This window comes from Streptomyces sp. ActVer (assembly GCF_027270795.1).
Taxonomy (GTDB): domain Bacteria; phylum Actinomycetota; class Actinomycetes; order Streptomycetales; family Streptomycetaceae; genus Streptomyces; species Streptomyces umbrinus_A.
The window spans coordinates 1-57,671 of sequence record NZ_JAPWHT010000002.1 but is presented as its reverse complement, the minus strand read 5'-3'; the positions used below and the strand labels follow the sequence as shown (position 1 = coordinate 57,671).

Annotated in this window: 38 protein-coding genes and 1 pseudogene (1 of these 39 running past the window's edge); 14 read left to right on the top strand and 25 right to left on the bottom strand. The window is 68.3% G+C overall.

Annotation, left to right across the window (positions count from 1 at the left end; genetic code table 11):
• The 6 genes from fxlM to O3Q52_RS00695 all read right to left on the bottom strand — a co-directional run.
• Positions 1–1,007, bottom strand: partial view of a methyltransferase, FxLD system gene (fxlM, locus tag O3Q52_RS00720; RefSeq protein ID WP_269646800.1) — the 5' portion only. Its footprint begins 217 nt before the window's first position; the window shows 1,007 of its 1,224 coding nt (coding positions 1–1,007); it begins with the start codon at positions 1,005–1,007; its stop codon lies beyond the left edge, outside the window.
• A gap of 242 nt (positions 1,008–1,249) precedes the next feature.
• A complete protein-coding gene (locus O3Q52_RS00715; protein ID WP_269646799.1) occupies positions 1,250–2,269 on the bottom strand; it encodes a lanthionine synthetase C family protein in 1,020 nt (339 codons plus the stop codon).
• The gene (locus O3Q52_RS00710) at positions 2,266–5,319 is read right to left on the bottom strand and encodes a lantibiotic dehydratase (protein WP_269646798.1); all 3,054 of its coding nucleotides are present in this window, start codon (positions 5,317–5,319) and stop codon (positions 2,266–2,268) included. The genes O3Q52_RS00715 and O3Q52_RS00710 overlap by 4 nt, the downstream gene beginning before the upstream one ends.
• Positions 5,320–5,399: 80 nt before the next feature.
• Positions 5,400–5,591, bottom strand: coding sequence for an FxLD family lanthipeptide (locus tag O3Q52_RS00705; RefSeq protein WP_269646797.1), 192 nt, complete (start codon positions 5,589–5,591; stop codon positions 5,400–5,402).
• Between the two features lie 190 nt (positions 5,592–5,781).
• Positions 5,782–5,961 carry a hypothetical protein gene (locus tag O3Q52_RS00700; RefSeq protein WP_269646825.1) on the bottom strand — a complete coding sequence of 60 codons (180 nt, stop codon included), beginning with the start codon at positions 5,959–5,961 and terminating at the stop codon, positions 5,782–5,784.
• Positions 5,958–6,362 carry a hypothetical protein gene (locus O3Q52_RS00695; RefSeq protein ID WP_269646796.1) on the bottom strand — a complete coding sequence of 135 codons (405 nt, stop codon included), beginning with the start codon at positions 6,360–6,362 and terminating at the stop codon, positions 5,958–5,960. Before O3Q52_RS00695 ends, O3Q52_RS00700 begins: the two co-directional genes overlap by 4 nt.
• 144 nt (positions 6,363–6,506) lie before the next feature.
• Here O3Q52_RS00695 and O3Q52_RS54085 point away from each other — a divergent pair, with 144 nt between their 5' ends.
• On the top strand, positions 6,507–7,133 hold the full coding sequence (locus O3Q52_RS54085; protein WP_332112829.1) for an ATP-binding protein: 627 nt from the start codon (positions 6,507–6,509) through the stop codon (positions 7,131–7,133).
• Here the strand turns inward: O3Q52_RS54085 and O3Q52_RS00690 are convergent.
• Positions 7,014–7,718, bottom strand: a complete 705-nt coding sequence (locus tag O3Q52_RS00690; protein ID WP_269646795.1) for a 2'-5' RNA ligase family protein — start codon at positions 7,716–7,718, stop codon at positions 7,014–7,016. The genes O3Q52_RS54085 and O3Q52_RS00690 overlap by 120 nt on opposite strands.
• 55 nt (positions 7,719–7,773) lie before the next feature.
• Positions 7,774–9,114, bottom strand: a complete 1,341-nt coding sequence (locus tag O3Q52_RS00685; protein ID WP_269646794.1) for a M48 family metallopeptidase — start codon at positions 9,112–9,114, stop codon at positions 7,774–7,776.
• Positions 9,115–9,337: 223 nt separating this feature from the next.
• Here O3Q52_RS00685 and O3Q52_RS00680 point away from each other — a divergent pair, with 223 nt between their 5' ends.
• On the top strand, positions 9,338–10,219 hold the full coding sequence (locus O3Q52_RS00680; RefSeq protein WP_269646793.1) for a Scr1 family TA system antitoxin-like transcriptional regulator: 882 nt from the start codon (positions 9,338–9,340) through the stop codon (positions 10,217–10,219).
• On the top strand, positions 10,216–10,563 hold the full coding sequence (locus O3Q52_RS00675; protein ID WP_332112828.1) for a DUF397 domain-containing protein: 348 nt from the start codon (positions 10,216–10,218) through the stop codon (positions 10,561–10,563). Before O3Q52_RS00680 ends, O3Q52_RS00675 begins: the two co-directional genes overlap by 4 nt.
• A gap of 972 nt (positions 10,564–11,535) precedes the next feature.
• Here O3Q52_RS00675 and O3Q52_RS00670 read toward each other — a convergent pair.
• From O3Q52_RS00670 to drmD, 6 genes are all read right to left on the bottom strand, one after another.
• Positions 11,536–12,741 carry a hypothetical protein gene (locus O3Q52_RS00670; RefSeq protein WP_369124159.1) on the bottom strand — a complete coding sequence of 402 codons (1,206 nt, stop codon included), beginning with the start codon at positions 12,739–12,741 and terminating at the stop codon, positions 11,536–11,538.
• A 119-nt stretch (positions 12,742–12,860) separates the two neighbouring features.
• Positions 12,861–13,625, bottom strand: a complete 765-nt coding sequence (gene drmC / locus O3Q52_RS00665) for a DISARM system phospholipase D-like protein DrmC (RefSeq protein WP_269646791.1) — start codon at positions 13,623–13,625, stop codon at positions 12,861–12,863.
• A complete protein-coding gene (gene drmB / locus O3Q52_RS00660; RefSeq protein WP_269646790.1) occupies positions 13,600–15,636 on the bottom strand; it encodes a DUF1998 domain-containing protein in 2,037 nt (678 codons plus the stop codon). Before drmB ends, drmC begins: the two co-directional genes overlap by 26 nt.
• Positions 15,633–19,367 (bottom strand): DISARM system helicase DrmA, encoded by a 3,735-nt coding sequence (gene drmA / locus O3Q52_RS00655; RefSeq protein ID WP_269646789.1) that lies wholly within the window; start codon positions 19,365–19,367, stop codon positions 15,633–15,635. Before drmA ends, drmB begins: the two co-directional genes overlap by 4 nt.
• A complete protein-coding gene (locus O3Q52_RS00650) occupies positions 19,364–23,443 on the bottom strand; it encodes a DNA methyltransferase (RefSeq protein ID WP_269646788.1) in 4,080 nt (1,359 codons plus the stop codon). Before O3Q52_RS00650 ends, drmA begins: the two co-directional genes overlap by 4 nt.
• Positions 23,440–26,643, bottom strand: a complete 3,204-nt coding sequence (gene drmD / locus O3Q52_RS00645) for a DISARM system SNF2-like helicase DrmD (RefSeq protein ID WP_269646787.1) — start codon at positions 26,641–26,643, stop codon at positions 23,440–23,442. Before drmD ends, O3Q52_RS00650 begins: the two co-directional genes overlap by 4 nt.
• A 148-nt stretch (positions 26,644–26,791) precedes the next feature.
• Here drmD and O3Q52_RS00640 point away from each other — a divergent pair, with 148 nt between their 5' ends.
• Both O3Q52_RS00640 and O3Q52_RS00635 read left to right on the top strand, forming a co-directional pair.
• Positions 26,792–27,895: an XRE family transcriptional regulator gene (locus O3Q52_RS00640; protein WP_269646786.1), complete on the top strand. Its 1,104-nt coding sequence runs from the start codon at positions 26,792–26,794 to the stop codon at positions 27,893–27,895.
• Positions 27,892–28,431: a hypothetical protein gene (locus O3Q52_RS00635; protein WP_269646785.1), complete on the top strand. Its 540-nt coding sequence runs from the start codon at positions 27,892–27,894 to the stop codon at positions 28,429–28,431. The genes O3Q52_RS00640 and O3Q52_RS00635 overlap by 4 nt, the downstream gene beginning before the upstream one ends.
• Positions 28,432–28,761: 330 nt before the next feature.
• Here O3Q52_RS00635 and O3Q52_RS00630 read toward each other — a convergent pair whose 3' ends face one another.
• Positions 28,762–30,213: a hypothetical protein gene (locus tag O3Q52_RS00630; protein ID WP_269646784.1), complete on the bottom strand. Its 1,452-nt coding sequence runs from the start codon at positions 30,211–30,213 to the stop codon at positions 28,762–28,764.
• Positions 30,214–30,766: 553 nt separating this feature from the next.
• Here O3Q52_RS00630 and O3Q52_RS00625 point away from each other — a divergent pair.
• The 5 genes from O3Q52_RS00625 to O3Q52_RS00605 all read left to right on the top strand — a co-directional run bounded on the left by O3Q52_RS00625 (position 30,767) and on the right by O3Q52_RS00605 (position 41,386).
• Entirely contained in the window at positions 30,767–32,056 is a 1,290-nt protein-coding gene (locus O3Q52_RS00625) for an ATP/GTP-binding protein (RefSeq protein WP_269646783.1), read from the top strand.
• Complete coding sequence (locus O3Q52_RS00620) at positions 32,053–32,919, top strand: RloB family protein (RefSeq protein WP_269646782.1); 867 nt, start codon at positions 32,053–32,055, stop codon at positions 32,917–32,919. The genes O3Q52_RS00625 and O3Q52_RS00620 overlap by 4 nt, the downstream gene beginning before the upstream one ends.
• Positions 32,920–33,025: 106 nt before the next feature.
• Positions 33,026–36,109, top strand: coding sequence for an N-6 DNA methylase (locus tag O3Q52_RS00615; RefSeq protein WP_269646781.1), 3,084 nt, complete (start codon positions 33,026–33,028; stop codon positions 36,107–36,109).
• Positions 36,110–36,395: 286 nt separating this feature from the next.
• Positions 36,396–39,566 carry a hypothetical protein gene (locus tag O3Q52_RS00610; protein WP_269646780.1) on the top strand — a complete coding sequence of 1,057 codons (3,171 nt, stop codon included), beginning with the start codon at positions 36,396–36,398 and terminating at the stop codon, positions 39,564–39,566.
• Positions 39,567–40,369: 803 nt separating this feature from the next.
• Positions 40,370–41,386 (top strand): hypothetical protein, encoded by a 1,017-nt coding sequence (locus O3Q52_RS00605; RefSeq protein WP_269646779.1) that lies wholly within the window; start codon positions 40,370–40,372, stop codon positions 41,384–41,386.
• A 342-nt stretch (positions 41,387–41,728) separates the two neighbouring features.
• Here O3Q52_RS00605 and O3Q52_RS00600 read toward each other — a convergent pair whose 3' ends face one another.
• The 9 genes and pseudogenes from O3Q52_RS00600 to O3Q52_RS00560 all read right to left on the bottom strand — a co-directional run bounded on the left by O3Q52_RS00600 (position 41,729) and on the right by O3Q52_RS00560 (position 51,533).
• Positions 41,729–42,268 carry a Pycsar system effector family protein gene (locus O3Q52_RS00600; protein ID WP_269646778.1) on the bottom strand — a complete coding sequence of 180 codons (540 nt, stop codon included), beginning with the start codon at positions 42,266–42,268 and terminating at the stop codon, positions 41,729–41,731.
• A gap of 86 nt (positions 42,269–42,354) precedes the next feature.
• Positions 42,355–43,773 carry a DUF4407 domain-containing protein gene (locus tag O3Q52_RS00595; RefSeq protein WP_269646777.1) on the bottom strand — a complete coding sequence of 473 codons (1,419 nt, stop codon included), beginning with the start codon at positions 43,771–43,773 and terminating at the stop codon, positions 42,355–42,357.
• Positions 43,766–44,833: a hypothetical protein gene (locus O3Q52_RS00590; RefSeq protein WP_269646776.1), complete on the bottom strand. Its 1,068-nt coding sequence runs from the start codon at positions 44,831–44,833 to the stop codon at positions 43,766–43,768. Before O3Q52_RS00590 ends, O3Q52_RS00595 begins: the two co-directional genes overlap by 8 nt.
• The gene (locus O3Q52_RS00585) at positions 44,830–47,079 is read right to left on the bottom strand and encodes a hypothetical protein (protein WP_269646775.1); all 2,250 of its coding nucleotides are present in this window, start codon (positions 47,077–47,079) and stop codon (positions 44,830–44,832) included. The genes O3Q52_RS00590 and O3Q52_RS00585 overlap by 4 nt, the downstream gene beginning before the upstream one ends.
• Positions 47,072–47,842: a hypothetical protein gene (locus tag O3Q52_RS00580; protein WP_269646774.1), complete on the bottom strand. Its 771-nt coding sequence runs from the start codon at positions 47,840–47,842 to the stop codon at positions 47,072–47,074. Before O3Q52_RS00580 ends, O3Q52_RS00585 begins: the two co-directional genes overlap by 8 nt.
• 135 nt (positions 47,843–47,977) lie before the next feature.
• Entirely contained in the window at positions 47,978–48,691 is a 714-nt protein-coding gene (locus O3Q52_RS00575) for a Crp/Fnr family transcriptional regulator (RefSeq protein ID WP_269646773.1), read from the bottom strand.
• A gap of 318 nt (positions 48,692–49,009) precedes the next feature.
• On the bottom strand, positions 49,010–50,008 hold the full coding sequence (locus O3Q52_RS00570) for an SMP-30/gluconolactonase/LRE family protein (RefSeq protein WP_269646772.1): 999 nt from the start codon (positions 50,006–50,008) through the stop codon (positions 49,010–49,012).
• A gap of 140 nt (positions 50,009–50,148) precedes the next feature.
• Positions 50,149–50,669: pseudogene (locus tag O3Q52_RS00565) on the bottom strand (TIGR03943 family protein); the annotation flags it as partial.
• A 360-nt stretch (positions 50,670–51,029) separates the two neighbouring features.
• Positions 51,030–51,533, bottom strand: a complete 504-nt coding sequence (locus O3Q52_RS00560; protein WP_269646771.1) for a spore germination protein GerW family protein — start codon at positions 51,531–51,533, stop codon at positions 51,030–51,032.
• 176 nt (positions 51,534–51,709) lie between these two features.
• Between O3Q52_RS00560 and O3Q52_RS00555 the strand changes: the two genes are divergently transcribed.
• Both O3Q52_RS00555 and O3Q52_RS00550 read left to right on the top strand, forming a co-directional pair.
• Positions 51,710–53,842: a TrkA family potassium uptake protein gene (locus tag O3Q52_RS00555; protein WP_269646770.1), complete on the top strand. Its 2,133-nt coding sequence runs from the start codon at positions 51,710–51,712 to the stop codon at positions 53,840–53,842.
• Between the two features lie 92 nt (positions 53,843–53,934).
• Positions 53,935–54,285 carry a DUF6191 domain-containing protein gene (locus O3Q52_RS00550; protein WP_269646769.1) on the top strand — a complete coding sequence of 117 codons (351 nt, stop codon included), beginning with the start codon at positions 53,935–53,937 and terminating at the stop codon, positions 54,283–54,285.
• Positions 54,286–54,296: 11 nt separating this feature from the next.
• Here O3Q52_RS00550 and O3Q52_RS00545 read toward each other — a convergent pair whose 3' ends face one another.
• Positions 54,297–54,680 (bottom strand): nuclear transport factor 2 family protein, encoded by a 384-nt coding sequence (locus O3Q52_RS00545; protein ID WP_269646768.1) that lies wholly within the window; start codon positions 54,678–54,680, stop codon positions 54,297–54,299.
• 150 nt (positions 54,681–54,830) lie between these two features.
• Between O3Q52_RS00545 and O3Q52_RS00540 the strand changes: the two genes are divergently transcribed.
• Both O3Q52_RS00540 and O3Q52_RS00535 read left to right on the top strand, forming a co-directional pair.
• The gene (locus O3Q52_RS00540) at positions 54,831–56,672 is read left to right on the top strand and encodes a prolyl oligopeptidase family serine peptidase (protein ID WP_269646767.1); all 1,842 of its coding nucleotides are present in this window, start codon (positions 54,831–54,833) and stop codon (positions 56,670–56,672) included.
• A gap of 84 nt (positions 56,673–56,756) precedes the next feature.
• Entirely contained in the window at positions 56,757–57,593 is an 837-nt protein-coding gene (locus tag O3Q52_RS00535) for an SURF1 family protein (protein ID WP_269646766.1), read from the top strand.
• The last annotated feature ends 78 nt before the right edge of the window (positions 57,594–57,671 follow it).

Sequence of the window (57,671 nt, the reverse complement as noted above, 5' to 3'; positions counted from 1 at the left end):
TTTTCGGCAGCGCGCTCCAGGGTGAGGTACGCGATCGAGTCGCCCTCGACGAGGGCGGGGCTCAGGGCGGGTGAGGCGGGGCGGTGAAGGCCGGCCTCCATGGCTGCGGGCTTCGCGGTGATACGACAGGTCGCTCGCTCGGTGGCGCTCAGGCGCAGCCATACGCCGTCAAAGGACTCGACGGGGCCGACCATTGCGTCGGTCCAGACGACCGACTTCGGTCGGGTAAGGGCGTCGCGCAGGAGTTCCGGGACGATGGGCTGGTCCTCGTCCCAGTAGAGCCTGACGAGCCGGTCGTCGTCGATGTAGTCGTTCCGCTCTCCGTCCTGGCCGATCACCGGGAGGAAGCCGCACATCTTCACGGAGTCGGACGTCATCCGGTCCTTCTCGCGTCGGAAGGCCACGGACCGCGACAGCCCGCGCCATCGCAGCGGGACCACGAGGCGTCCGCCGACGGCGAGTTGGTCCCACCAGGTTCTGGGGAGGTCCCACATGCCGACGGCGGCGATCATGCGGTTGTAGGGGCTGAACTCCTCGGCGCCGAGGGCACCGTCCGCCGTGACCACGCGAACGTCACCGTATCCGTTCGCATCCAGCATCCGACGGGCGTAGGCGGTCACATCGGGGGCAATGTCGCACGTGGTGACCTGCCCCGACGGTCCGGCGAGGTGTTTGAGCAGGGCGGCGTTGTAGCCGGTGCCGGCCCCGACCTCGAAGACGTTGTCCCCTTCGCGGACTGCGAGTTGGACCAGCATGAAGTGCACAACATCGGGCTGGGATGCGCAGCTCAGCGGGAGTGCGTCCTCGTCGGGGTTCTCCTTGATCGTGACGCTCTTGTTGGCGTACGCCTCCTGGAGGGGCGCGTCGGGGAGGAAGGCGTGGCGGGGTACGGTCCGCATGGCGGTTTCGACGCGTGCGTCGCGAAGGCCAGAGGGGTCCTGTTGCAGGATGGCGTCGACCAGGCGGTTGCGCAGGTCCTCAGGGGAGGCGCCGGTGTCCGTGTTCATCGCGTCCTTTCGGAAGGTGCCCGGCCGTGCGTACGGCGCGGGCAGAGCGTACTCATTCGCTCTGGTGGGCGGGTGTCGATCGCGACGTCATCCCGCGAGGAGCAGGCAGTGGTCCCAGGGGACCGAGACCGCCGTGTTGACGGGGACGGTGAGGCGAACCATGTGGATGCCTGCCGTCCCATCCATGAGACCGGGGCCGGGCGGTAGTCCGTTGTGGTCCAGGTGCTCGTCGAGCCGGGCGTTCAGGTGCGGCAGATGCGACGCGAGTCGTCGTCGATGGCGTCGGCGGCGGCACGGGAGACGGCCTGTATGAGCCCCGCCCAGCCGTGGCAGAGGGATGCGTCGGTCAGCTGGGCGAGCTGCCGATCGTCGGTCAGGCATCCGGAGAGGGCCTGCTCAGCCTGGCGTTGCCGGGCGCGGTCGCTGAGGGCAAGGCCAGCGAGTTGTTGGGCGCGGGCGATGCCAGGGGTGCCGTAGCACCAAGAGGGACGTGTCGGTCCTGGGCTTTGGAGCTTGCCGCGCCGGTGTTCATCTCGGGTGATCAGGCCCGGCCACCAGGCGCGCGAGCCGGTACCGGTGCGCCAGCGATCCAGCCAGTCGCAGATCCGGGTGATGGCTTGAGTCTGTCCAGGCACCGTGTGACCGCGGCGCAGAGCCGTGGCCAGCAGCGCGAGTGGTCCGCCGATGCCGTGGGCGACGCCGAGGTTGCCGTGTCCGCCAGGCCATCGTGGCGAAGGTTGCAGATCGGGGCTGTCACTGGTCCACCAGCCTGGCAGTGGCTGCGCGTCGAGGGTGATCGGTTCAGTCAGCCGCACCAGGTAGGCGAGGGTGTCTCGTAGTTCCGTCTGGTTGCCGCGGTGCAGGTGGTACGCGCCCAGCCCAGTCAGTCCGCTGATGAGGTCGTACTCGCCCAGGGCAGGCAGGGCGCCGCGGTCGATGCGGGCGTGTGCCCGCCCGAGGCGGTGGTGAGTGACATCGGCGAGGTGCCTGTCCAGAGTCGCCAGGGAGCGCGCGGCAGTGTTCGTGTGCGAGAAGTTGAGGACGTAGGCGACAGCTGGGGCGCCCTCGTAGAGTCCGCACGCTTCGGGGACTGCCTGGATCGGCCCCTTGAGCATGGCGGCGGCCCACGGCCGGAACGCGTCCAGGTCCTCTTCACCGGTGTGCGCCCTGACGGCATGCAGCAGGGCGACTCCCGCCGCGCCTGAGTACAGCGATTGGCCCAAGCCCGGCCTGGTGGGTGTCAGCAGCTCGCCGTTGTTCATCGACTGCTCTCCCCCTGCCAGGCGGCCCACGCGACGGCGGACTGCCGTGCGAGGCGTCGGCAGATCCCTTCATCCTCCCGATCCAGGCCGCGCAGACGGTTGTGGTGCATGTGGAGGAGAGACTCCAGGACGGAGTCGAGGTCCATGCTCTCGGCGAGGCGTTCGCGGTACAGCGCCAAGGCAACGGCACGCCGGTGCCACGCCTGAGCGAGCGAGTCACCCCAGCCGCGGGCACGTGGCGTGCTGCGGCGAACGAGGTCGATGGCCTGGTCGCCGGCGCCTCGCTCGACGTGGGCGGGAGGAGCAGGGCGGTTCGTCAGCCACCGCATGCCCTCGTCGGGGCCGAGCAAGGCGCAAGCGATATCCACCATGCCGGCCGCGGCGAGCGCGCGACGGTCCATGCCGTCGGTTCCTAGGCTCTGCAGGGCGGCGAGCACGTAGGCCGAGTCAGCCGCGAACACCGTCTCGGCACTGCGCAGGGCGGTGCCGGGGCCGTAACGGCCGATCTCCGGGGTGTACGTGTCGAACACGAGCCTGCTGCTGAGCCCCTCGCGGCGCAGCCCGGCGGCCCATTGGGCGACCAGCTCGGTGCAGCCGGTGTACTGCCCGGGGCTACGGGTGCGGATGCGCAGGCGCAGGTGGTCGAGGTCGTGCGGGGCACGGTAGCGGACGAACCACCATTCCGGTCCGTCGGGGAGCTGGGCCACGAGCCCAGCGAGGTGAGTACCGATCAACTCCTCGAACTGGTCGGGGTGGGTGTAGATCTTGGTGTTCAGCCAGGGTGCCTGCCCCGACCCCGGTACGGGTCCGAGGGTGCTGTTGGCAAGCACGGGGAGAAAGCCGGAGAGCGGGTCGGGGGCCGGCGGGCGGGTGCTGGTCAGCGGCAAGGCGATCTCGTGGACGTGGCCGCCGATCCAGCCGTAGCTCTCCTCAGGCGGCGCCTCTGTGAGCACGGCCTGGCCTTCCCGGTCCAGGTGGGCACGCAGGACAGCGGCGTGGGCCGGCACATCGAGCTGCAGTCGCCGCGTCCGGTCGTCCTTCCTCAGCTCGACGGCACCGTGGCAGTGCCACTGCTTCCTCCACCGGCCGAGGGCGTTCGCCCACTCCCCCGTGTCCGCGCCACGGCCCGGCAGCGCGTCGGCGGTCAGGTTCCAGCGGCTGGGAGAGATGATCACCCGCCTGTAGCGGACGCGCGGCAGGAACGGCAACCGTGCGCCGTGCGGCCCCCAGTCGAAGCCCGTCCAGGCAGGGCCGAAGGCGCGGGTCAGGTGAGCGAGGAAGCGGGCCAGGGGCGGGGGTTGCTTGTCCAGGGCCATGGCGTGGAAGACCTGCGGGTCCACCACACGGCGGCGGGAGATGCTGACCAGGTACAGGCGGGTGTGCGTGGCCGTGACCGCGAGGTCGTCGACGTCGATGAGTGTTGGCGCCGTGTCGTCGAGGCCGCGGTGCTCGCCCAACGGGATCACGTGCGGGAGATACGCGGGGACGCGGCCGACGTTCTCGGTGTGCGGGTACAACGGCGGGAAGGACAGCTGCGCCGTCAGCGCGTTCTCAATGCCCGCGGGGACTTGGCGGTACAACTCTTCCAGTCCCGTGCCGGTGGCGACCGGAGTGAACCGGGAGGTGAGCGTTCCTGCGGAGCGTGCCGGTGTCACCGTGAGTATGAAGTTCCCGCGCTCCAGGGCGGACAGGCTGTCGGCGTGCAGGCGCGCGCACATCTCCACGTGGGGCGGTGCGTCCTGCCAGGTCGGCCCATCGTCGGCAATGCGGTCGATCAGCTCGTCGGTGAGGACGATCTCCCTGCTGCCGTCGGCCAGTCCCTGCCAGGCCAGTGCCAGCAGCCGCTCGTCACGCCCGGAGAGCGCCGGTGGCGGCGCGGTCATGCGGCTGCCGGGGTACTCGGCCGGGTAGCCGAGCCCGGCCGCCGGGTCGACGACCTCCTTCACCGGCACAAGCGTGCCGGTGCCGTACCGCTCCCAGAATGCGACCTGGTACTCCTTCCACACGCCCTGGCCCGTCGGCCGACGCGTCAACCGCAGCAGCACATCGGCCGCCCTCTCCATCTCTTGCGCGACGCTCTCGGGGATCCGCGCCTCCGCGTCCAGCAGCAGATCGACAGCCAGAGGGCTTCGGCCCGCGTCGGAGAGCCGACGCAACTGCGCTGCCAGCTGCTGGCGTTGAGGCTCCTGGCGGTTCGCAGGCAGTCGGTTGTGCTCGTGTACGGCACGGTGCGCCGCTTCGAGCTCGTGCAGAAGCTGTGCGGCTTCGGGAACCGTGTCCGCGTCGGCGCCGTGCAGCCGCGCGATCAGGTGGGCGAGCGGATCGGTGTCCGTCATCGGCGCGCGCAGGCTGGTGATCAGGAACTTCTCGCGTACCAATGCGCCGAGCAGGGTGCCGATGGTCTTCGGCTCAGTTCGGGGGAAGGAGGCGGCCAACTGCTCGGCGAGGGCCGCAAAGCGGACCGGCCCGCGCGCAGCGTCCTCGATCACACGGACCGCGCTGGTGCGTCGGACGGTGGCCCCCATCGGCCCGCCGTGCGGAACGTGCAGGCGTCCGCCGCGACGCACCGCCAGGTTGTTCAGGACCACGTCCAGACGCTCCAGCAGGTCGTGGCACCCCTCCAGACGGACGATGACGTCGTCCAGCCACTCGGTGTCCACCCGCACCACGGCCCGGTGCGTCTCCCCCCACCTCACGTACGGTGTGCAGCCCACGCTGACCGGGGCCACCCCCGCGAAGAGGCCGAACGGAGTCGGCCGCCCGGCGGCGCGCAGCACGTAGCGGACGGTGGCCATGGCGGCACGCCGGACCTGCTTGGGGCGTGCCGGCTGTCCGGCGCAGATCGCGTCGACGCGCGTGGCGAGATCACCGCTCGTCTGCCGGACGGCGTCGGCGAACCGCGCGTCGGTCCACACTTGCGTGAGCCACCTGACGCACGCGTCCGTGTCGGACGGATCGGGCCACCAGCCCGGTAGATCCGTCAACGGCATCGCGGCAGCCCGGAGCAGGGCCGCGCCCGTGTGCTGGTAGAGCTTTCCGTCGCTTCCCATTTCCAGTGCCTCCGCCATCAGTGCTGTGAACGGGCGGGGTCGGGAGCGACACCGCCCCCGACCCCGCGCGCAAGTCGCCGTCAGACGGCGCTCGCGCAGGACGAGGCGCAGGACGGCTTGCATCCGTCCCCGGTGTCGCACGCCTTGGGGAGCAGGTCGGCGTCGATCTCCGTGACGATGGTCAAGTCGAAGTCGAACGGATCGGCGAGCATCTCGGGGACGGACGCCTCGGCGGTGGCGGTCGTGATCGGGCTGAGTGTGGTTGCGGTCATCGCACTTCCTCTTCTATCGGAGCGATCCGAACGGTTCGTCGTGCTGCCCGACCGGCGTGCGGCATCGCCCAGCCGGGCCGGGATCCTGCGTTCGCACACTGCGGTGCGACCCCTCTCCGGACTGACCGGACTCCGTGGGGGAGATGGATTCGGAGCGTCCGGAGAAGGGAGCTGATGACACGAGCCGGAGCTACTGAATCCGGCCCGTGTAGAGCGTGGTCAACGTGGCACCAGTCACCAGGACGGGCAGGAACAGCACCTGGAAGGCGCCGAAGCCGAACCGGGCGACATATCTCGCCGGGTGCCGCAACACCCATCCGACCTGGCTCAGCAGCTGTCGGAGAGACCGTTGCCGCACGGTGGTCATCACGCCGCCCTCCGTAAGACGACGGAGTCGGCAGCGTCGACGACCGCCCACGGCGTTGTGATCAGCGCCCCAGTCCGGGCCTGCCACGCGGCGAGGTTCGTCCTGTCCTCCTCCAGATGACCCAGCATCACGAGCAAGGGGGCGACGATCCCAGCCGCCCTCCCCTGCTCGACTGCGGCCAGAGCGTTGTGCCAGCCCGCACACAGGGCTCGGCTCTCGAACGGCGCCGCCCGGTCGACGTGCGTCTCGACCGTCTCCCAGCCGGCATCGGTGACGTACCGCCGTGTGCTGGCCACGCTGTGGTCGGCGGCCTTACCGAGCGACGCGGGCAGGCAGGCGTAGAGCACCAGGCGTGTGCCCTGGGGCACCTCGTGTGGTGCGGTCTGCCTCACACTGCTACTCATTCCGCGTTACCTCCAGCCACCGTGCCGAGACGCCAAGGGCCGGCGCCTCGGAGAAGAGCCTCGCCGGGAGCAGTCGGCGGCGGTACGCCGTCAGCACGCCGTTTGTCCGCCGTCCGGCAGCCCGCGAAGAGGCGGGGCGGCGGCATGCCGCCGCGGCTCATGGGTCGCGAGGCTGATCGGTCCAGTGCCTACGGGAAACGAGAAGTGGCGATGGACGCGGTGGATGAAGAGCGCCTCTGCAGGCGGACACCAGTACGGCGTCGTTGGGTGAAACTGGCCGACTGCGCCGAGCCTTCGGGCCTCGCGCGCAGGCACGTACGCGAGACCCTTGAGGGGCGCGTTTCGCCAGAGCAGGTCGACGACGCCGTTCTGGTCGCCTCGGAGCTGGTGGGCAACGCGGTCAGACACACAGCCGGCGGACCGGACTGCATGTGCGTGGAGGTCTACCGGAACGTGGCGGTGCTGCGGTTCCATGACGCGGGGCGGGATGTCTCCAGAGTCCGGACACGGTCGGCGGACGAGGGGCTGGATGATCTGACGGACAGCGGTCTCGGACTGCTGCTCGTCGAGGAGTTGGCGGCCGGGTGGTCGGTCCGGCCTACCGCGATCGGCAAGGAAGTGGTCGTGCTCCTCCTTCTGGATGCCGGCGGGCTACCCGAGGAAGACGCTCTTTCGCACGTCCCAACGGTACGTCCGCCCCTCGCGGCGGAGCTCCACCAACTGGACGGCAGCCACGGAGAGTTCGACGGGCGGAAGAACGCGGAGTCCTGAAACCGCATCCACGACGGGGGCGGCGGGACGCCGGCGGTTGTTGTAGGCGAGGCTCAGGTGCGGGCGGAAGGCCGACGTCGGCTTCGTCGGAGCGAGACCGGCGCTGCTTCCAGCCTTGGCCAGCGCGTGGTGCAGCCTGAGCAGGGGTTCCCACGGGCCGAGGGACAGGCGGACGGCGCCGCGGGAGCCAGCCAACGGAATGGCGCGTACGGAGAAAGCGGAGGGCACGAGCGCCTCGGCGTCCCGCGCCAGGCTGTCCAGCTGGTCGGGGACGACAGCGTCCGGCCTGCCGACGCGGGCGAGGGTGATGTGCAGTCCGTCCGTCGGTACCAGGTCGAGGCCGAGGGGCGCCAGCTGCTCCTGGCAGTGCCGGGCGAGGGCAGCGAGCGGCTGTTCGTCCGGGAAGGTCAGCATCCAGTAGTACGCCCGGCTGCCGTCCGCCCAACCAGGGCGTGCCCAGTGGTCGGTCATCTCGTCGAGTGCGCGGAACGCCGCCCAGTCGTGGGCCGCCGTGACCGCCGGATCGTGCGTGTCGGCGGGAGGCTCGGCGGGGAACGCGGCAGGATCGGCGCTGAGCAGGGGCACCCGACGTACTCCTTCGGCTTCACACTGCCCCGGAGCACGACGACACCGACGGCGCCTACGACGCGGATGACGCCATGGCCAGGGCCGCTGGCTGAGAGCTCCAAGTCCGGAACTCGTCGCCATAATCGCGTACCGCCGGGTGATCACGCCATGGCCCGGCCTGTTCGTGCAGGTCGCGGGAGCGTTGGTAGACGGAGCTGATCGGCGTATCTCCGCACAGCCGCAGGGCCTGACGGCCCAGTGCCATCGAGTGATTGATGTCGGGCGTGCGCTGCTGCAGCAACGCGGTGGCGACGTCGAGGCGTACGAGCGAACGGCTCCAGGAAGACGTCGAGTGCTCCACCAGATCGTCGATGTGCTCGGCGTCGCGCAGTACCTGGGCCGTGTTGCGTAGCGCCACGTGTGAAGTGACGGCGTTGGCCAGCGTTCGGGCCCTTCCATACGGCTCGAAGGAGATGCAGGAGGTCAGCCCGACGGGTACCTCGTGGAGGTCGGAAAGGCGGAGGGCCTGTCCGATGGCCTGCTCGACGGCACGGCGGTCACCGGTCTTGGCGAGGGCCCGGGCCCGTCCGTTGGCCAGCAGGCGAATGGACTGGGCATGGCGTGGGGCACGCTCGACGGCCGTGGCAGCGCAAGTGTCCGCCTCGTCGTACCGGCCAGCGTAGTAGAGGCCGAAGGAGAGGGTCCCGCACGCCCACAGCTCTGTGTCGAGGTCGCCGATCTCGCGGCTGAGATCCCGGGCTTCGGTGCAGTACGCCTCCGAGAGCACGAAGTCGCCCATGTTCACCGCCATGTAGGCGAGCAGGCCGGAAGCCCGGGCGGCGACGCGGAAGAGTTCCCGGCGCGTGCGTGGGGGCTGGCGGCCGTCGAGGAGAGTGTGGGCGAGCTGCCGCACCTGGCGGGCTTGGGGGCGAAGGACGTATGGCCCGTCCTGTTCATACCGGCTGGTGATGCCTTCCAGGGAGAAACCGAGGAACGAGAGCGTCGCGTCGTCGGCGTTGCTGGCAGTGAGCTGCCGGGTCCGGGCGACGATATCCAGTGGGTTCTCGTCGTCCTCGCGTGACGAAGGGAGACTGGGCGCCGGCCGATGCCCGTGCGACTCCGCGGAGAGGTCGGGCTCTGAGTCGTCGGCGTACGCCGTGGAGAACAGCTCGGACACGGGTCTGCCCAGCATGTGTTCCAGCACCCGGCAGGCGTCAGGGCGGGGCAGGGTCAGTAACTCCCCGCCGTACCAGCGGTCGAACTGGCGTGGAGAGACCTGGAGGGACGCCAGGCGGTGGTCGCGGTCAAGCTCCGCCAGTCGGACGGCGGCCCGCTCGTACTGGGCGGCGAAAGCCTCGTGCGTAGTCAGGTGCCGTTGCTGGAGCAGCTGCCGGAGCAGCGTTGTCCGTGGCATGGCCCACCCTCCTGGTGCGGCGTGCGGGACCGATGCGGAGACGCGTGCCGTTAGTGGGGTCGCGGCGACGCGTCGCCTGCAGGTCGACTGCGGCGCATGCACGTACGAACTTGCGCCGTGACTCCTGACAGCATGCCGACGCAACTACCAACTAGGCAATATGTCTTTAGAAGTTGACCCGTATGGGTTGTAGAGGCGTCCTCGGTACGGAGAGACTTCCGGCATGGCCTTGAAGAGAAGCCTGGTCCCGCAGTCGGTGTACCGGCGACAGCTCGCGGCACGGCTGAAGGAGCTACGCGACGCGACCGGGCTCACCCTCACCGAGGTCGCCGATCAACTGGAGGTCAACCAGGGGTCACTGAGCCGGATCGAGAACGGCGAACGTGGCACAACACCCGTCCTCGTCCGAGCTCTGCTGGACCTGTACGGCGTCGACAACGAGGACCGGCGTGCCGACGTGCTCGACCTTGTACGAGCGGACAAGGAGCAGCAGAAGCCCTGGTGGCGGAAGTACTCCACGGTGCTCACCCCGACCCGCTACGACGGGTACCTGGCGCTGGAGGCCGGCGCGACGCACCTCGCCAGCTACCAGCCGATGCTGGTGCCGGGGCTGCTCCAGACCGAGGGCTACGCGCGTGCCGTGATCTCCCAGATGAGGAAGGACCTGGCAACACCGCAGGTCGAGTCCCTAGTCAGGGTCCGCATGGAGCGACAGAACAGCCGCCTGGGCGGAGAGACCCCCGCCAGATTCTGGGCGATCCTCGACGAAGCTGTGCTGCGAAGGACAGTCGGCTCCGTCGAAGTGATGCGCGACCAGATGCGGAAGCTGGTGGAGGCAAGCGAGCAGCCGAACGTCACCGTGCAGCTGCTGCCGTTCTCACTCGGAGCGCATCCCGGCCTGTACGGTCCGTTCGTCATCCTGACCTTCCCGCACCCCACGCCGGACCTGGTGTGGCTGGAGAATCCCAAGAACTCCGTGTATCTCGAGTCCCCGTCAGACGTGGACAACTACACAGACATCTTCGACCAGTTGAGGGGCACCGCCCTCGACCCATCGGAGACCCGCACCCGCATCGCGCGCATCAGCAAGGAGCTCGAAGAGTGAGCACGCCCAACATTGCCGCTCGGCACGACGTCACGACAGCCCCACGAGGCGTCGATCTCGCGCACGCACGGTGGCGGAAGAGCTCGTACAGCGGGGGTGCCAACGACTGCGTGGAAGTCGCGGAACTGGACGAACACGCCGCAGTGCGCGACTCCAAGGACATCGGCCGTCGTCCGTTGCTGTTCTCGAAGGTGGCGATGCGAGCGCTGGTCAGTGGGATCGTCTACGGGTCGATTGGTGAGCGCCAGGGCTGGGAGTGGGGAGGGTGCCGTGACGGTCGTCGTGGTGGGCGCTCCGCTCTCACGACGGGGGTAGCACCTTTGGAGGCCGGGTTCTCCGTGTGACTCGTGGCCGAGGAGAACACCCGGACACACGTCACTCGCCGCTGGCGCGATGATGGGTCATACCTTGTCGAGCCCTGGGCGAAAATCCGGGTGTAGGGCCTCGCGGCACTCGCCATCTTCCGGAGGCCCACCGAGAACGACGCGACTGGTGAGCGCGACGCAGGCGTAACCCTGGGGGGTGCGGCCGCGAGGTCGCGCAGCTCCTTGCTGAGTCGCTGTCGGCCACGTCATAGACCCTCGTCGCGGCTGTGGGGATGCCCACTTCGAGGGGTCTCAGGGCCACCTCCTACGCGCCGCCAGCCGCAGTTACTCCGGCGAGGGTTTGCCGACCACTCGCCTGCGGAGCAATTCGACCTCGGCTCGCAACGCGGCGTTCTCCTCTTCCAGCTCTGCCTTGGTACGGCGGCTCACTGGAACGCGCCGAGGGCGCGTGTTCCGGCGGCTGGCGGGCGATGCGCTGGGTGGTTCCCCGAAGGGACCGATGGGCTCGAACGCCACGATCAACGAAGGATCTTTCCCGCATTCCCTGCAGGGCGCCGCGCTATACGGCGTGGTGTCGCTCAGGAGGCACGCGACCTCCTGGATATGACCGCAGTAGAGGCGTACGCGCCAGCGCATGTAATCCGACGGAGACGGAGGTCGAAAGGGCCCCAAAAGTTCCCGAATCCTACTGGCAGTCTCAGCAGACAACGGTGGTGCACTGTCCACCACGCGACGAATGTGCTCAGCCCTCCGTTCTCTCTCCTCCTGGCGGCGATGATCAGTTCGTGTGAGCTGATACTCGGCCAGTGGCGTGCCGTGGCTTTCGTAATTGTTCGTCACATGCCGACGCTACGAGCCCGGCCAGGCCCCCGCGGTGGAGGAAGCCTGCGGCCACCCAATCCGGTGAGGGCTCGGGGCCTTACCCAGTCCTACCTAGCCGTCGTAGGCAACGCGTCCCACCCGTATGTCTCCTTCCCGCGGGCACGGTGCCTACGGTCGCCCTGCCTGCGGACCGACAGCTCTGTCCGGCCGATCAGGCGAAGCTTCCTGGCCATCCGTAAGCTGTTGAATCGCGGCCAGGATTCCCTCCACCGCCCCGGGTTCGGCTGCGATGGCGGACAGAGAGACCGACGGCCAGCCCTTGTAGCCCTTCCCCCGTTGCACCTCCAGCTTCTTCGCCAACTCGGGAACAGTCGGCAGTGACTCCGCGAACCCTGCCGCGCCGTCGAGGCCGAGGTGATGGGTAATCGATCCGAAGCTGAAGGCGAGCTCCTCCTTCGCGGGGTTGTCGTACAGGGACAGCGTCCAGATCGGCACTTGCCGACCGGCGACGGGATAGTAGACGGACATGCTCGGGTACTTGGCCGTACCACCCTCCAGCCGTCCCCTGGCCGCCGCGTGATCAAGCAGTGCGGTCGCGATCCGCTTCGGTTCCGGGGCGAGACGAGCCCGTATCACCGTGTCCATGCCGTCGCGCGTGGTCCTCTGCGTGACGCGACTGCTGGAAGGAGACTTCGCCGCCGTAGCGACTTCCCCATGGATACGCGGGACCAAGACGCGAAGGTCTCCGTCGCCTCGGTACTGCGTCAACTCGACCGCGTACACGTCCGTCTGCCGCATCTGCCGGTTCAGGAACTCGACGATCGCCCTCAGCTCCAGCGGGATCCGGTCCGCGACGAACAGCAGCCGCATCTGCCCGGCGGCCAGCCGTTCCTCGACCATCGACCAGAACTCTTCCGCGGAACGGTCACCAAGCAGCAGTTCCCCGTACGCCTCTTCCAGCGATCGGCCGTCCGCGACGCAGGTCTCCTCGAAGGAGCGTTGGAGCAACGCTCCAGGCCAGTACCGCGCTCCGTTCGCAGCGTAGTCCAGCATCTGACCCACCATCTCGCGGCGGATACGCGTATCGCTCGCCCGCTTGACCTCCACCAGCGTGGGCACCCCGTCGGCGTCGACGAAGAGATGATCCAGCCAGTACGCCGGACCGCTCTCGGCGCTCGTCGGAACGCCCATCTCCCGCGCGACCAACACCAGCCGTAACGGCTGCCCATCGGCCAGCGAGCCGAAATCCAGCACCCGCGGATGGCGCGCGAGGAGTTCCTGAAACTCCTCCTCGGTTTCAAACGCGGCCGGCTCCAGGGCCTGCAGATCGCTGCCCAGGACGAATACCGGCTGATCAGTCACTTGATTCTCCATCCCTGTGAGCTGGCGACCATGGTCAACGATCGCTTCCGCATTGGTTGAAAGCCACCGCCAGCAGCGCCCCGCCGTCCGCGCTGTGAAACTTGCCCTCTCCAGAGGCAGTGACGTTCTTGTCACGGCACTGTCAGGACGCGTTCGTAAAGCAGGTCTTCGGTTCGGCGCATCTCGCGCTCGACGGACTCTGTCAGGTTGGGGTTGTCGATGAGTACTCCGAACTCGACGTTGCCATGCTCTGCGCTCCAGGAGAAGTTGGCGCTGGTCACCAGGAGGAACCGGTGATCGACGGCCAGGAACTTCGCGTGGTTGCGCACCGGCCCTCCGTCGAACTCCTTCGTTCGCAGGACGATGCCTGGGCGAAGGTGCGCAGCCACCTCCGCCGTGGTCGGTGACCAGGACTTCGGGTGCTGGTCGGCCGCTTGGGTATCGAGATAGACCCGCACCTCGATCTCCGCGCGGCGGGCCGCTCGGCGTAGCGCTTCCCAGAGGGCAGACGAGCGTTGGAAGTTGAAGGTCGAGCAGGTGACGGACTGACGGGCGTTGTCGACGAGATGGGCGACAGAGCTGGTCAGCGGGCCGCCCTGGGCCAGGTGGCCGGGCATGGTCCACAGCGGGTCGAGGGCGGTGGTGATGGACCGCGCTCCTTCCACCGCCCGCAACACGGCCATGATCTGGGCCGGACCCGGTCGCCCAGATCCAGCACCGCTTTCCAGCAGTGCCCTGACCTCGGGTCTGCGACCGGCGGCAACCACCTTGAGCGCGGTCGTCAACGTGTCGTCGTCCGCAAGGCGATCGGCTATCTCTCGGGCTTCGGTACCGGTGAGGAGCCGCCCAAGCCTCCTCGCCGCCGCGGGGTCAACCGGCGTGGCCGAAGAAGCCAAGGTTGCTCCCAGGCAGGTCGACAAGGAACCGGCGGTCGAGGAACCGGTTGGCCCGTTCGCACGAGGTCTCGGAGGCCATGACGCAGCAGTGGCAGGCGGCACCGTGGAGGAAGTCCTCAGGATCCCGCGGGGTGCGCGTCGCACAGATGGGATCCGAGGAGCACCTGGCCGCGCGGTAAAGGGCTCTGGAGACGACCCCCTGCAGACGCACCGGCTCGCTCAGCTGGACGAGCCCGCCGAGCGTTCCGTCGCTGTCTGAGGCGGTGGTGCAGATCAGCAATCCGGCGGCGGACGCTCGTTCCTCGGTTCCAGGCCAGGCGTACAGGCGCTCGCTCAGGCTTGCCGCCGAGTAGCCACAGGTCATGGCCAGTTCGCGGATCAGCACGTGGGCGAAGGTATGGACGAGCCAGTAGCGTGGGGGCCGGAGCCGGGTGTCCGGGTCTACCTCTACGGCTGTCTCGGAGAAGCGACGGTGGAAGTTGCGCCGGTGCGCCTCTTGGTGTGCCCGCCAGATGTCGGTGGTGGAGACACGGTCCTCCCACGCCGCGACTGCTTGGTCGTCGAGTTGCAGGAAGATGCCCTCCCCACGGTCCTCGGTCGCGACGGTCCAGGAGGGCCGGGCGGTGCGGGTCAGCGGGGCGAGCCGGCGCGGCAAGTCTCCGACGCGGTCCATGGCGTCGATCCGGGTGAAACCGATCAGCGCGTTGACCTTGCGCAGCCTTTCGACCGCGAGCACGCGGGTGATCTGGGGCGGCAGGTCCGGGTCGCGCTCCCTCTTCGAAAGCGTGAGGCCGCTTGACGGATCCTCGACCCCAGGGCCTAGCACGTCCTTCTGCAGGTACAGCCATTCGGGGACGAGGAGGTCGACGGGGTCCCAGGTGCGGATGTGCTCTTCCTGCTCCGTCTCGGAGGCCGGCGGGGCTCCGGCCGCCGCGACCGCCTCCGCCAGCTCCGCGTCCGACAGGTCGGTGACGTCGACCTTGCCGTCCAGCACGTCCCGCATTGTCTCCAGGTCGTCGCGGTACTTCGGCAGTTTCTCGCCCAGAGCGATGCGGATCTGGTCGGCGAGGTCGCTCTTGCGCTCCTCGGTGGATTCCGGCATGACGATGATCGAGTGCGTGGCCGGGAACCACAGGTTGGAGGCGCCGACGAGCATCAGCCGGGTGTCGTTGCCGCACCCGCCAGGCTCGAACGCGTCCAGGTGCGGGTGGCGCCCGCGGCAGCGCGGCAGCTTGGACTTCCCCGCCTCGCCCTGCGCCTCATTCATCGGCCTCCGCAGACCGCAGGACTCGCAGCGGATCACGGCCGACGCGCCCTTGCCCGCCGTGCGGTCGACCATCTTCAGCGCCGGGAACTCCGCCTTGTCGCACCGCTGGCCCTGGTGGACCCACAGGTCGTAGGGGAACTCGTCGAGGTGGCCGTCGACGCAGGCCAGAAGGTAGCGGGCCGGTACCGCCGTGCGGCGGGTCGGCCTGCGCGTCCGGTCACCGGCCCGGCCGGTGCAGCGGGCGTGCTCGAAGCAGGCCAGGTCGGTGCGGTAGGGGTGGGTGTTGCGGTAGTCGAACTGCGACAGCGCGCCGAGCATGTCGCAGCCGGTGCATCGCAGCCACTGTGGGAAGACGCGCGCCGGCACACCCAGGTCGTTGCCCTCGTTCGACAGGCTCATCTTCTTCGCCTGCCACGGGAAGGGGCGCAGCTGAATATCGCGAGAGCGCAGCAGTAGGCCCACGGCCTGACGCAGCCGCGGCGCGCGGATCTGCGGGATGCCATCGCGCCGACGCCAGATCCGCTCCCAGTCGTCAAGGCCAGAGGGCATGATCGTGAACTGCGGCAGGTCCATGATGGCGCCCGGACCATAGGTGTAGAGCAGGGACGACGGGCGGCCGGAGCCGACCTTGGCCCGGTTGTGCTTACGGCCCTCGTCAGACTCCCGCTCGGCGTCGCCCAGCGGATCGACGGCGTTGGACGCGTCGTAGAGGAACCGCGCCTCGGCGAGCGGTTCGGCGGTCATGAGTCCTCCTTGGGCGGAGCGAAGTCCCAGACCGGAGTCCCGGGCGGCTCTGTGAAAATCAGGTTCTCCTTGATCGGGCTCACCAGGAGGTTGATCTCCGGCTGCACCTCGCGCATGGAGTTGGCTACGACGAACGGCGGCGCGTCCTTGCTGTCCGCCACCGATCGGGCGTTCTCTGCGCTGATCATGAGCGGGCCGAAGTGGGCCTCGTCCAGCGTCCGCTCATAGACGAGCCCCTTGCGCAGGCCCGCCAGGTGCTGGCGCCGCTTCTCCCACTGGTCACGTCGGTTGCGCAGACGCTGACGCGCCCGGTCCGCCGCGTCCTCGTCGGACGCACGCTTGACCCGATCCACCAGAGCATCGATCAGTGCGTCGGCGAAATCGCGCTCTGCTTCGATCCGGCCCGCGCCCTGCTCGGGCGACAGGCTCTCGCGCCGGGTGGCCTGGAGTACCCGCGAAGCGCTGACCAGCACTCCGTCCAGTCCTCGCTCCAGGGAGGTGACCGAGAACGGGGTAACCGACAACGCCTCGACCCGGGCGTAGAACGTCTCGTGGTAGTGCCGGAACTGCTCGAAGTGCGCCAGGTCGCGCGGCCGCGCCCAGTTACCCAGCGCGACCACCAGCCCTGGGCGGTCCGCGGCGCGTCCGACGCGCGAGGACGCCTGGATGTACTCCGCCGTGTTCTTCGGCTGCCCGACCACGAGCATCAGCCCGAGCCGGGTGACGTCCACGCCGACCTGAAGCATCGACGTGGCCAGGATCGCGTCGTACGGGTTCACCTCACGGCTGGGCGTCGGCTTGCCGGCCTCGCGCAGCGCGTACCTCTCCCGCTTACCGGATGCGGAGTCGAAGGCCGGGTCGAACTGCACAGCCATCTGGTCCAGCGTGGTGGTGATGTCGGCGCTGGCCACGCGGGAGGTCAGTTCTGCGGTGTTGAGCGACCCGTAGTCCGTACCGGTGCGGCGCGGCAACAGGGACCACGGCCGCCGCTTGGCGAGCGCGGTCTGGATGTCGTCGCCCATGTAGCGGGCCATGCCCGCCAGTTCACGGGTGGCGCTGAAGTAGCCGACCAGAGTCATGTAGGGGTCAGCGGCCATGCCGGAGCGGTCGATCAGCAACTGCGCGCCGGCCATGAGGACCTCGGCGACGCGGATCTCCGCCGTGGTCAGCCGGACCCCGGTCGTGCTGATGCCCACGTACCGCCGGCCGGGGAACTTCTCTGAGACGGGCTCCTCCTTGGAGAAGAACGTCCTACCGGCGTCGAGCACCTGGGGCGGGAAGATCGTCACATCGCGTCCGTAGAGGGCACGCACCTGGTCGGCCGCGTTGCGGGCGGTCGCGGTCGAGGCGACCAGCAACGGCCGGACGGGTCGGCCTTGCGCGTCGCGCCACGCCGCCATCACGTCGACCGCCACCTCGAACAGGCCCACCGTTGTGCCGAGCGCCCCGGTGATCAGGTGCAGCTCGTCCTGGATGATCAGGTCCGGCGGACGCAGCCGTCCCACCGGCCGAACCCCCGCGGCTGGCAGGCCGTCCTTGGCCGGGTGTTTGCCGTTGTCGGTCAGCTCGCAATACCGGGAGTCCGGGTGCACGTAACCGTGCCGGGCACAGCGCCGGGACATGTAGCCGAACAGGGTGGCCGCCTCGCCCTCCCGCGCCAGCCGGGCGAACTTGTCCACAGTGGCGATGACGAACGCCGGGGTGAGCCGGTAGATCTCCTCGTCCACCGTCAGGACCGGCAGCCCCTCGGCCACCTCGCCGCCCTCCGCGAACGGGCAGTCGGCCAGCTCGTCCCCGCAGTACACGTGCACACGACGGGTCGCCTTGACCGCCCGCACCTCCCGCGCGCCGATCTTGCTTCCACACCACGGGCACCGCTGGATCTGCAGCACGGTCAACCGGTAGCCCGGACGGTTGTTGGCCTTCTCCAGCTGCGCCGCCGCCTCGTCGAAGCGCTTCGGGCTCACATCCGTGCCCACCCATAGCCCGATCCGGAACGGCTCCTCGCCCCATGTCTCCGGCTCCGCACGGCGAGCCAACTCGGCCGCACACACCAGCGCGGTCGCCCGTTGGAACTGCTGTGCCGTGAGCAGCCGCAGCGTGTAACGCATCAGCACGGCCACACCCGCGCCACCGTCCAGCGGGCCGTCCGGGGTCTCCACGACGCCCTGCCGGCGCCGGATCGCGAACGTGTACGCGGCCAGACCCAGATACGCCTCGGTCTTGCCACCGCCGGTGGGGAAGAACAGCAGCTGCGCCTTGGCCAGATTGCCGGAGCGCTTCTCCGCCGCCGGGTCGGTCAGCAGCGGCAACTGCATCAGGATGAAGGCCAACTGGAAGGTGCGCCACGAATGCGCGCGGGCAGGGTCTTCGCCGAGCACTGCCGCGCGGGCCTGCTCGATGCTGGCCTGCGCGTGCTTGGCACGGTGCTCGGCCACCTGAGTGTGGACGCGCTGGTCCGCCATCACCCGGTTCATGAACCGGAAGCAGCGCAGCGCCTCGTCGTCGCCGAGCAGATGCTCCAGGCCCTCGCCGAGCTGACGTTCCACCTTGCGCGCATCGCTGACCGCGTCCAGCCCCTCCTGCCGCAGGTGCTCCGGCAAAACTTCAGCGCGCCGCTCCTCGCCGTCAAGCCAGGCCGCGTAGCCGTCCACGATCGGCTTGAGGCCGGCCCGCAGCTGCTCCGGAGTCGCCGTGGCGAGCTTGGTCATGTCCAGCAGCGCCTCGCCGATCTCCTCCGCTGTGGTCTGCGGCGTCTGACAGGTCGGCAGCCACGTCGTCCACACCTCGCTGGCCCGCCGCGCGTCCTCCGCCACGTGCCAGTCCACCGAGCACGTGCGCCCGACGGCGAACTCCAGGCGGTCGCGGTACTGCAGATTGAGCCGCCGCAGCTCGTCGTCCTGCTCACGGCGGGTGTCCTCCAGCGGGTCAGCGACTGGGAGGAACACGTCCGCGCCGCCGGCGTTCACGGTCAGCTTGGTCTGGTACAGCCATGCCTCGACCGGGATCTTGCGTGGCGTCTCCCGGTCGTTACACAGGGCCACCTCGACGATCAGGCAGCCCCGCGATTCGTCGTCGTGCCGGTCGACGCGCAGCACGACCTTGTCCTTCAGCGGGAATTCTGTTGTTTCCCCGGCCTTGAGGTCGGCGACCGTGATCTTCTTGGAGATCTCGATGGGCGTGCGCTTGTAGCGGCGGACACGCGACACGTCGGCAGTCTCGGACTCCACCTTGATCGGCTCGTACAGCCCCCACGAGGTAGTCACTGTGAACGACTCGAGATCGGTCGGAATCTGGCAGCGCAGCCCCATCGACGCGGGGATCATCAGGCCGCGCTGCTGCGGCTGGTCCTCCACACCGGCGTCCTCGTCCGCGCCCGCGCTGCTCTCATCGACAGCGGTGACGGGCACGCCGCGGCTCTCATCCGCATCCACGGCGTCACCGACATCAGTGGCAGCCTCGGCGGCGTCAGCGTCCTGTGGGTCATCGCGGCTGGCGGTCAGCTTGAACGGAGCGATCCGGCCGATCAGGTACGCCGCGTCCGGTGCCGCGTCCAGGACTTCTTCCGGGCCGCCTGTAGGGCCGAGGAGCTCGCGTTCGAGGATGTCGACCAGGTTCTCCCGAGCTGTCCACGACCGGCCGTCCGGCTCGTACGCGAGCCGGTACTGCGGCCGGTCGTCGGCCGCGGCAGCCGGTGACGCCCCGGCCGACTTCGCGCTGGGCGTGCTCACTCGTCCTCACCCTCGATCTCTTCGTCAGCGTCGGCCGGGGCTGGCGCCTGGCCCTGCGTGGCGGCACGGCGGTGGTTCTCTTCGAGCAACAGGTCCAGGATCTCCACCCGGGCGACCGGGCTGACCGTCCACCTCCGCATCTGCCGATAGATGTGGAACCCGTGCTCCAGTGGGACATCGCCCCAGCCATAGGCGTCCATGACTGCCTCGTCCAATGCAACGTGGATCTGCCGCATTCGCCTGATGTCAGGATCGGCCGAGCCGGTGATTTCCGGGTCGTTGACCAGATTATAAAGCTTAGTCAGCCCGAGCCTCCGCCGAAACATGATCTCATGCCGCTCAGAGTCAAGGACTCGCCCAATATCCGCCAACTGGCTAGTGGATTCGGGTCGCGGAAATGTCTCAAATACATCAGATGGAGTATAACGCGGATCATTCCGCATCCCCGACCCATACTTGATTGCCCACATTTGATGCGGATTTGACGACAGCACCGCCTGATCAGAAAATGAATCCGTGGCAAAGACGTTTAGGGTATTGCTATAAACTTGGCAATTCGACACTCGCATCGGCATGATGGTCTTGCTGATAAAGGCAATGGCCAGCACTTCATCGAGTTCGGCAATCGCTTCACGCATGACAGGACGAGCACGCAAATACTGCCACCAACCAATCCCCCGTGTCGACTTTTCTTTAGTTGCCCGCTCAGGCTTGACTCGCTCCAGAACCCGCCTGTACGGCAACGCGAAACTCCGCGCCTCACCCTCTGACATTCCATTAAAGTCGATAATCCAGCGGGAGGCTGACGCATCCGGCCGCGAGTAGAGATCCTCGCCGGTCAGATAAGGGAACAAGACCTTCGAGTTACCGCGATCTTCAGCCACCCAAGCGTTTGCTTCCTGCGGATCAAGAATAAATCCGGAGCCGAATGGAATACACCCTTGGAATACAATCAAAGAGTTCTCGGCCAGGCGCTTAGGGGCACCAGCTACGCGGCCAGTAGGCTCCAGCAGTGTGGATACTGCGGACACAGCCTTTCCGTCGGCAAAACGCGGTACGTCCGGTGCTACCGTTCTGCAAGTTCCCCAGACTGCGGCATACTCGAGATTTGCGCTTGCGGCTGGCCACGACCTACTCTGAACAGCTCGCGTGATAGTGAAACCTGCGGAGACCAAACGATCCAGTCCAACCTCGCGCGTGTCGCCCTGAGCGACCGTATTGGTGGCAATTAGCCCGAGGTTTCCGCTGGGAGACAAGAGAGAATGCGCTCGGAGCAGGAAGTATGCAACGAGATCGCTACGCCCTCCCATACCTCCGGCCAAAATATTGGCAATCCATTCTCTGATATTCGACCCGACAGATGACGAAACCTTCTTTACTCCAAGAAACGGCGGGTTCCCGACGATGGCGTCGAAGCCGCCGCGTTCTGCCACATCGGGCACCATCAGCATCCAGTGCAGCGGCTTCCATCGCTCGTAGTCTGTCTCGACGGTCGGGGTAAGCCCTGCAGCCAGAATGCCGTCTAGCATGGTGCGGTTTGGTGTGCAGCCCCTTGCCGGGTAGGCGAGGCCGACGGCGATGCGGAGGTTCTCGTACACCTCCGTCAGCGCCTTACCGGGCTTCCCGCCAAGCCGCAATCCGGCCGCGATCACGCCGTCGGCGACATCCGCGAGTTGGCGGGTGAGCTGCTGGTACTCGCGCCACTGCCGCCGCTTCGTTGCCGCCGAGCGCTGGGGGTCGTCGTCGTTGACCTCGCTCGCCAGGCTGCGACGCAATCTCGTCGCTCGGGTGAGTACGCCGTCGATGTCGAGGTGGCGGATCACCTCAGCCCCTTCACCAAGGTCGAAGAGTGGTGTCGCAGCTGCCTTGGCCGGGGTGATGTGGAGCGCTCGGAGCTGCTCGGCGTTGGTGAGGCCGAGCAGGGAGTTGCCGTGCAGCACCTTGTCATCGACGAACGAAAAGGGGAGCTTGGGGTCAAGGGAGACCAGCCACAGCGAGAGCTTGCACATCTCTACGGCCATGGCGTTGATGTCCGCGCCGTAGAGGCACTTCGCGACAACCGTCCTTATCGCGTGGACGTACAGCTCGTGCGCCGTCCCAGTCGCCACACCCTCGCGGCGCCACGCCTCGACGAGCCGTGCAGCCAGATATCTAGCGGCAGCAACGAGGAACGCGCCGGAGCCGCAGGCGATGTCGGCGATCTTGAGGTCGAGGATGTCGTCGGAAGACACAGGCTGCCATGTGTCGCGGTCGGCAGTCTGGTGCGGCCCCGGGTTGAAGACGAGCGGCTCCAGGGCGTGCTGGACAACCTCCTCTGCCAGGCTGCGCGGCGTGTAGTGCGCCCCCGCCGTGGCGCGCGATGGGGTTTCGACGAGCAGCACACCGCCGGGCTCGACGACGAAGGGCCGGTTGCGTAGGTCTCGCCGAACGATGCCGATGAGGGGCCTCAGCCGGTCGCGCAGGGCCTCGTCGGTGGTGACGGCACGCAGCGCCCGTTCGACGTCCTCGACCTCGCCGCTGGTGCGGATCGCCTTGGCCAGCGCGGCCTTGGACGGCGGCTTGGCGGCGGGCTGATCGTCCTTCACCCAAGCCAGGATCGCGTCGGCCAGTCTTGCCGGGTCGTGGTACCGAGCGGCCATAGCCTCAAGCTCGGCCAGCGGCATCTCCGGTTCCTCGCCGAGCTTGCCGATGAGACCGACGGTGACCTCGTCGACCTCCTCGCTGGAGTAGCCGAGCAGGCCCTCGTAGATGTAGCCGATCTGTTCGACGTCAATGTCGCGGAACGAGATCCGCCGCGCCGGCTCGCCCCGCAGCTGGGCCATCTGCACCGAACGCAGGACCTCCAGCATCACCCGGTCGCTGACCGTGATCGACAGGGTGCCACGCGGGCTGCGCGTGGTGAGGAACGGGAACCGGTCGGGGTCGAACAGTGAGCCGCCGTACGAGGGCAGGCGCAGGTCCTCGAACGAGGCGCCGCGTGAGAGCGCCTGAGAGGTCGCCAAGAGGCGGTGCCAGGTGAGGTGGGTGCCGTCGAGTGACTCGCTGTCCTCCTCGCGCTCGCGGTGGTCGAGGGCCTCCAACTCGTCGCTGATGCCGTAGCCCATAGCGAACAGTCGGCTCTGCGGGAGCAGCCCGCGCTCTTCGGCGAAGAGCAGGAAGACCACGCGCATCATCACCGTCACGGCGGCCTCATAGACCTCCTCCCGGTCTTCAGGCAAGGGGTCGGACTCGTCGTGGCGGACGGCGTCCAGGGCGCCCTCCGAAAGGGCCTGAACGAGCAGCTCGACCGCTCGCCGCACTTGGACGCCCAGCGCCTCGGTAATCTCCTCGGCGGCGGCGACCGAGTCGCCGAACAGTTCGGTCAGCCGGTCCTCGGAGCGTCCGCCGACCAGCCGCCGGAGTCGGAGCATTTCGAAGAAGGCGTTGCGGGTCTGAGGCTCCTCGATCCAGGTCTGCGCGTCAACGATGCCGGAGGCGACCATGGTGTCCTTGCGGGCGCTGACGATCGCCCACCAGCGTCCGTCAGTGACGACGCCGATCGGGACGTGCCCGTGCCGGAGCAGTTCTTCCATTCGGTCGATCGGGCTGGTTGCCCAGCCGTCGTCCAGCGGGTCGCGGAGTGAGTCCACGGGGTCGACGACCAGGACTAGCACGCCGAGGGTCCCGCCGTGGGCGAGCGCCCCGGTGGGCGTCACCGTCACGGCGTGGTTGGGCGAGCGCACGCCGTCGGCCACCTCGGCGAATTCGGCCCCGGCGAGGTCGGTGGTGTAGCGGTCGCCCCAGCCGAGGACGTTGCGCAGAACCAGCTCCACCCACGAGTCGCGTGCTTCGCCATAGCGGTCGAGCGCAGCCGAGTCGTCCCGCCGCAGGTCCCAGTCTTCCCATGCCTTCTCGAACGCCGGCTTGGCTTCCTTGAGCAGGGCCACCTGGTCGGTGCCGAGCTGCGGCATCCCCTGCGGCCAGACGCGCTTGAGGGCGGGAACGGACAGAAACGGGCCGTCGGCGTCGACCAGCTCCAGCCACGCGCGGTGGAGGTCGGCTGCGGACCGCGCCGGCCCGGCGGACTTGCGCCTCATGACTGCACCCTCCCTGCTTCTGCGTCGGCCGGAGTCAGCGCGAAGACCACGGCCGCGGCGGACACATGCGGTTTGACGTCGGCATACCGTTCGCTGATCGCGGCGATCTCACGCTGCTCCTCCTCATGGAGGCTGGCCAGCCGGTCCTCCATCGCCCGCAGGTCGCGGCGGCGCTGCGCCTGCTGGTCGTCGGTGAACAGCTGCTTCTCCTGGGTCTCGATCTCCTGCGACAGTTGCTGGCGGGACTCCTCCAGATTGACTCGGAAAGCCGCGAAGATCTCCCGGGCGCGAGCGATGTCGGACTGCCTGCGGTCCCGCAGGGCCTCAGTGACCCGCTCCTGGTGGGACTCGGCCCGGCGTGCGACTGCGGCGAGCAGCCGACTTCGCAGGCGGGAGTCGTCGGCGCTCCACGTCTGGGCGAGCGCCGCGCGCACGCCCTCGTCGGCCAGCACCATGCGCTCCGCGTCGAGGGCCTTGTCGAGCACCTCTTCGACCTTGGCCTCCGCCATCGCCTGGCCGCGCAGGCGGACGCCGGTGAGAAAGACCTCCTCGTGCAGCCGCAGGCCCCCGCGCCCAACGAGGACCAGCCGAGAGACGGCGGCCACGCAGGACTGCGGCAGATCCTCGACCACGACCGCGGTCACCCGGTGCACCGGAGACTCGACGCCGAACAACGCACTGCGCAGCAGCCGGGCCGACCTCTGCATCAGTGCGTGGCCAAGGTGGATGTGTACCAGATCGGTGCGGTTCTGTGCAGCGTGGTCGTCGAACGTGATCGGACGCAGGAAGCCTGGGTTCAGACGGGTATCGAGGCCGTCGAGGGCGTGCTGCCAGGCCGACCCGAGCGGCGGGATCTCGAACACCCTCGCCTCGGTGCGGTCGTCGCCGATCTCGTTCAGCGGTGGTTGGGCGGTGAGCGCGAGGGCCGCGTCCACCACGCGGCGCGCGTTGCCGGGGGTGAGGTGCATTTTCAGCTTGTGCTGATCGTAGGTATTAGACAGCTCGGTGAGGCGGCGATTGAGCTCCATGCCGCCCGCCAGCGCGCGAGTGATGATCGCGTCGCCGCTCTCGCGGGCAGCCGCCTTGGTCCTGCGTACCGTCGAGGTCGGGCTGAAGTGCTCCTGCAGGTCGGCGTCGATGATCTGGTTGACCGAGCCGAGGTCGTGAGCGACGTTCCCGACCTTCTCTGCGATCCGGCGCATGAAGTCCATGTCGGCCGCATAGGTCGCCGAGGTCGTGTCGGGCTGGAAGTGGTAGATCTCCGGCGTGTTCCGCTGGCCGTAGCGGTCGATGCGCCCGATGCGCTGCTCGAGTCGGGAGGGGTTGAACGGGACATCGAAGTTGACCAGGCGATGGCAGTGGGCCTGCAGGTCGATACCCTCACCGGCCGAGTCAGTCGCGACGAGCACCCGCACCCGCTCCTTGCTCGGGTCCTCGCTGAAGCGGGCCCGGATCTCCTCCCGTTCCTCCGTCGGCGTCGACCCCTGGATGGTGGTCAGCACCTCGCCGTAGCCGAGCTGGGTGAGCACGCCGGTGATCCAGTCCAGGGTGGCGGCGTACTCGGTGAACACCACCACTCGCTCGTTCGTCCACAACTTGCCATCCGGTCGGCAGATCGCATCGAGGAAGCCGATCAGAGCCTGAAGGCGGGAGTCCGGCCGGTACTCGTAACCCTGGCCCCATGCGACCAGCGCGGAGATCTCCTGGGCGGTCGCGGCCACCAGCGGGTCGGAGCCCTTGCTCTGCCGCAGAGCGGTGAACTCCGGGTGGTCCGCCTGACCCTCCTCCTCATCGGGCTGACGACTGCCGAGGACCTCCTGGTAGTACTCGTCCTCGTCGTCCAGATCCGGCAGTTGGCCGGTCACGGCGGCCTGCTCGTACAGCTCCAGCGTGCGGGCGAACGACCACGGACTCGACAGGAAACGCTTCTTCAACAGCATCGCCACGATGTCACCGGAGCGCTTCTTGCCGTTGGCCCGGGCGCTCTCGGCGAGGATGCGCTCCAGAACGGCGAACTGCTGCTGCTCGCCGCCGTCCGGGGTGAACTGAATTGTCTTCAGCTGGCGGACCTTGAAGTCCTTGTCCTTCAGCTCGGTCTTCAGCCGACGCACCGTCACCTCACGCAGCGCCCGCTCGTCGAGCAGGGCGCCACGCTTGAACCGGCGGCCATCGATCATCTCCAGCAACGCGGTGAACGACTCCGGATAGCCGTTGTGCGGGGTGGCGCTGAGGAACAGGCGGTGCTCACACCTCTCGGCCAGCTCCCTCGCGGCCGTCGTGCGCTGGCTGTCCACGGCATAGCCGCGGCGCCCGTCCGCCGCGCTGGGGCTGGCTGGTGCTACGTGGTGCGCCTCATCGACGACGAGCACGTCGAACGCGAAGCGTCGGGCCGTGGCCGTGTCCCGGGCATCGGCGTAGGTCGCGCGCAGCAGACGCTGAGCGCGCACCGTCGGTAGCCACGACAGGCTCACGATGACCCGCGGGAAGAGCCGGAACGGATTCGCGTTCAGCCCATGGCTGCGCCGTACCTGCGCCATCAGCTCGCTGTTGACGATCACGAAGTCCAGGCCGAACTTCTCCCGCATCTCGTCCTGCCACTTAAGCGCCAGGCTCGGCGGGCAGACGATGACGACGGAGCGCGCCCGGTGTCGCAACAGCAGCTCCTGGATGACCAGGCCGGCCTCGATGGTCTTGCCCAAGCCGACGTCGTCGGCGAGTAGGAGGTTGGTACGGGAGGACTGAAGGGCGCGGCGCAGCGGCTCCAGCTGGTATGCCTCGACGTTGGCGCCGCTACGGAAGGGCGCCTGGTACGAGTCGGCGTCGGCCGAGGTGACCGCGCCCCAGCGCACGGCGTCCACGAAGGCCGCGAGCGTGTTCGGGTCGTCGAAGCCGTCCACAGCGATCGTCTCCGGCAGCCCCTGATCGGGCTCGACAGTGTGCCCGACCTCCAATTCCCAGACGACCGCCAGCTCTTCGCCGAGGCGGTCCTCTTCCAAAGACTGGAGGCTGACCACGTGCGTGAGCTGAGCCGTGCCCTCGTCGGCGGGGCTACGAGGCAAGCCCTGCTGGCGCACGTCCGCCACCGCCCAGGTGGAGCCCCGAACGTTGACGACCTGCCCCGATTCGGGGAGTGGAGGCAGAGCCGCGGGCTGCCCGTCTCCCGGTTGCCCCTGAGACCGCTGCTCCGATGCGACAGTCATCCCGCGCCCCTTCGCCGTTCGTCGCCGCCAACCGGGTGGGTGGTGCAAGCCACTGCGGGACCATGAACAACACCGGCCCGATCATTTGGCAATTGCCATCCTCTCGCCATTTTTCGATTTTCGCAAATCTGCTGCTAGGGTGGACTCTATGCCAACCACCCCCGATCGCGTCCGCGACCTGATCCAGGCGTCGGGGCTGAGCCAGGGTGACTTCGCACTTCGGGTCGGGCTCAACGATTCGAAACTATCGAAGTCCTTGAGCGGCGCCCGGCGTTTCTCATCCTTGGACCTCGCACGGATCGCCGAGATCTGCGAGGTCACCGTCGACTGGTTGATCACCGGCGAAGAGCCCCCCTTAGCGCTAGCAGCCCGGACGACTGGCGGCAGCGCTGGCGACGCGGTCGGCCTGGCCAAGCGGTACGGCACACTGCGATCGGACATGGCGGCCATCGGATACCCCCAGCCATGGCAGCCAGTGAACAACCGTTCTGGAACAGGCACTTGGGCTGATCAAGGTCGCAAATTGGCGGAAGCCGCACTCGAAAAGCTACGGAAGGCCGGGCGGTCCCTGATCCAGGGCAGCCTGCCTGCCCTGGTGGAAGAGGTCTTCGGCGCCGACGTGGCCATCGCCGAACTCGGCCCCGACTTCGACGGGTTGGCCACGTCAACCGACGAAATCAAACTGATCGTGCTGGCCACCTCCCACGTCGCCGCACGACAGCGCTTCACCCTGGCCCACGAGCTCGGCCACCTGCTCGCGGGCGACGACCAAGGGCTCCACCTCGACCGAGACGTCTTCGACAAGGGGCAATCGAAGGACCCGACCGAAGCTAGGGCCAACGCGTTCGCCGCGTCCTTCCTCATGCCGCAAGAGAATCTGCGCACGGCCGTGGGCTCGACCGGCCTTACCGAGGCAGCCTTCGCTGACCTGTCATGCGACCTGATGGTGACCCCGTCGGCACTGGCCTACCGGCTGCTGAACCTCCGACTGATCGACGCCGGCACCTGCGACCGCTACAAGACCCTCACTGCGGCCAAGGCGGCCAACTTGGCTGGCCGCAGCGAAGAGTTCGCTCGGCATGTCGCCGAGGCCAAGACGCCTCGTCCCCCTGGGCTACTCCTACGCGACACCTACGCCGCCTACGACTCGGGCTCGACCACGCTTCGCCCGTATGCCAACCTCATGGGCGTTGACGTAGAAACGCTCAGAGACGCTCTGGAAGCGGAGAGCGAGGTCTCCGACTTCTCATGAACGCCTACCTCTTTCCCGACAACACGGTGCTGTGCAACTTCGCCTCGGTCGACCGCCTCGATTTACTGAAGGCCGTACTCAACGGACGCGGCAGATGGACCGAGGCCGTCGCATACGAGGCCGCCAGATCGTCCAACGTGCTGCCCGCTCTCGCTTCCCTCGCCGCCAGCGGGTGGCTGGGAGAGCCGATCGAGGTCAGCAGCGACTCGGACGTCCAGCGTGTCCAACGCATCCGCCGTACTGTCTTCGGCGGCACCGATGACCAGCCCCTGAAGCACCTCGGCGAGGCCGAAACCTGCTTCGTCATCAAGGAGTGGAGCACGTTCAACGGTTCCTGGTGGATCTCCGATGACCAAGAAGCGGTGAGGTACGCCCGCTTTCAGGGCATCCCCACCCGAGAGACCGTCGACCTCATGTCCCTCGCCACCGTTGACGGCGAGATCACGGCGCAGGAAGGGTTCGACCTGCTGCTGAAGATGATCGACCAGGGTCGGCACCTTCGGCTCCCTGTCTCAGCAGCCGACCTGCTTCGATGATGCTGCATGATCTCGACATGACGGAAGACCGTCAGGTGCTCCCCCTGGTCGGCAAGCCGCTCAGCATCGACGCCGATCAGACTCGTCACGCAGAGGGACGGCGTATAACTGCGAGCAGCACCATGAACCAGGCGGAACCCGGGCGGCGGGATCAGGCGAGGCTTGCCCCCGGCCACCCGGCACGTGGGCCCACAGTCTTCCCGACGCCGCCTTGGCTACGGTCGCCGCACAAGGTGAACGAGAACAGGCGCGCACCGGCCGTACCAGGAAGTCCACGCACCTGGGCGACCGCCGGAGAGCCGACGCACCGGCGGTCGACCGTGACCGATTTCAAGGTCCGAACAGCGACTGCTGTCCGGTGCCGGGCTCCCGGGACTGCCGACGGCGCATCCTGGTGGCGAGGTTCTTGTCGTACCCCCGGGCGTGATTGCGCTTGTGCCGCTCCTTGACTGTCTCGCGCGGCGGGGCAGTGGCCCGATCCACGACGATGGACACGGACATTCCTTCCTCCGCCCGCTGAATGCCGAGTGTCCTCAGCTCGTCGAGTGTGGTGCCCACTGTGCCGACGAGCCCGTTCTTGACGAGCGCAGTGAACTCCGTGTTCCCCAAGTACCGGTCGACATAGCCGTATCCGACGCGCGTGCCCCCGTTCGGGCCCTGCGTCGCATCGTCCTCCAGCAGAAGCCGCACGTACGGCACCGGCAGATACATGCCTGGCGCCGGACCTGGGTCGACTGTTTCCTCCAGCGGCCAGTAGGCGAGTTTGACGAAACAAGGGTCCGAACCCAGCCGCCACTCGTGAGGCGCCCGCGGGGTCCCGCTCAACGCGGCGACCTCGTCGAGACGGTCGAGTTGCCCGAGCAGTTGCTTATCCACATACATCCACCGAGTGCCCGCGGCCGGGGGAAGCCGTTTGGCTTGCACGAGAATGAAGCTCTGGGTGGCCTCGTGGTAGTAGATCAGGTCCGCGCCGAGCCGGTTTTCCACCGGTGTTGCGTTAATGTTCGCCACCTCGATCCGGCTCCCGAGGTGTTCGAAGACCTGGATGTCACAGCGGAAGGACACCCCGGTCGCGCGGCTTCCGGAAGGCCACCCCGACTCAGTGAACACATCGTCGCCGAACTCGATGTGACGCGCGTCGTTCTCGATCAACCCCTGCTCGAAGGGTTCCGGGATCAGCCCGGCCAGGTGGGGGGCATTGGGGTCACTGGGACGCCGCCAAGCTGCGAGTCGTGACGGTGGGATGTTGCCGATGGCCAGGCCCAGCCGGGTCATATCGTACTGCTCCTGCCAAGAGCGATCCTCAGCGCGTCGAGGGTCGAAGGGGTCGGGCTCGGCCGCCTCTCCAAGGAAGGCGAGCGTCCTGCTCAGCAGATCGTGCTGCCGCGCGAGAGCCTTCAGTACGTCTTCCGAGTCCTCGTCTCCGAGCACGGTGACTTCGCCTGACAGAGCACGCACGAGGGACGGCCGAGCGCGACGCGGCACCTTGTGAAGGAACGAGCGCATAAGGACCTGGACGGGACACTCCCGCACCAGTTCGACCGTGATCCGGGAATCGACGGCCGCGACCTTCTCCCCGCGGGGGCGCCGCACGACTCCCAGCCAGAGAAGCGGGCACTCGTCGCTCTCAGCCGAAGACCGCGTCACAAGTAGGGTGATCCGGGGCGTCTGATCTCGAGGAAGAGAAGCGACGGCGACCGTCTTCGTGAAGGACTGCTTGATCCGTAAGTCCGTATCGATGCGGTCCAGTTCCTCGGCACTAAGCGCTATGACGTAAACCATGCACGGAGCGTACGTGGATCACTACTCGCACAGAAGGTCGTGCTATCGCCCGTGGCGGCCTCCGCGTGAACACCGCCTCGGCGACCGAAGGCCGTTTCCGTTGCGGAACACGGGTATCGCGTCGAGCCTGCTGAGTATGTGACGGAAGGGCCGCTCATGCAGCAACTCCACGTCTCGCAGACGGCGGATGGAGGTGGGCCGGCGCCTCTCACGCTGGCGGCGTTCGCACGACCGTTCTCCCATAGCCCCGCGAGACCACCCGATACCAATCGCCACCAACGCCCTGACCTGCACGGATACCACCTCCGACTAGTGGGCAGCGTGATCGAATCTCATTCAGGACGAAGAGGTTGCTCACCGCGGGTTCGCTGACGCTCTCCGCATGCCGAGCCCTGGCCTACAGAGCAGCCGTCGATGACGATCAGCCGAACATCGAGCCATCGCTGGCGCTATCTGAGGCTGCGGCATACCCTGTTTACGGGTTTCATGCGGGTAGTCCGCACCAGAGAGTGAAAGACGACACTTGGGAGCCCGCCTCGTAAGGAGGTCAGACGTGCTACTCACCTTCCGAGTGGCCAACCACCGGTCGATCCGGGACGAACAAGAGCTGTCGATGGTGGCCACCGAGTTCAATGACGGGTCCGGCCGCGATGCGCATGTGCGAGTCGCAGGCAAGGCTGTCTCGGTACTCCCGGCCATCGGCGTCTTCGGTGCCAATGCCTCCGGTAAGTCCAACGCTCTGGCGGCGCTGCGCTTCATGCGCAACGCCGTGCTGGAATCCTTCGCCGACTGGGGGAAGCACCCCGAGACCGTGCCTCGTGAACCGTTCGCGCTGGATCCCACAGCACGCGAGGAGACCAGCCTCTTCGAGGTCGACCTGTTGCTCGGGCAGCCCGGGAGGAAGACCCGCTACACCTACGGCTTTGAGCTCTCCGACAAGCGCGTCGAGGCCGAATGGCTGCATGCCTATCCCAAGGGGTCGCATCGTCAGATCTGGTTCGACCGGGAAGCCGACCGGCCAGTGGACGAAGGCGGAGAGTTCCGGTTCCCCGGTTCCGGGCTGGAGGGACGTAAGGACGAGATCAAGGCTCTGACCAGACCAAACGCCCTGTTTCTCACTGTGGGCGCGACCTTGAACCACCGCCAGCTGACCGCCGTGCACCGCTGGTTCCTCAACAACCTCTGGCTCGTGACCTCTCAGCACGACGTTCGGAACCGTACCGAATGGACCAGGGAACGGCTCACCGTCGGGAACGCTGGCATCGAGTTCCGCGAGCGGTTGATCCGGCTACTCGCCGGTGCGGACCTCGGCATCACCGGGCTCACCACCGATCCCGATACTGGCGAGGTGCAGCTCCTGCACCGCACGCCCGAGGGCGTGGACCGACCGCTGGACTTCTGGCGGGAGGAGTCACTGGGCACACAGGCATGGTTCGCCTTTCTGGGCCCCCTATTGCACGCGCTGGATCGTGGAGGCATCCTGCTCGCCGACGAGCTGGACTCCAGCCTGCACCCACGGCTGGCGGCCGAGGTGATCCGCCTCTTCCAGGACCCGGACGCCAATCCACGCACCGCTCAGCTGATCTTCACCACTCATGACGCCACCCTGTTGGGCCCCACCGTGGCGGAGCGCCCCCTCGACCGGGACCAAATCTGGATCACCGCCAAGGAGAGCACCGGGCAGAGCACTTTGTATCCGCTGGTCGCGGCCAAGGTCCGTAAGGACGACAATCTCGAACGGCGCTATCTGCACGGCCACTATGGCGGTGTCCCTCGGGTCGGCGCGGGCGAGTTCGCCAGAACGCTGGCATCCCCCGAGGGGGAGGAGAAGGCCACCGCGTGAGCAATAAGCAGCAGGCGCGCGGCACCCGGCGCACACGCCGACGCGGCGCGGACGCCTCCCCGCTGGCACTTCGCAGACCCGTCGGGTCGTACGGCGACAAGTCGCAACGCGTCATCTACGTCGCGACCGAGGGCAGCAAGACGGAGCCTGCCTATCTCGACCTGCTCAATAAGACCCTCGGTAGGGGCAACGAGAAAAAGGGCATACCGGCGTTCTACCTGGACTACTGTCACCCAGGAAACCCCAATGGACTGCGCCCTTCCCAGGTCGTGCAACAGGTACGATCCAAGGCCGGACCCGGCGAAGAGATGTGGGCCCTGTTCGACCGGGACGCGGCGGACAGCCGTGACGCCGATATCCGCGAGGCGTACAAGGTCGCGCGTGGGAACGGCGTTCAGGTGGCTCTGTCTCACCCATCCTTCGAGCTGTGGCTGCTGCTCCACTTCAAACAGTGGAGCAGCCGGGAGAACGGCATCGACACCAGAGTCAAGGACCAGCTGCGCCGACACCCCGACGCCAAGGGATTCCAGGACTACGACAAGGCATCCGGCAAGCGGGGCAAGGGGCTCGACGGTCCTCGGGGACAGTCCTTGATGGCGGAACAACGACTAGCGGACGCCGTTCACCATGCCCGCAAGCTGATCGACTCCTGCCCACACGGGGACTGCTCGGCCAAGCAGGCAGACCGGGCTTCGGAGCTGAAACCAGCCAACGGGAAGCGACCGGCGGCCACGCTGAGTGCGGAGGAGTACGCGCGGCGATCCGGCCACGCAGCCACCTGCGATCCGCTCAAGCGGGACCCGTCATCGGATGTCTGGCGGTTACTGGCAGCACTCGGGATCGGAAACAGAGCCAAGCAATGACCCCGGGAAGCCGTAACGGCCGTGCCCCGGTCGTCCGTCTCCACGGCGGTCTAGGCTTCCTCAGCGCGCCCTCTCGGGTGCCGTCGAAGATCGAAGGAAGCAGCGCGTGGCCCGAATCACCATGACCCAGCTGGAGCGGCATCTGTTCGCCGGTGCCGATATCCTGCGCGGCAGGATGGACGCCTCGGCGTACCAGGGCCACCTGCTGGGGATGCTCTTCCTCAAGTGCAGCTCGGATGAATTCCAGCCACAGTGGCACAGCGTCCACGACGAGGCGCTGGCCCGCACCGGTGACCCGGCCGAGGCCCTGGAACGGGCCAACGATCCGGACTCCTACCGCGACCTCTACGTGCCGCCCTGTGCCCGCTGGTGGGCCGGCCCCCACCACGATCCACACCGTCCCCATGACCCGGCGCCTGGTCTCTCCCAGCTGACAGGGAACGTCGGGGAAGCGCTCGACCAGGCGCTCGCGGCGCTCGCGGATGCGAACGACAACCTCACCGGAATCGGCAACCGTATCGACTTCGGCAAGATCCCCGACACTGAGCTGCGCAGCCTGGTCCGCCACTTCTCGCTGTATCGGCTACGGAAGGAGGACTTCGCGTTCCCCGACATGCTCGGCGCCGCGTACGAATACCTCCTCGGCCGGTCCGCCGACTCGGCGGGCCGACTCGGCGGTGAATTCCACACCCCGCGTGACGTGGTGCGGATGATGGTCCAGCTCGTCGACCCGCGCCCCGGCGACACCGTTTATGACCCCTGTGCGGGGACCGGTGGCATGCTGATCGAAGCCCATGAATACGTCGGCGAACACGGTGGTGACCCCCACCAGCTCATGCTCTGCGGCCAGGACGTGAACGGCTCTTCCTGGCTCATGGGGACCATGAACATGCTGCTGCACGACATCCGAGAATTCGAGCTGAAGCGCGGCGATACCCTGACCGACCCACAGCACCTCGACGACGACGGTCGACTGCGGAAGTTCACCAAGGTGCTCTCCCACCCGCCGTATTCCGTGAACTACGACCCGGAGCTGGTCGCCAAGGCGGATACAGAGCACGGTGAGCGGATGCGCTGGGGCTGGGCGCCGGGTAGCGGCAAATGGGCCGATCTGATGTTCGCCCAGCACATGATCTCGGTGCTGACGGAAGGCGGCATCGCCGCGACGGTCATGCCCCACGGCCCACTCTTCCGCAGCGGCGCTGACCATCTCATCCGGGAGGGGCTGCTGCGCGATGACGTCGTCGAGGCCGTCATCGGCCTCGGCCCCAACCTCTTCCACCACACCGGCATCCCCACCTGTGTACTGGTCCTACGGAGGCCAGGCACCAAGAGCCCGCAGCGCTCGGGCAATGTCCTGTTCATCAACGCCAGCCGCGACTACGTAGCGGGCCGCGCCCGGAACGAACTCGGCCCGGAACACGCCGAGCGGATCGTGAAGACCTTCCTCCGCTGGCGTGAGCAACCCGACTATGCGCGCGTGGTCAGCGTGGACGAACTGCTGGCCGCCGATGCCAACCTGAACGTCGGCCGCTGGGTGGATGCTTCACCGTCCGCCGAACCGCAGAACGTACGAGCACATTTGTACGGCGGAGTGCCGGCATCAGAGATCTCGGCGGTTGCCGACCGCTTCCACCGGTACGGCATCGAGGACCTAGGCACGCTCCTCGCCCAACGCCTGGACGACCCCGACTACTACGACTTCCTCCCGGAAGGGGCAGAGGCGACTGTCGCGCGCATCCCGGAGCTGACAGCCGCGCGCGAGCAGGGACTGCGTGAGGCATATGGCTGCTGGTGGCAGCAGTTCGCTCGCACCCTCGTCGAACTGCCCGTACAGCGTGACCTAATGACGCTCCGTGGCTCCCTGACGGACGGGATCACCGCCACGGTCGCCGGTGTTGGGGTGTTGGACGAGGACACCCCGAGCGGCATCGTCGCCGACTGGTGGATGGCCCACCGATATGACCTGAAGGTACTCGCGGCGGGCGGTTGCGAGCGCGTACTCCAGGACTGGGTCGCCTCCATCGAGGCTGTGGTCGAACCGAGCGCGGCAGAGGGCAGCGTGGGCGGCAGGGCTACAAGCGCCACGGCCACGGAGCGCCGCCTGGCGATGGACCACCCGGTGGTGCGGCGACTCATCCCGGCGTTCCTGACGGACGTCGCCGCTGCGGACAGGGCCTCGACGGCGGCGAAGGTGGCATCGCACAAGACGGCCCAGGACGCGGCCGAAGAAGCCACCGGGGCGGGTGCCGATACGGGCCGGCGGAAGAGGGAACGCCTCGCGACGGCAAGGCGACTCAGGGAACTGGATCGGCGCTTCCTGCCCGACCTGCGGGCAGCGGCCGAGCGGGCCGTCGCCCAGGGCACGGTGGACGAGGTGGTACTCGACGTACTGGGCCAGGGCCTGGCCGACCGGTTGGACGCAGCAGTCGCAGCAGGACGGGCGGAGCTGATTGCTACGTTCCGGACTTGGGCGGAGAAGTACGCGGTCTCGCTCGCGGACACGAAGCACGAAAGCCAGGAAGCCGACCGAGACCTCGAGGCGTTGTTGGCGAGCTGGATCACAAGCGGCGAGGTGTTCGACTCTGTTTGGCCGACCGTCCCGCTGGGCAGCGTGCTGCGGTCACGGCCGAGCCGTGGCTATGGTGGCCGATCTGTTCCGGAGCGGACGGGCGTCTTTGTGCTCGGGATGGGGAGCATCACCGCGGAGGGTTTCGTTCCACGCACGTTGAAGCACGTACCAGACGACGCCTTCACGCGGCAGTTCCGGCTGGTGGACGGCGACCTGCTGGTAAGCCTGGCCGGTGGCGAAGAGCAGGTGGGCAGAGCCGTGCGATACCGCGACATCGGCGACACCTGCGTCTACCCGCACGAGATGATGCGTCTGAGGACCGACGTGCGGAAGTGCCTGCCGGAGTATGTGGAGGTCGCACTGCGCTCGGAGTCGGTGCGTCAATGGATACGCACCCGTGTGCAGACTTCTACTGGACTGATGAAGATTAGCTCTGCCGCGGTGACGGAGTGTCCGATTGCCCTCCCGCCTCTGAGCGAACAGGCCCAAGTGGTAGCGGCGCAGGATGCGTTCGAGCGGCGTGCGAAGGCGTTGCGGGACGAGTTGGCAAAGCTGCGGGTGGTGCGGCGCGGTGTGCTGGAGAACCTGCTCGGCGAACCGTTCCCGGAGAGCGGATGACGCGAGCGGATCGGGGTGACCCGACCTGATTGGGTAATGTTCCGCTACTCCCCTCCTCGCGTTGCGCACGAGGAAGGGACCGAGCCGTTGGGGGCGGAGGTTGGCGCGACCGGAACGATCGCGCGGCAGTCAGCCGCTGGTCAAGCTGCTTACCGACATGGGCTGGGTTCGGCATGAATGTCCTGGCGTAGACGAAGAGTTCGGACCGTGCCGAGCGTGTGTTGTGGCGGCGGTCGACCGCCTCAACCAGGGCGCAGATGGCACATGCTGGCTGACCGGGGCTCAGATGGAGGCCGTGTGGGCCAAGGTGCGCGCTTCCGGACCGGTGGAGCGCATCGCGGCGGCCAACAGCTGGCTGTCCCAGCTGCTTCGTACCGGAATTCCCGCCCAGGAGCTGCCGGGCTGGCACGACGGCCTGCCTGCGCGAGTACGGCTGATCGACTGGGAAAACTCCGCGCCGCGCGCCAATGACTTCCGACTGGTGGCCGAACGCCGCGCCGACGATACGGCCGCGCCGGGCCCGGTGCTGCAGGTGAACGGGCTGCCCTGGGTCGTCATCGTGAATGAACCAGACGCGTGGGGCGTCATCCCCTATCTCGTCCACCGGATTCGGAATCTCGCCGGGGCCGGTTACGGCTCCGTACCGGCACAGCCCGGACTGGCTCGACACGCCCAGCTACTGGTGGTCATGGACGAGTCAGATGCCCGGCTGGGAACCATCACCTCCGCAGAAGGGGAGTTCGCCCCCTGGCGCACCGTGGCCCCGGCCACCGAGGAGCAGGTACGCGCCGAACTCGGCTGTCCGGCCGAGCATCCACTGCGCCCCTGGGAAATCCTGGCCGCTGGTGTCCTCCGCCCATCCCATCTGCTCGATCTGGTACGGAACTTCGTCCATGAGCAGGAGTGGCCGACGGGCCACGAGCAGCGACGATGGCAGCCGATCAAGACCGTGGCGCGCTATCCGCAGTACCGCGCGGTTCACCAAGTGACCTCTCTGCTGGCCGACCGGGCCGATGGCCTATCGGGCAGCACAACCGCCCGGCAGGCCGGAGTGGTCCGGCACTTCGCCGGCTCAGGGACGGTACGGACCGTGAGCCTCCTGGTGCGTCGGCTTCGGGCAAATCCACAGCTCGCCGGTCACAAGATCGTCGTGGTCACCCAGCGCCGGAACAGGGAGCGCCAAATCGCCCACGACTTAGCGCAATTGGGCGAGTCTGCAGTCAGCTCGCCCTCTGCAAACGGAGCCGTCAGGGCCCTCGCTCTCGATGTGCCGGACGTGCTCGTGCTCCCCCTCCAGAAGCTTGGCGGCGTGCAGAGCGCGACGGGCCAGCCGTTTGACAGCCCCAAGGATCCGCCGCCCGCCGCCGTGAACACCCGGAGCAACATCCTGGTGATCCTGGACGAGGCGCACGGCCTAACCGCTCACCACGTCCGGCTGCGGGAGCTCCTGCCCCACGCGGCCTTCCTCGGTTTCGCGGAGGGCCCCGCGCCCAAGCGGTCGCAAGCCGCCATCCAGCACCTGTGCGGCGAACCTGTCGACGTCTACACCGCCCAGGACGCCATGGCCGACGGTGTGCTGACGCCCGTGCTATATGAGCGGGCCGTGCTCACAGACATCAGTGAAGCTTCCGGTGCGAACGGTGGCGACCTTCCGGCCAGGGCCACGCGGATGTTCCGGCACTGGGCCTTCACCGGGCTGCGGCACAGTGTCGCCGCGCAGGTCATCGCCGCCTCCCGGGCCGATGCGATCCGGTACTGCGACGCCCTGGTCGATGCCCGAAACCAGCTGTTGGCAGAAATCGAGGCCCTGGACCCCGACCTCCTGAGCGACCCGAGCGCGGCGGACTACGCCACCGCGGAGGAGCGGGCCTTGTTGGACCTCTGGAACCTTCGCCATGTGCTGAAGAGGATCGAGCCGCGCGCAGCCATCACCGTGGGCACAATGGACCCGCCGGAGTGGCGGCGCTGGACCGGACCCGCCAGGGGCTGGGCGGACGGCCTGGCCGAAGCAGTCGCCGAGCGTCCGCCGGATCCCTCCTGGGGAGCGAACCCACATGACGGGGTAGCCCCGGGCACTGACCCCAAAGCGGGGGCGTACCGACCGACACCGGGCGCCTCTCACACTGCCCATGCCCTGACCGGCTTCACCGCGGTTCGGTCCAAACTAGAGGAGGTGGAAAACGGCGCCTTCGGGCACCTAGTGTTCCTCGACCGTCGCATCACGGCTGCCGAGCTGAGGCAGATCATGCGCGCCCGGCGCCCCGGGGACGCGATACACCACGTCGTCGACCACGCAGAGGCCATACCGAGCCTGGAACGAGCGTTCGCCTGCTATGCCCCAGACCATCTGCGCGATGTGCTGGGCCTCGACGCGGCGCCGCACTGGGGCCTGTGCAAGGACCGTGGCCAGGCTGTGGCCGAGGTGCTGTGGCGCGTCCACGGCGAACTCCGGAGGTTTCTCGCTGTAAGCACCCCTTCGGGCAGCATCGACTCCCTGCACACCGAACCCCTGCGGGAAGATCTCCTTGCGGCCCTCGCCGACCCCCTCGTCCATGCCCGATTCATCGGTCTGGTCCGGCAGTTCCTCGCCGCCCTCAACTCGGCACTGCCGACGAAGGCGGAGCCCCGATACGTCGAACTCGCCGGGTGGTTGGGCATCGTGCAGTACGTGGCGTGGAAGCGCCACCGCCCCGACTCCGACTACTTCGAGCCGCGCGCCTCCGGTGTCCACGTGGACGACTTGATAGAGCGGCGGCTTGAGGAATCGGATACCCGCTACCTTGTCCCGCCGGAGAGGATGACAGCCCCCGACTTCCTGGAACGGGTCACGGCGAACACCGACCCCCGGGCACGTGCCGCCTATCTGCTATACGCCGTGCTCGACCACCTGACCTTCCGGCCGCTCGCCAATGCCCTGCGGCAGCAACTTTTTGACGACCAGCTGACGGCGATCATGAAGTCCGGCATATCAGGTTCGGAGCGCACAGCGGAGGCTCTGCTGGCACTGGCCCGAAACATTCTGGCCGCGGAGCACGACCATGCCCAGGCGGCCTCCGAGCCAGCGCTAACACCCCTGCAGCGGGTACTCCTCCTGCTAGAACAAGCCGTTCCTGGTCAGCGACGGTCGGACGGCGCGGCGCCGGTCCCGGTGCGAGCAGCTGCAGAGGCCATTACGTCCAAGATCGCTCACGAGGCCCGCCTCCCACACCTCGGCTTGCTGGAGGCCACACGGAACCGGCTGCGTAAGGAGCTCCGGCAGGTGCTAGAGAAACAGCTGAGACTGGACTGGAGTGCCACCGGCCCTCTCGCCACACGCCTGGTCGAGCTGGCCGTCGAGCGCCAGGAGGAATTTGCTGACCATACCCCGGACCGGGCCACCACTGAGCACACCGAAGTATTGGGAGCAGTAGTGCTCCCCTGGCCGGGTGGAGCGGAGCCCAGTGGCACGAACATGTAGGGCTGCCGGGCGGCGAGTCGATGCATGGGCCAATGATCCGCCCAGGGAACCGTTCTGCTTCAGGCCGGGTCTGAAGATGGCGTCGCTTCGCAGCAGCTCGCGGCCACCTTGGACGGCGCCGATGCCATGGCGGTCGCACCAGCCGGCACCACAGTAGGCAAATTAGCCCGCGCAATTCGACGCGCGGTAGCGACGGCCGTGCTGCCGCACCACAGCTTGGGAGAAATCTGGGAGAAGATCTTCTCTCAGAGCCACTACGGGACCGCTCCAGACCGGCCGAGGCCAACGCACTGACCTGTGGAAACGTGATCACCCACAGGCAGAAGGCTTGCGTGCCCTTCATTCGGGACGAAGAGGTCGTGGGTTCAAATCCCGCCACCCCGACATTGAAGTACCAGGTCAGGGGCCTGATCCGCTCAGCGGGTCGGGCCCCTGAGTGGTTCCGGGGGGCATTTTGGGGGCCACGTTCATAGTGGCCCCCGCTATGCCACCTGACCTCCTCGACTGGCGCAGGTTCCCAGGTCGGCCGGACTCTTGAGGACGCACCTGAACGGCGCGCAAACGGGCTCAGCAGCCATGGGCCGGATTGCACAGGGGCAGTAATCCTGTCGTCCACACGCCGTCAAAACACTTTGCTCCGGCCAGGCGGCCACGCTCGCCATTACGTCGGACCTGGGTTCCTCCCGCAGTCACCCGGGGTTGAGGGCGCAAAGTGCCGTTGGGCACGCGTGATGCAGAACTGCCGTTCCTCCTATGGGGCGCAGTGGGCGGCAGCACTGGGGCGCACCCATCAGGAGCCGGACATGACACTCGACAGGGACATCGCCAAACTCGCACGCCGCATCCAGCACGTGTCCGGGAACACCATCCCCTTCCAGAAGGCACGGCCGACCGCCGCGCGTGAGTTGGGCGGACTGCCCGTTCACACCATGCCGGACGCGGAGCGGATCCCCCTCCGCGTCCGGTACACCGGGGAGAGCAAGGACGCCGCCCGATCCGCGATCAGCGGCGGCGTTCATGGGCTGGGTCCGGATCACTGCTCGGACGAACAGCGGGCCTTCCTGGCCCTGCTGGCGCTCGCGCTTTTCAACGGCAACGTGTACACCGGTCCGACGGCGAGATGGAATTACTCGGTTGTCGCCTCGTACGACCCGGTGATGTCGCCCCGCCGTGACCAGTTGGTGATCGTGGCGGAACGAGCCCCGGAGAACGTGGCCACCCGCCTGCTTGCCACTGAGAAGTCCGCCTCACGCGGCGTCCCCGGCCTACGGTACGAGGACAGCCACACGTGCCACGAGCAGCACTCCATCTGCCTGCGTCATCTGCCCACTGGTGCACTGCTGACCATCACCGGTGACCCGGCCGCATGTGAACACGGCAACAGGCGCAGTCTCGCTCCCCGGTACCGCTATCTCACCGTCCACCACGACCTCACCGCAGACGAGCGCCGTGCACTGGTTGCGATCCCTCCGATCTCGCGCGACGCCACCACCCTGCTGGCTGGTCTCGTCTCCCGCTACAACCTGGTGGACCGACGCGGTCGCTGGGCGACCAGTCTGTCCTGGGATCCTCTGGAGCGCCCCGGAGTCGAACGCAGGAGAGAACCGGATGTGATCCGGCACGGTGCCATACGCCAACTTTGGGGCGCCAGGGACTCGTGGGCCCTCCGTTGGACCGGCTATCCCGAACCCCGCGACCTGGCTCTGGCCCTTACCCACAGGGAGGCCGGGATCAAGGGCGCGGAGTTCACCCGCCATGGTGACGCCTACCGGGTAGTGCTGGGCACTTCCTCGCTCGACCTGTGCGACGGCAGGAGCTGATCCGTGCCGTTTCTCACCGAACACCCGGGATCCGCACCCGTGCTGGTGACCGCCATCGTCCTGGGAGTCCTCCGTTTCACGTTCCCGAAGGACTCTCGACACCGCTTGGAGTTGTGGAAGGCGGTCCTCGAACACCGGCGCCGGCGCTGGCAGGTGACGGAGCGCCGCCGTGCGGCTGGAAGGCCCGAAAGGACTGACCACCCGGACCCAGCAGCGGAAGCGCCGGAGCTGAACACCACGCCGACAGCCGACTCTTGATCCATTGAATACGGCCGAGCAGGCGCCCTGAGTAGCCATCGGCAAGGGGCTGGCCGTCCAGCCCTGCCTCCTGCCGGTGCGGCGCTAAATCGATGCTCCGGTCGCTACTCCCAACAGCGTGAGTGCCAGGAAGACCGTGCCCCAGGCCAGTGCGAGGCGTATGCAGCGGTACTTGGTCCAGACGGTCTGGGACAGGACCGCCAGTTGGCTCAGGTCCCGGGACACGGGGTCGGTGCGGCGGACCGTCCGCTCAAGATGTGCGACCGACAGCGCCAGCCTCGCGTCGCCGAAGTAGTGAGAGCGGGTGCGGCGGGGATTTCCAAGTCGCGGGGTCACGGCCAGGCCCAGTAGGACGAGTGCCGGTACGCAGGCTGCGCAGCCCGCCCAAAGGAGGAGCTGCGGGACGACGGGGTACTGTCGCGGGGCGATCAGGCCGCTGCCGATCACACCGAGCAGGGCGGTCAGGGCCGCGCTCAACGAGGCCAGCATGAGGCCGGCCTTGTTGTCGGCCCTCACCAGTTCCTCACGAGCCTCGGACAGCAGCACCCTGGCGAGTTCCGCGCCGCGGTCGGTTGCGGTGTCGCTTTCCGGGCCCGTGTCAGCGTCGCCTCCGGGCGTGGTCATATCTCCCCCTCCTTCTCGTCGATGCCAGAGGCCGCCCCGAGGTGTGGGGCGGCCGTGGTGGGGAGTTCCTGGGGCAGGTGGGTTCGTCAGACCGTCGACGAGCGACGGATCTCGTCCTCCAGCGTGTTCACCGCCTGCCGGACCCGGATGTTCATGGCCGCTGTGTGTTCGCGGAACGCCGCCTCCGACTCGGCGCGGTGGCGCCGAACCTCCTGTTCGATGGTGTCCTGAGCGATTTCGAGGTTCGCCAGGGCCCGACGCTCAGCGATCCGGACCTCCTCGCCGTGGATCTTGACCGCGCTGTTGCTCTCACTGGTGAGCATCCGGTCGTACGCGGTCTCGCCGCTCAGGTACTTCACCAGCACCGGGAGCACGTCGAGCAGTACGAACAGCACGCGGACCAGCCAGATGCCCACGAACAGCACCGGGTTTCCGCTCGCGAGTTCATCGAGCGCCCGGATCCGTTCCAGGACACCGATCTCCTTCTGCTTGGCTCGCTCCTCGGCCAGCCGCCGCTCGATGCCGTCGGCCCGGGTCTTGAGGAACGCGCCGCGTGACGTGGTCAGTTCGCCCTCGATCTTCGAGACGCGGCTGTTCATACCGGCGAGTCGCTTCTCGTTCTCGCTGGTGCGGTGGGTGCTCCGGTAGTCCTGTGCCTTGTCGCGCAGACGCAGACACTCGGAAGTCCGCTGGTACAGGCCGGTGGCAGCTATGCGGACCAGCCTGCGGCACTCGTCCCGTACCTCGGAGTCGATGGCCTCGAGCCTCGTGCTGTCCCGGTCCACCCGCTTCTGCAGTGCGCCGGCGTCCGAGCGCAAGGCAGCCAGTTCCTCGGCCCGTTCGCCGGGCGTCGCGCCGAAGGACAGAACATACGTCCTGTCGCAGCGCTCAGGGGTGACGGTCTGCGTAGTGGACGGTACGGGGTTGCAGCGGACCAGGTTCGTACGCAACTGGTCGATGGCGTCCGTACGTTCGTCTGCGACACGTTCCTCGATGGCTGTCTGGAAGATGCGCAGCACCAGCGGCTCCGCAATCACCACTCCGAGCATCAGCGCGATCAGCAGACGCATGACGAGAGGGCCCACCCGTCGCCGCGCATTCGGCTGAGGAGTGACCAGCCAGCGGTCGAGGTTGAGCACGAACAGCATCCAGATGACCGTCGGGACCAGGGCCACGACGGAGACCCTGCCGAGCGCCTCGGTCGCGAAGTTCCACATCGAGAACGCCGCGATGACGGAAGTGCCGAGCACCACTCCGCCAAGGGCCGTGTACTTGCTCCGCTCGTACCCGACCTTGGCCAACAGCTCCTCGTCGACGCCGGTCAGGGCACGCAGCCCTCGTGCGGCGTCGAGGCCGACGGGGCGGCGGGTGGTGCGGGCAGGCCCATCCCCCGCGGCGCGGCCAGTGGCCCCGGCGTTCGCGGTACGAGAGGCAGCCCCATCACCAGTGCTCTGGCCATCCGTCGTGTCGGAGACCGTCACATGGTTCGTCCGGAAGTCAGTCAACGAGATCGTCCTCGTCCTTGACGAAACCACCCTGCGGATCGCGCGAGCCGTCCCGGCCCGCTGCTGTGCGGCCGTTCCGTGACGGTCCCGACTCCACCATTCGGGTTCCGGCGCCGCCGACACCGGGGGTCGTCTGGCCGCCGGTTTCCCGCAGGACCTGCTCCAGGACCTGGTGGTAGTCGACGTACTCACTACCGCCCATCTGCCGCAGCAGCGTCAACAGCATGTCGCGGCGCATCTGCGCATCCGCCGTCTCCCGCGCCTGCTCGTGATCCCGCTCCGACGTCTCGGCCTTGTGGCGGCGGGTCGACTCCTCGTCGGTGAGCCGATGGATGCGAGCCGCCACCTCAGTGACGTCGATTTCCTTCCGGGCGATGCCGAAGGCGTCCACATGGTCGGATCCCTGGGAGAGCAGCTCCGCGATCCTGAGTGCGTCCTGGGCCTCGAAGTCGCGCTGTCCCCGCTGGAGTTCCCAGGACCGCCGCTCGTCTCTCAGCTTCTGCTCCCAGTCCCGCAGGTTGTCCGACGCGTGCACCTCGGCACTGACGAACTCGACGCTCATGCCTGTGACGCGCGGCGGCACGATCGCGCTGTAGGCGGTCATGCGGTGGCTGACCTCGGTACGCACCGCGTTGATCTCCTCGACGCGGTGCCCGGCGCTCACCCTCGGCAGGTCGCTGTCACCCATCAGATAGGCACACAGGGGGACGGTGACATCGACAATGCCCTGCCGTGCGATGACCGTCGGATCGGTCACCTGGCAGGTGAAGGACGCCCGCATGGTGAAGTTGTCCGCCTCGCTCACCGACGGTAGCGGGCGCTCCACATTGACCAGGCGCGCACGGGTGTCGACCAGGCTGACCGAGGAGGCGTCGAGCACGTCGGGGTGAGAGGGGTCGAACACCATGCCCTCGGGGAACGTGCGGTAGTTTCCGCCGACCCTCAAGACGTAGACGGCGCCGGGCGGCAGCGGCGGCACATCCTCGCGGCGGCGGCGCCGAGACCACCAGGTGCCCTGCACCGTGGCCAGTATGTGCTCGGCAATGACCGGGTAGTTCACTTGCTTCGGCCTCCTTGAGAGAAAGGGAAAGGAGCGGTGGGCATGAGGGACGCGGTGGAGCGCCGGAAGTCCTTCGGCGCCCGGCCCCGCAGCGATCCGAGGAGCACCTGCGCCAGCCGGTGGGCGCCGGGGATCGCGTAGTCGGGGTGTTTCAGAGCGATGGACAGGTGGTGGCACAGCGCCGCCCACTGTCGTCGGTTCATGGTGTTCCGCATGGCTTCGCCGAGTTCGCGCACCGCGGCCGTGACGGACGGTTCGTCCCGCAACTGCACCAGCGTCCGGCACAGCGCACTGACCGCCCGGCTCCGGTTGCCGCTGTGCAGGACATCCGCCCACAGGGACCCGAGATGGCGGGCGCTGTCCGGGACGGTGCGCAGGAGTGCCGCGGTGATGGGCTCAGGAGCCTCCAGCCGGGGGGCCTCCAGGAGTTGGACGGTGGTCCGCAGCGCGATCGACCGCTCCTGGGTTCCCGGCGCCGCCTTGGCTGTCACGGTCCGTACGTACCGCAGGATGAACAGGGCGCGTTCGGAGTCGTGTTCGGCGGTCTGCAGCAGCAGGACCAGCGAACGCCGGGCAGAGAACGCGATCCGCTCGCCGCGCTGTGTCAGGAACCAGAGCCAGTTGAGCGCCTCCAGGCGGTAGAGGGAGCCCAGGCGGCCCGTCAGCGCCATGGCCGCCGTCACGGCACGGCCCTGGCCTCTGTTGTCCACCCAGCTCAGGGCGATGTTCCGGGCCTGCGGCGCGAGATGCTCGATGTCGCACATGAACTGGAGCGTCAGCGCTGCGGTCACTCGCTGACTGGTGAGTCCTTCGGACCACACCTGCAGCAGGTTCTCGTCGACCTCCGCCAGGGCGTTCCGGGCCAGGATCGCGACTCCACGGGCCACCTCCGTACGGGTGTCCAGGTCACCCAGCAGGGCCAACTCACCCAGCCACTGGCGCAGCGGGTACCAGAGCTCGTAGCCGTACAGATCGTGCAGCTCCGCGATGACGAGCTCGCGGACACGCGGCGAGGTGAAGACCAGGCGACGCTCGCTGCGGCCGGCATCCCGGCCCGGTCCGGGACGGTGCTCAGTCGTCACAAACCCCACCGCCCGTGCCTTCCACCGGGCCCTCGACTGCTGGGCCACCGCACCGTGCAACGGCGTTCCGGCCCCGCCGTCCGGCTGCGCGAGCGGCGTCTCGCCACTCTGCTCCCAGTTGCGCACATGGGTGACCAGTGCGGCGCACTCCTTCTCGAACGTCCGCTCCGGGATGCCCTCCAGAAAGGCCAGGGCCGCGAGCGGGAGCAGGTCGTCCGCAACCGGCTGTTTACGGAAGAACTCCTGGACCAGCTCCTGATGGCGGTCCCGCAGGGTATCCAGCGCCGCCTCCGCACCCTCACGGGACAGAGCTACGGCAGCGGCGACGATGTCCGCCGGACGCCGCTGCTCGCTGACCCGCTCCAGCACCTCCTGCTCGGTGTCCGGCGCGAGGACGGCGTGCGGCAGTTGCTTCCTGCAGTGCTCGAACAGCTCCACAGGATCCGGGGCCTGCCACGACACACAGTGGTCCTGCAGCGCAAGCCGCCGACGGGTCGTGTCGCCCGCCGTGATCACCAGGTACGACCCCTTGCGGCGCAGTTCCTCGCTCAACCGCCCAATCGCGTACGCCTGCACCGCCTCGACGTGCAGCTCGCCGACGTAGTCGAGGATGACGTACCCCTGCCCCGCCTCAAGGTCCTTCGACGCGGCCAGCTCGGCGAGGGCGTTGGCGGGTGACAGGCTCCGCAGCTTGGCCTTCTTGCCCAGAGTCTCCCTGAGCACGGCCAGAGAGCCGGCGCCCCGGCCACAGCTGTTCTGGCCGGTCAGCACCACGAGACCGTTCGCACGCAGCTTGCCCAACGCGTCGTCGAAGCAGGGCTGCGGGGGCACATAGAACCGCAGTGCCCGGTCGGCCTCCTCGGGTTCGATGGTGCCGGGTGCGAGTCCCGGGGACGAGGTGGCGCCGAAGCCGAACGCCGCTCCAGAGGCATCGACGACGCCGTAGAAGTTGTTGTTGACGAGCTGGTGGACACGGCGGAGGTCGTCGTAGCCGCGGTCGTCCTCCTCCCGTTCGTCCGGCTTCTCACGCTGCTCGGCGGCCTTGTCCGGGCCCGAGTCCTCGTCTCCCGCCTCCGGCGCGCTCTCGTCGTCCGGCACAAGCGCCTCGGGAGCAGAGACGGGCGTTACGTCCAGCCCGTCGCCCGGGTCCTCGTCATCAGCCACCGGTGCTCCCGAAGCCGAAGACGGCTCCCCGCGCGTCGACAGGGCCGGCCATGTTGGTGACGTTGATGTTGTCGCCCCGGTACTCGTTGCTAATGCCGCTCCCGCCGCCGGTCACACCCGTGGCGGCCGGCTCCGGCCGGTCCGCCGCGGGCTCCCCCGACACCGGGGCCGCGTGCTTCCCCCACTGCGCGGCCCCGGGCTCGCTGGAGGCCGCTGCCGGTGCGCCGTGCTCAGGCACGCGCAGCCAGGCCGTGGCCTCGTACTCCTTCACCTGGACGGTCACGCGGCTGAAGTCCTCGCTGGACAACGTCGTGTGACCGCCCGCCACTATGGACCGGAAGACGTCGTCGGACAGCAGCAGCGCCAGCTCGGCGCCGGGGTGCGCGGCCAGGGCGTCGTACAGCGGACGTGCGTTGAGTAGACGCGCGGTGGCCACCACGGCCGCACCGGCGAAGCCGTTGTCCGCCAGTTGTACCAGTCCCTGATGGATGACGGCCCGCAGCCGCATCCGGGCCTCGGGAACCCGCTGGGCGTTGTACTCGCCCAGCTCGGCGACGAGATGGCGGACGTAGTCATCGACCAGGCGCGGTTCGGTGCCGTCGACGGGCCGGACCGCCAACTGCTCGTCACCTTTGCGTTGGATGTGCCACTGCGTGCGGTCCAGTCCGGCGCCCTTGGCTGCGCTGTCGAGGAGCCGCGGCAGATCGTGCTGGATTTCGGACTGCCTACGGTCGTTCTTGCTTCCGTAGGCCTGAGCGTCCACGGCTATACAGGTGCAGGGATAGAAATCAGGCCACGCAGCCACCCGATCATTTCCTCTCTGGGCAGGTGATGGGCAGACACTGCCCATGAACTGATGCCCGAGAGGCTAGGAGAGACCGCGCGAAGTGATCCCGTATCAGTACGGGTTGTCGGCAACGACTTTGGCGAATTCGAGCAGTTTCGGAACGTCACAGATGGTTATGCTTCGGTAACTGCGTTCCACCAGTCCCTGCGCTGTCAGCGTGGCCAGGCTCTTTTCAGCTGTGTTGAGCTTCAGACCGGCCAGTGACGCGATTTCCTTCTGGGTCAGCGTCACACCGAGGTCACATCGCCTGCCGTCGCCGTCCGCAACGGGCTGGGCGTAGGCCTGACACAACTCGGCCAGGACCCGGGCCAGCCGGGTCAGCGAGTCGTAGGCCTGAAAATCGATCCGGCGCCGGTTGGCCCAGCGAAGCCGGGCGCACAGCATGTGGAGGATGGCCCGCATGGCGTCCGGATGACGGGTCAGGAAGGTCTCCAGCGCCCGCACCTGGATGATCCGCGCGCTCACATCACTGCACGCGACCACTGTGCCGGACCTGGGACGTTCCTCGAAGGCCGCCATCTCGCCAACCAGGTCACCCGCCACACGGACGGCGAGCAGCATGTCGTAGCCACTCTCCGCGCTGGCGACGACCTTCACGACACCACTCGTGATCAACAGGACGTGCCGACTCCCGTCGCCCTGCTGCAACAACGCACGATGCGGCGGATAGCTGATCGGGGTGCCCTGCCCCAGGAGTTCTTCACGTGTCGTATTTCGCAACCGACCGAGAAAGGTGGACGGCGGCCACGCGTGATTCACCAGCACCCCCGAAGGTCTCACTCCGCGACGCAACGCGCCGTTCAAGTGCCTGACCATGCTGCCGTGGAGCCGTCATCCGGCAAACAGGCAGGACGGGATGTGGCCTGTTTCCTCGCCTTATAACCAGAATTGACCGAACGAGCGTTCTTTACAGGAGCAATTGCCTCTTTGGAGGATCGACTCGGTTGTCCGGCTTGAGGTCGGGCGGGATGCGAGCACCACCCCTACCACGCCGGGTTCCACAGCTCCGACAGGGGTGGTGCTCGCACAGAGACAGGGAGTTGCTGGTCGGCCGAGGTTCGGTCAGGGCAGCGAGCCGGAGGATCAGATCGGGACCGCCACCCCCGTGAACGTCGTCTCCGGGGTCTGGGGGCTGGTGAAGCGGGCGTTGACGAGGTAGAGGCGGTTGGCGAAGCGGGCCGCGGTGGTGGGGACGTCGAAGCGGGGGTCCGTGATCGTGCCGGTCAGGGTGGCTGTCGTGGCCTTGGAGTCGAGGTGGAACACGCTGATGAGGTTCAGGCGGTTCTGGACCACGTACAGGGTGCGGCCGATGCGGTAGAGGCCGTCGCCGTTGACGACGCTGGTCGCGCCGACCAGGGTGATCTTGGTGGCGTGGCCCGTCCTGAGGTTCACGTTGTGGAGCTCGCCCGGGGTGCTCTTGACGACGATCAGGGCGCGGCCGTCGGGCGTGCCGACGATGCCGTTCGCGTTGTTGACGTCGGGGAGCTGGACCCAGTCGCCGGTCAGGGGCAGGGTCCGTACGGTTCCGGCTCGGCCTCGCGGTACTCCGTAGAGCGCGGCGGCGCGTGAGTCGGTGAACCAGGCGCGGTCGCCGAGGAGCGTGACGTCGTTGATGAAGTGGCCGGTCGGTTCCGACAGTTGGTGTGTTGCGACCACTTCGCCCGTGCGGGAGTCATGGGTACGGGCCACACCTGTGTTGCCTGCCACGTACAGCAGGCCGTCGTCGTCGAGCTTCAGGCCGACGGCCACCAGGCCGGTGCCGCCCGTGAAGAGGATCCTGCCTTCGCCGGTGCGCAGGTCGGTGCGGTAGAGGGCTCCGTTGGCACGCGAGCCCATGTACGCGTACGGCTTTCTGCCGATGGCTATGCCCTCGGGGAGGAAGCCGTTGGGGAGCGGGAACTCGGTCGGCCACGTGGCGCCAGCGGTGGTTCCGCCGGTGGTGGTCGCGGTCCTGGTGCCGGTGGCTGCGTTCGCCGCACCTGCGCCTGCGCCCGTCGCCACCGCGAACGCGGCGAGGGCGGCGCCGCCCAGGAGGGCGCGTCGGTTGGGGTGGGAGTGCGGGTGCGGGTGACTGCGGGTCATGGTTGCGGGCCTCCGGGAAGAGTGGGTGAGAGCCTTCAACTCGCTCATCCTGGACCACAGTTGACCGCCCCTCCCCCGTACGTCGGCTATCGACAGAGGATCGACAGGTTCCACGGCGGCGTCGGCGGCCTACGTCCGGGTCAGCCGTTCCAGCTCTCGTCGTACGGGTCACGCGGTGCCTTGACCGGCTTCAGCTCGGTGACGTGGCGGAACGGGATGATGCCGTCGTTCACCGGGTCCTTGGTCTGCTTGGCGGTGTACGTGCCGGTTGCCTCCAGCCAGGTGTCCGGTCGCAGGACCGGAGGGATCCGGCCGGTCAGGCCGATCTTCACCGGCTGGGCGTCGGCTGCACAGCAACTGAGCGCCATACGGACCAGGTACGGGGTGCCGTCACGATCAAGATCGCCAGCAGGCCGGCGATCTTGATGTGGCGGTGGTCGAGGGAACGGCCGTGGTCGTACGCCGCCCGGCCCGCGTAGTCGACGAGTTTGAGCCGGACCGTGCCTCCGGCAGGGAGGTCCGCGAAGCCCCTGGGCTGCTTCTGCAGGGCCGTGCCGGTGCGCATCGCGCTGTAGGAGCCGAGGGCCGGCGGGGCCACGAGGATGAGGGCGAGGAGAGGGAGGACCAGGAGCCAGGAGATACGGGGTTCGCGGTGGGCGTGGGCATCGGCGTCGGCATGCGTGAACACGGTCATCCAGCTCTGCATCACCGGCGCGGACAGCGCCCCGCGGATCGGGCCCTGGAGCACGATCCCCACGAGCAGCAGGATGATCAGGACGAGGGGCGAGTTGAACTGCCAGCCCCGCGGTTCGCTCGGCTCGGCGTCCTCAACCCTGGGCGGTGCCGTGTCGGTTGTGGTCACGGGAGAGGTACCTCCGGTAGGGAAGGGCTTCCTGGATGGGTTGCCCTCCACCTTCAGTACGCCCGTTCCGGCACAGCTTCTCATCCCGATGTTCCGGCCGGGCATGCCCGTGTTCCGGCCAGGGCACGCCCGCCTTCCGGCCAAGGCGCGCCCGAGCCATCACTTCCTTCGGCGCAGCGCCCCGATGATCCCGGGAAGCGCACTGCCGAGTGCGACCACCGCCAGCGGGACGAAGACATCGACCCAGGGGTCGCGGATCGGGCGGTACGTGGCGAAGCCCTCCTGGATCTCGATGAATCCGATGGGCTTCGCGCCCGCGCCGCCACCGCCGCCTCCGCCCTCGCCGGTCTTGGCCGCGCCTGCCTCGCGGCCCACGCCGACCCCGAAGCCGAGCCCGACCTTGGCGACGGGGATGACCGTGACGCCGTTCCTCGTCACGGGTTCGCCGTAGACGGCGCTCACCGAGGCACGCCCGCCCAGCTTCTCGGCCAGCCGCTCCAGCAGCGCGACGGCCGGGTTGCCCTTGGGGACATCCGCAGCGAAATCCGTAGGCAGATCCGTGGGTACGCCCTCGGGCGGCCGCGCCGATGTGGTCTCCACCGGCTTCTCCGGCTCCACGGAACTCTCCTGCTTCTCCGGTTGTACGGGCTCGTCCTGGGGCATCACTCGTCACCATCCCTCTGTCGGTACGGTCGGCTCGGGCGGCCAGTGTCCCGCGGAACCCCTGCCTCAACTCCCTTGCGGCAGGCCCCTGTGCAACCGTCCGTGTCGGTGAGGCACTCTGTGCTGTTGTGGCGAGCCTTCCTAATCAGAGCGGGTCGGACGATCGCGGTGCGCACATGGTGGTGTGCGGGGACGATGCCCTCGCGCACCGGCTGGCGGCCGAGTTGCGTGGTGTCTACGGCGAACGGGTGACGCTGGTCGTGCCGTCCGCCGAGGGCACCGTACGGCCACCGGTCGTCGGGCGGGCCCGTGCGTCGGCGCTGCTCGACCGCGTGTCGGCGGCGGTGACCCGGGCGACGGCCAACGGCGGCATCGGCGGCGGTGGCAGTGGCAGTGGCAACAGCGGTGGCACCGGCGGGAACGTGGGCGGCGGCGAGGGCGGCGCGGCCGGCCGGACCGCCGTCTCGTTGACCCGCGGAGCCACCTCGTCGCCCCGGGGAGCCGCGTCGACGAATCGGTCCGCCACCTCCGAGGAGCCGCGCCCCGCCCGGGTGTTGGAGGCCGCCGTCCTGACCGAGGCCGTGCTCGCCGAGGCCGGTGTCGAGCATGCCGCCGCACTCGCCCTCGTCCATGACGACGACGAGACGAACATCCGTGCCGCGCTGATGGCACGCCGCCTCAACCCCCGTCTGCGCCTGGTCGTCCGGCTCTACAACCGCCGTCTCGGCCAGCACATCGAGGCTCTCCTCGACCAGGCCTCCGCCCTGGCCATGGCGGGTATGGCGGACGGAGGAGAGGGCGCCGGAGCGAATACCGGAGGAGACGGCGGAGGAGACGGCAGAGGGAACGGCGGTCCATCCGGGCCCGTACTCCTCGACGCCTCCACGACCGTGCTCTCCGACGCCGACACCGCCGCGCCCGCGCTGGCGGCGACCGCGGTCGCCGGGACCAGCAAGGTCGTACAGACCGACGGGCTGATGCTCCGGGCCGTGGAACGGCAGCCCCCGGGCCCCGGGGAGGTCGCCGACCCGGGCCTGTGCACGCTGGCCCTGCTCTCGGCCACCACCAACGACCCGGCCGGCGCGGACGGTTCGGAGAGCAGCGGTGAGAACGGGCCGCGGCTCCTGCCCGACGAACGCTCCGTGGCCGCCGCGACCGGCCGCGGCACCATCGTCCTGGAGACGGTGTCGTACTCCGGTCCGCCGCTCCCCGCCGGACGCAGTGTCCTGCCCATCGGCAGGCTGTTCTCCCGGCGGCTGCGCTGGTCTTTCGCGGGCCTGGTGGCCTGTGTGGTGGCGCTCGCGGTCGCGTCCATGGTGACGACGGGCGACCATCCGCTGCACGCCACCTATCTGACCCTCCTCGATCTCTTCGCCATCAACGAACCCGCGCTGAAAGAACCCCTCGGCCGCCAGATCCTCCAACTCCTCTCCGGTCTCGTCGGGTTGCTGCTGCTCCCCGTGCTCGTCGCCGCCGTGCTGGAGGGCCTCGGTACGTTCCGCAGCGGGACCGCGCTGCGGAAGCCGCCCCGCGGGCTCTCCGACCACGTCGTGCTCCTCGGACTCGGCAAGATCGGCACACGTGTCCTCGCCCGCCTGCGCGAACTCCACATCCCCGTCGTGTGCGTCGAGGCTGACCCCGAGGCGCGCGGGCTCGCGCTGGCGCGCCGGCTGCGCGTGCCCGTCGTCCTCGGCGACGTCACCCAGGAAGGCGTCCTGGAAGCCGCCAAGATCCACCGCGCGCACGCCCTGCTCGCCCTGACCAGCGCGGACACCACCAACCTGGAAGCCTCCCTGTACGCCAGGTCGGTGCGGCCCGATCTGCGCGTCGTGCTGCGGCTGTACGACGACGACTTCGCCACCGCCGTCTACCGCACCCTGCGCGCCACCCACCCGCACGCGCTCACCCGCAGCCGCAGCGTCTCCCATCTGGCCGCGCCCGCCTTCGCCGGAGCGATGATGGGCCGCCAGATCCTGGGCGCGATCCCGGTCGAACGCCGGGTCCTGCTCTTCGCCGCCCTGGACGTCGCCGGACATCCGCACCTGGAGGGCCGTACGGTCGCCGAGGCGTTCCGCGCGGGAGCGTGGCGGGTGCTCGCCCTGGACAGCGCCTCCCCCGAGGAGCGCCGGCCCGACCTGGCCACCGCCACCGCGCCTGCCCCGGGCTCGCCCGAGCGTCCGTCGGGCCTGGTCTGGGACCTGCCTCCCACCTATGTGCTCGGCTCCGAGGACCGCGTCGTCATCGCGGCCACCCGACGAGGCCTCGCCGAACTGCTGGGACGACGCCCGCGGGACCGTACGGGCGCGTAGTCCCGGGACCGTACGGGCGCGTAGTCCCGGGACCGTACGGGTGTGTGGTCCCGGGTCTGTCCCCGCGGCGCGCGCCGCCCCACAATGGGCCGATGGAATTCGCCGTGTTCGCCTCCCTCCCCGGGCTGGTCATCCTGCTGACGGTCATCGCGTTCGTCGATCAGTTGATGTTGCGGGCCGGGCGGGCCGGGGTACTGCCCTGGCGCAACGGGGCGCGGGTCGGACAGGTGTCGGCCACCGGCTTCGAGCAGCTGCACGGCGCGCTGTCACCGGGCAAGCAGAACGAACTCAAGGAGCGGGAGTCCGCCCTCGTGCTCCGGGACGACGAGGAGGACGGCGCGCCCCCGCACCGGACACGCGTCGACCTGGACAGCGGGGTCGCGGTGGTGGTCATAGGCACGCCGGCCCGGGCCCGGAACGACGGAGACGGCTCGCCTCAGTAGCGCTCCACCGATCAGTAGCGCTCCACCAAGTGCTCGCGCCCCACGGGTGGTTCGTACGGCTCGGGCCAGAAGTCCGTGATCGTCAGCACGCGACCCTCGGCGTCACCCGTGAAGAACGAGATCCCGTACATCTCGTCCAGGCCCACCGTGAAGTGGAGCCAGGTGACGACCTGGCCGGGCTCGGCGACTATGCGCTCGATCCGCAGATGCCAGTCGCCGGGATACTCGCGGTTGAACTCGACATACCTTTCCCGCCCGCTGACGCGCTCGCGCGTCTGGGGAAGGGTGTAGACGACGTCCTCCGCGAGGGTGTCCGCGAAAGCCGTCCAGTTCCTGTCCTCGGCCGCGGCCCAGAAGCTCTCCACTGTTTTGCGCAGATCGGTCGATGAGGTCATGGCGCCATGGTGCACCCGGCCACTGACAATCGGCCCTGACCTGCACGGACCCGGACATTGCCCCTGCCGCCGCGGGCTCGGTCCGCGGAGTTTTCCACAGGCTGAGGACCCCGGGAGCGCATTGTCGTCCGGTGCGGGCAGTATGGGGCCATGACTGAGAGCAACGGGTCCGTCCCGCACGAGGGAAGCATGCCGGACTGGGAAAAGCGCTTCCGGGCGCCGCGGGTGTCCTTGCCGGACTGGGCGGAGGACGCGCCGCACCGGTCCTTGTTCGTGTCGAACGCGACAGGGACGTACGAGTTGTACGCGTGGGACCGCGAGACGGGTGACCAGCGCCAGGTCACGGACCGGCCCAACGGGACCACGGACGGCGTGATGTCGCCGGACGGCGAGTGGATCTGGTGGTTCGACGACAAGGACGGCGACGAGTTCGGGATCTGGCGCCGACAGCCCTTCGCCGGGTCCGCCGGTGAGGACGGCGCGGCCGTTCCCGACGAGTCCGCGGCTCCCGGGCTCGACCCCTCCTATCCGGCGGGGCTCGCGCTCGGCCGGGACGGACGGACGGCGATCGTCGGCCGGTCGACCGACGAGGACGGCTCGACGATCTATGTCAGCCGGACCGGCGAGGACCCCGTCGAGGTCTACCGGCACCGCGAGTCGGCGGGGGTCGGCGATCTCTCGCACGACGGATCGCTGATCGCGATCGAGCACACCGAGCACGGTGACGCGATGCACTCGGCGGTGCGGGTGCTGCGGATGGACGGCTCGGCGGTCGCGGAGCTCGACGACACCAAGGGCGGCACGGCCGAGCTCGGTCTGGAGGTGCTCGGCTTCGCCCCGGTCGACGGGGACACCCGGCTGCTCGTCGGGCATCAGCGGCGCGGCCGCTGGGAGCCGATGGTGTGGGACGCGGCGTCCGGCGAGGAGACGGACCTGGCGCTGGCCGCCCGCCTGGACGGCGACCTGAGCGCCGAGTGGTATCCGGACGGCTCCGCGCTGCTCGTGGTGAACAGCTTCGAGGCGCGCAGCCAGCTGTGGCGGTACGACCTGGCGACCCGCGGCCTGGAGCAGGTGCCGACGCCGAGGGGCACGGTGTCGGGAGCGACGGCCCGCCCGGACGGCAGCGTGGAGTACCTGTGGTCGTCGGCCGCCGAGCCGCCGGTGGTGCGCTCGACGTCCGGCGAGGTCGTCCTCGACCCGCCCGGTATGAAGGCCCCGGCGTCGGTGTCCGTCCAGGACGAGTGGGTGACCGGTCCCGGCGGCCGTATCCACGCCCTCGTCCAGCGGCCGGCCGGGGTGACGGGTCCGCTGCCGACCGTCTTCGACATCCACGGCGGCCCGACCTGGCACGACAGCGACTCGTTCGCGGCGGGCCCGGCGGCCTGGGTGGACCACGGGTACATGGTGGTCCGGGTCAACTACCGCGGCTCCACGGGCTACGGACGCGAGTGGACGGACGCGCTCAAGCACCGCGTCGGCCTGATCGAGCTGGAGGACATCGAAGCCGTACGGGAGTGGGCGGTCTCGTCCGGTCTCGCCGACCCGGACCGGCTGATCCTCACCGGCGGCTCCTGGGGCGGCTATCTCACGCTGCTCGGCGTCGGGATGCAGCCCGAGGCGTGGGCGCTCGGCATCGCCGCGGTGCCGGTCGCGGACTACGTCACGGCGTACCACGACGAGATGGAGGCCCTGAAGGCGATGGACCGCACGCTGCTCGGCGGCACACCGGAGGAGGTCCCGGAGCGCTTCGAGGCCTCGTCCCCGCTGACGTACGTCGACGCGGTGAAGGCCCCGGTCTACATCTCCGCCGGGGTCAACGACCCGCGCTGCCCGATCCGTCAGGTCGAGAACTACGTGACCAGACTCGCCGCGCGCGACGCCGTCCACGAGGTGTACCGCTATGACGCGGGGCACGGTTCGCTGGTCGTGGACGAGCGGATCAAGCAGGTCCGTCTGGAGCTGGACTTCGCGGAGCGACACCTGGGCAAGTGAGCGCACCGGGTCCCCTCGCGGGAGGCTCGGCCAAGAGGCACCCCTCGGCCGAGCCTCCCGCGAGGGCCCCGTACCTTTGAGGTTGTGTACCGGTTCCTGCTGACGCCCCGCTGGTGCGGGATCAACGTCTTCGTGCTGTTGGCCATCCCCTTCTGCATCTACATGGGGTCATGGCAGTTGAGCCGGTTCGAGGACCGGGTCCAGGACCAACGTGACGCGGGCGAGCAGGCCACGGCGGCCAAGACGGATCCGGCGAGGCCGCTCGCCGACCTGCTGCCGGTGGACAAGGAGACGTCGGGCAAGCAGACCACGGCGAAGGGCCGGTACGGGAAGCAGTTGCTCGTGCCGGGCCGGGAGCTGGACGACAAGCGCGGCTTCTACGTTCTGACGTTGCTGCGCACCGACGACGGCAAGGCCCTGCCGGTGGTCCGGGGCTGGCTCCCCGGGGACGCGGCCCCCTCGAAGGCCCCGCCCGCTCCGACCGGCGAGGTCACCGTGGCCGGCGCGCTGCAGGCCTCGGAGACACCGGGTTCGAACGGCGTGCCCGCGGCCGGTGGTCTCCCCGCCGGTCAGACCGGCGCGATCAGCTCGGCGGCGCTGGTGAACCTCGTGCCGTACGACGTGTACGACGCCTGGGTCACTCTCGCCAAGGCCGACTCGGGGATGAAGGCGGTGCCCGCGGCGGCTCCGGCGGACACGGGCCTGGACCTGAGGGCGTTCCAGAACCTGGGCTACACCGGCGAGTGGTTCGTCTTCGCGGGCTTCGTGGTCTTCATGTGGTTCCGGCTGATGCGACGCGAGGTGGAGTTCGCACAGGACGCGGAACTGGGCCTTGTCGAGAGCGACGGCGAGGACGCCGCAACCAACACCGCCCCCGACACCGCCGACAACACGAAGGTGTCGGCCTCTCCCACGGCCTGACAGGGCCTTCATGGGGGCGCGGGGAACGGCGCAATCTTTCAGGGGCGCGGGGAACTGCGCGACCAGCCACAACGCACC

What these genes read in the sequence shown, in the direction of transcription:
- O3Q52_RS00610 (WP_269646780.1), top strand. Translation starts at nt 36,396, where the DNA reads ATGGAGGCCGTGTGGGCCAAGGTGCGCGCTTCCGGACCGGTGGAGCGC.
- O3Q52_RS00685 (WP_269646794.1), bottom strand. Translation starts at nt 9,114, where the DNA reads ATGCCACGGACAACGCTGCTCCGGCAGCTGCTCCAGCAACGGCACCTG.
- O3Q52_RS00560 (WP_269646771.1), bottom strand. Translation starts at nt 51,533, where the DNA reads ATGCCCCAGGACGAGCCCGTACAACCGGAGAAGCAGGAGAGTTCCGTG.
- O3Q52_RS00570 (WP_269646772.1), bottom strand. Translation starts at nt 50,008, where the DNA reads ATGACCCGCAGTCACCCGCACCCGCACTCCCACCCCAACCGACGCGCC.
- O3Q52_RS00550 (WP_269646769.1), top strand. Translation starts at nt 53,935, where the DNA reads ATGGAATTCGCCGTGTTCGCCTCCCTCCCCGGGCTGGTCATCCTGCTG.
- O3Q52_RS00545 (WP_269646768.1), bottom strand. Translation starts at nt 54,680, where the DNA reads ATGACCTCATCGACCGATCTGCGCAAAACAGTGGAGAGCTTCTGGGCC.
- O3Q52_RS00605 (WP_269646779.1), top strand. Translation starts at nt 40,370, where the DNA reads ATGACACTCGACAGGGACATCGCCAAACTCGCACGCCGCATCCAGCAC.
- O3Q52_RS00540 (WP_269646767.1), top strand. Translation starts at nt 54,831, where the DNA reads ATGACTGAGAGCAACGGGTCCGTCCCGCACGAGGGAAGCATGCCGGAC.
- drmD (WP_269646787.1), bottom strand. Translation starts at nt 26,643, where the DNA reads ATGACTGTCGCATCGGAGCAGCGGTCTCAGGGGCAACCGGGAGACGGG.
- drmB (WP_269646790.1), bottom strand. Translation starts at nt 15,636, where the DNA reads ATGACCGCCGAACCGCTCGCCGAGGCGCGGTTCCTCTACGACGCGTCC.
- O3Q52_RS00555 (WP_269646770.1), top strand. Translation starts at nt 51,710, where the DNA reads ATGGTGGTGTGCGGGGACGATGCCCTCGCGCACCGGCTGGCGGCCGAG.
- O3Q52_RS00600 (WP_269646778.1), bottom strand. Translation starts at nt 42,268, where the DNA reads ATGACCACGCCCGGAGGCGACGCTGACACGGGCCCGGAAAGCGACACC.
- O3Q52_RS00650 (WP_269646788.1), bottom strand. Translation starts at nt 23,443, where the DNA reads ATGAGGCGCAAGTCCGCCGGGCCGGCGCGGTCCGCAGCCGACCTCCAC.
- O3Q52_RS00680 (WP_269646793.1), top strand. Translation starts at nt 9,338, where the DNA reads ATGGCCTTGAAGAGAAGCCTGGTCCCGCAGTCGGTGTACCGGCGACAG.
- O3Q52_RS00630 (WP_269646784.1), bottom strand. Translation starts at nt 30,213, where the DNA reads ATGGTTTACGTCATAGCGCTTAGTGCCGAGGAACTGGACCGCATCGAT.
- O3Q52_RS00640 (WP_269646786.1), top strand. Translation starts at nt 26,792, where the DNA reads ATGCCAACCACCCCCGATCGCGTCCGCGACCTGATCCAGGCGTCGGGG.
- O3Q52_RS00670 (WP_369124159.1), bottom strand. Translation starts at nt 12,741, where the DNA reads ATGGAGAATCAAGTGACTGATCAGCCGGTATTCGTCCTGGGCAGCGAT.
- O3Q52_RS00695 (WP_269646796.1), bottom strand. Translation starts at nt 6,362, where the DNA reads ATGAGTAGCAGTGTGAGGCAGACCGCACCACACGAGGTGCCCCAGGGC.
- O3Q52_RS00705 (WP_269646797.1), bottom strand. Translation starts at nt 5,591, where the DNA reads ATGACCGCAACCACACTCAGCCCGATCACGACCGCCACCGCCGAGGCG.
- O3Q52_RS00635 (WP_269646785.1), top strand. Translation starts at nt 27,892, where the DNA reads ATGAACGCCTACCTCTTTCCCGACAACACGGTGCTGTGCAACTTCGCC.
- O3Q52_RS00715 (WP_269646799.1), bottom strand. Translation starts at nt 2,269, where the DNA reads ATGAACAACGGCGAGCTGCTGACACCCACCAGGCCGGGCTTGGGCCAA.
- O3Q52_RS54085 (WP_332112829.1), top strand. Translation starts at nt 6,507, where the DNA reads ATGCCGCCGCGGCTCATGGGTCGCGAGGCTGATCGGTCCAGTGCCTAC.
- O3Q52_RS00710 (WP_269646798.1), bottom strand. Translation starts at nt 5,319, where the DNA reads ATGGGAAGCGACGGAAAGCTCTACCAGCACACGGGCGCGGCCCTGCTC.